At 60.7% G+C, this 53,923-nt stretch carries 53 protein-coding genes; 30 read left to right on the top strand and 23 right to left on the bottom strand.

What is annotated here, in order from left to right; genetic code table 11:
* A partial coding sequence (locus GIW28_RS21215; RefSeq protein WP_236490410.1) for a toprim domain-containing protein occupies positions 1-1,289 on the top strand: 1,289 nt, incomplete at its 5' end.
* Positions 1,290-1,393: 104 nt separating this feature from the next.
* On the opposite strand, the gene GIW28_RS21210 is transcribed toward GIW28_RS21215, so the two are convergent.
* On the bottom strand, positions 1,394-2,113 hold the full coding sequence (locus tag GIW28_RS21210; RefSeq protein WP_017135134.1) for a response regulator transcription factor: 720 nt from the start codon (positions 2,111-2,113) through the stop codon (positions 1,394-1,396).
* Between the two features lie 293 nt (positions 2,114-2,406).
* On the opposite strand from GIW28_RS21210, the gene GIW28_RS21205 reads away from it, so the two are divergent.
* Together GIW28_RS21205 and GIW28_RS21200 are read left to right on the top strand one after the other, a co-directional pair.
* A complete protein-coding gene (locus GIW28_RS21205) occupies positions 2,407-3,336 on the top strand; it encodes a FecR family protein (protein ID WP_236445635.1) in 930 nt (309 codons plus the stop codon).
* Between the two features lie 3 nt (positions 3,337-3,339).
* Complete coding sequence (locus tag GIW28_RS21200; protein ID WP_017135136.1) at positions 3,340-5,619, top strand: CHASE2 domain-containing protein; 2,280 nt, start codon at positions 3,340-3,342, stop codon at positions 5,617-5,619.
* A gap of 181 nt (positions 5,620-5,800) precedes the next feature.
* Here GIW28_RS21200 and GIW28_RS21195 read toward each other — a convergent pair whose 3' ends face one another.
* The 4 genes from GIW28_RS21195 to glyQ all read right to left on the bottom strand — a co-directional run bounded on the left by GIW28_RS21195 (position 5,801) and on the right by glyQ (position 10,197).
* Entirely contained in the window at positions 5,801-6,571 is a 771-nt protein-coding gene (locus tag GIW28_RS21195) for a lysophospholipid acyltransferase family protein (protein WP_017135137.1), read from the bottom strand.
* An 82-nt stretch (positions 6,572-6,653) separates the two neighbouring features.
* Positions 6,654-7,190, bottom strand: coding sequence for a D-glycero-beta-D-manno-heptose 1,7-bisphosphate 7-phosphatase (gmhB, locus tag GIW28_RS21190; protein WP_169987925.1), 537 nt, complete (start codon positions 7,188-7,190; stop codon positions 6,654-6,656).
* 2 nt (positions 7,191-7,192) lie between these two features.
* Complete coding sequence (gene glyS, locus GIW28_RS21185) at positions 7,193-9,247, bottom strand: glycine--tRNA ligase subunit beta (protein WP_176992448.1); 2,055 nt, start codon at positions 9,245-9,247, stop codon at positions 7,193-7,195.
* Positions 9,244-10,197 (bottom strand): glycine--tRNA ligase subunit alpha, encoded by a 954-nt coding sequence (gene glyQ / locus GIW28_RS21180; RefSeq protein WP_003187265.1) that lies wholly within the window; start codon positions 10,195-10,197, stop codon positions 9,244-9,246. The genes glyS and glyQ overlap by 4 nt, the downstream gene beginning before the upstream one ends.
* 81 nt (positions 10,198-10,278) lie before the next feature.
* Here glyQ and GIW28_RS21175 point away from each other — a divergent pair, with 81 nt between their 5' ends.
* Together GIW28_RS21175 and GIW28_RS21170 are read left to right on the top strand one after the other, a co-directional pair.
* Complete coding sequence (locus GIW28_RS21175) at positions 10,279-10,836, top strand: DNA-3-methyladenine glycosylase I (RefSeq protein ID WP_017135140.1); 558 nt, start codon at positions 10,279-10,281, stop codon at positions 10,834-10,836.
* A 40-nt stretch (positions 10,837-10,876) separates the two neighbouring features.
* Positions 10,877-11,764 (top strand): lysophospholipid acyltransferase, encoded by an 888-nt coding sequence (locus GIW28_RS21170; RefSeq protein ID WP_017135141.1) that lies wholly within the window; start codon positions 10,877-10,879, stop codon positions 11,762-11,764.
* Positions 11,765-11,952: 188 nt separating this feature from the next.
* Here GIW28_RS21170 and GIW28_RS21165 read toward each other — a convergent pair whose 3' ends face one another.
* The 5 genes from GIW28_RS21165 to def all read right to left on the bottom strand — a co-directional run bounded on the left by GIW28_RS21165 (position 11,953) and on the right by def (position 16,637).
* Positions 11,953-12,264 (bottom strand): tetratricopeptide repeat protein, encoded by a 312-nt coding sequence (locus GIW28_RS21165; RefSeq protein ID WP_065932011.1) that lies wholly within the window; start codon positions 12,262-12,264, stop codon positions 11,953-11,955.
* Between the two features lie 141 nt (positions 12,265-12,405).
* Complete coding sequence (gene trkA, locus GIW28_RS21160; RefSeq protein ID WP_017135143.1) at positions 12,406-13,779, bottom strand: Trk system potassium transporter TrkA; 1,374 nt, start codon at positions 13,777-13,779, stop codon at positions 12,406-12,408.
* A 21-nt stretch (positions 13,780-13,800) separates the two neighbouring features.
* Positions 13,801-15,111: a 16S rRNA (cytosine(967)-C(5))-methyltransferase RsmB gene (gene rsmB / locus GIW28_RS21155; RefSeq protein WP_017135144.1), complete on the bottom strand. Its 1,311-nt coding sequence runs from the start codon at positions 15,109-15,111 to the stop codon at positions 13,801-13,803.
* The gene (fmt, locus tag GIW28_RS21150; RefSeq protein ID WP_236445637.1) at positions 15,108-16,061 is read right to left on the bottom strand and encodes a methionyl-tRNA formyltransferase; all 954 of its coding nucleotides are present in this window, start codon (positions 16,059-16,061) and stop codon (positions 15,108-15,110) included. Before fmt ends, rsmB begins: the two co-directional genes overlap by 4 nt.
* A gap of 69 nt (positions 16,062-16,130) precedes the next feature.
* Entirely contained in the window at positions 16,131-16,637 is a 507-nt protein-coding gene (gene def, locus GIW28_RS21145) for a peptide deformylase (protein WP_017135146.1), read from the bottom strand.
* A gap of 135 nt (positions 16,638-16,772) precedes the next feature.
* Here def and GIW28_RS21140 point away from each other — a divergent pair, with 135 nt between their 5' ends.
* The 3 genes from GIW28_RS21140 (at position 16,773) to GIW28_RS21130 (ending at position 19,323) form a co-directional block, all read left to right on the top strand.
* Positions 16,773-17,540 (top strand): hypothetical protein, encoded by a 768-nt coding sequence (locus GIW28_RS21140; RefSeq protein WP_017135147.1) that lies wholly within the window; start codon positions 16,773-16,775, stop codon positions 17,538-17,540.
* Positions 17,541-17,603: 63 nt separating this feature from the next.
* Entirely contained in the window at positions 17,604-18,707 is a 1,104-nt protein-coding gene (dprA, locus tag GIW28_RS21135) for a DNA-processing protein DprA (RefSeq protein WP_186617212.1), read from the top strand.
* A 58-nt stretch (positions 18,708-18,765) separates the two neighbouring features.
* A complete protein-coding gene (locus tag GIW28_RS21130; RefSeq protein ID WP_017135149.1) occupies positions 18,766-19,323 on the top strand; it encodes an L-threonylcarbamoyladenylate synthase in 558 nt (185 codons plus the stop codon).
* Between the two features lie 114 nt (positions 19,324-19,437).
* On the opposite strand, the gene GIW28_RS21125 is transcribed toward GIW28_RS21130, so the two are convergent.
* The gene (locus GIW28_RS21125; protein WP_017135150.1) at positions 19,438-20,415 is read right to left on the bottom strand and encodes an NADPH:quinone reductase; all 978 of its coding nucleotides are present in this window, start codon (positions 20,413-20,415) and stop codon (positions 19,438-19,440) included.
* A 159-nt stretch (positions 20,416-20,574) separates the two neighbouring features.
* Here GIW28_RS21125 and hemF point away from each other — a divergent pair, with 159 nt between their 5' ends.
* Both hemF and aroE read left to right on the top strand, forming a co-directional pair.
* Positions 20,575-21,507, top strand: a complete 933-nt coding sequence (gene hemF, locus GIW28_RS21120) for an oxygen-dependent coproporphyrinogen oxidase (RefSeq protein WP_017135151.1) — start codon at positions 20,575-20,577, stop codon at positions 21,505-21,507.
* Positions 21,507-22,331, top strand: a complete 825-nt coding sequence (aroE, locus tag GIW28_RS21115) for a shikimate dehydrogenase (protein WP_236445639.1) — start codon at positions 21,507-21,509, stop codon at positions 22,329-22,331. Before hemF ends, aroE begins: the two co-directional genes overlap by 1 nt.
* 126 nt (positions 22,332-22,457) lie before the next feature.
* Here the strand turns inward: aroE and GIW28_RS21110 are convergent, their stop codons facing one another.
* The 3 genes from GIW28_RS21110 to betC all read right to left on the bottom strand — a co-directional run bounded on the left by GIW28_RS21110 (position 22,458) and on the right by betC (position 26,629).
* The gene (locus tag GIW28_RS21110) at positions 22,458-24,026 is read right to left on the bottom strand and encodes a SulP family inorganic anion transporter (RefSeq protein ID WP_236445641.1); all 1,569 of its coding nucleotides are present in this window, start codon (positions 24,024-24,026) and stop codon (positions 22,458-22,460) included.
* 155 nt (positions 24,027-24,181) lie between these two features.
* Positions 24,182-25,096, bottom strand: a complete 915-nt coding sequence (choX, locus tag GIW28_RS21105; RefSeq protein WP_017137933.1) for a choline ABC transporter substrate-binding protein — start codon at positions 25,094-25,096, stop codon at positions 24,182-24,184.
* Between the two features lie 18 nt (positions 25,097-25,114).
* Positions 25,115-26,629 (bottom strand): choline-sulfatase, encoded by a 1,515-nt coding sequence (betC, locus tag GIW28_RS21100; protein ID WP_138453766.1) that lies wholly within the window; start codon positions 26,627-26,629, stop codon positions 25,115-25,117.
* A 103-nt stretch (positions 26,630-26,732) separates the two neighbouring features.
* Here betC and GIW28_RS21095 point away from each other — a divergent pair, with 103 nt between their 5' ends.
* The 6 genes from GIW28_RS21095 to GIW28_RS21070 all read left to right on the top strand — a co-directional run bounded on the left by GIW28_RS21095 (position 26,733) and on the right by GIW28_RS21070 (position 32,445).
* Positions 26,733-27,683 carry a choline sulfate utilization transcriptional regulator gene (locus GIW28_RS21095; protein ID WP_236445643.1) on the top strand — a complete coding sequence of 317 codons (951 nt, stop codon included), beginning with the start codon at positions 26,733-26,735 and terminating at the stop codon, positions 27,681-27,683.
* A 30-nt stretch (positions 27,684-27,713) separates the two neighbouring features.
* Positions 27,714-28,040, top strand: coding sequence for a DOPA 4,5-dioxygenase family protein (locus GIW28_RS21090; protein ID WP_099550184.1), 327 nt, complete (start codon positions 27,714-27,716; stop codon positions 28,038-28,040).
* A 162-nt stretch (positions 28,041-28,202) separates the two neighbouring features.
* The gene (locus GIW28_RS21085) at positions 28,203-29,162 is read left to right on the top strand and encodes a 2-dehydro-3-deoxygalactonokinase (protein ID WP_236445645.1); all 960 of its coding nucleotides are present in this window, start codon (positions 28,203-28,205) and stop codon (positions 29,160-29,162) included.
* Position 29,163: 1 nt separating this feature from the next.
* Positions 29,164-29,784 (top strand): 2-dehydro-3-deoxy-6-phosphogalactonate aldolase, encoded by a 621-nt coding sequence (locus GIW28_RS21080; RefSeq protein ID WP_017137928.1) that lies wholly within the window; start codon positions 29,164-29,166, stop codon positions 29,782-29,784.
* Positions 29,785-29,832: 48 nt separating this feature from the next.
* Positions 29,833-30,981 carry a galactonate dehydratase gene (gene dgoD / locus GIW28_RS21075; protein ID WP_017137927.1) on the top strand — a complete coding sequence of 383 codons (1,149 nt, stop codon included), beginning with the start codon at positions 29,833-29,835 and terminating at the stop codon, positions 30,979-30,981.
* Between the two features lie 159 nt (positions 30,982-31,140).
* Positions 31,141-32,445, top strand: a complete 1,305-nt coding sequence (locus GIW28_RS21070) for an MFS transporter (protein WP_236445647.1) — start codon at positions 31,141-31,143, stop codon at positions 32,443-32,445.
* Between the two features lie 212 nt (positions 32,446-32,657).
* Here the strand turns inward: GIW28_RS21070 and GIW28_RS21065 are convergent, their stop codons facing one another.
* From GIW28_RS21065 to trpB, 3 genes are all read right to left on the bottom strand, one after another.
* A complete protein-coding gene (locus tag GIW28_RS21065; protein WP_017137925.1) occupies positions 32,658-33,101 on the bottom strand; it encodes an anti-virulence regulator CigR family protein in 444 nt (147 codons plus the stop codon).
* 138 nt (positions 33,102-33,239) lie between these two features.
* Complete coding sequence (gene trpA, locus GIW28_RS21060; RefSeq protein WP_017137924.1) at positions 33,240-34,049, bottom strand: tryptophan synthase subunit alpha; 810 nt, start codon at positions 34,047-34,049, stop codon at positions 33,240-33,242.
* The gene (trpB, locus tag GIW28_RS21055) at positions 34,049-35,290 is read right to left on the bottom strand and encodes a tryptophan synthase subunit beta (RefSeq protein ID WP_170040613.1); all 1,242 of its coding nucleotides are present in this window, start codon (positions 35,288-35,290) and stop codon (positions 34,049-34,051) included. Before trpB ends, trpA begins: the two co-directional genes overlap by 1 nt.
* Before the next feature lie 109 nt (positions 35,291-35,399).
* Here trpB and GIW28_RS21050 point away from each other — a divergent pair, with 109 nt between their 5' ends.
* Positions 35,400-36,296 carry a LysR family transcriptional regulator gene (locus GIW28_RS21050; protein ID WP_099550179.1) on the top strand — a complete coding sequence of 299 codons (897 nt, stop codon included), beginning with the start codon at positions 35,400-35,402 and terminating at the stop codon, positions 36,294-36,296.
* Here the strand turns inward: GIW28_RS21050 and GIW28_RS21045 are convergent.
* Positions 36,293-36,619 (bottom strand): DUF883 family protein, encoded by a 327-nt coding sequence (locus tag GIW28_RS21045; RefSeq protein WP_003187304.1) that lies wholly within the window; start codon positions 36,617-36,619, stop codon positions 36,293-36,295. The two genes, GIW28_RS21050 and GIW28_RS21045, sit on opposite strands and share 4 nt — an antisense overlap.
* A 155-nt stretch (positions 36,620-36,774) precedes the next feature.
* On the opposite strand from GIW28_RS21045, the gene GIW28_RS21040 reads away from it, so the two are divergent.
* Both GIW28_RS21040 and GIW28_RS21035 read left to right on the top strand, forming a co-directional pair.
* A complete protein-coding gene (locus tag GIW28_RS21040) occupies positions 36,775-36,990 on the top strand; it encodes a dodecin (RefSeq protein ID WP_016969657.1) in 216 nt (71 codons plus the stop codon).
* Between the two features lie 115 nt (positions 36,991-37,105).
* The gene (locus GIW28_RS21035; protein ID WP_017137921.1) at positions 37,106-37,330 is read left to right on the top strand and encodes a DUF1161 domain-containing protein; all 225 of its coding nucleotides are present in this window, start codon (positions 37,106-37,108) and stop codon (positions 37,328-37,330) included.
* 149 nt (positions 37,331-37,479) lie between these two features.
* Here GIW28_RS21035 and GIW28_RS21030 read toward each other — a convergent pair whose 3' ends face one another.
* A complete protein-coding gene (locus GIW28_RS21030; protein ID WP_099550178.1) occupies positions 37,480-38,481 on the bottom strand; it encodes an LLM class flavin-dependent oxidoreductase in 1,002 nt (333 codons plus the stop codon).
* Positions 38,482-38,697: 216 nt separating this feature from the next.
* Between GIW28_RS21030 and GIW28_RS21025 the strand changes: the two genes are divergently transcribed.
* Both GIW28_RS21025 and GIW28_RS21020 read left to right on the top strand, forming a co-directional pair.
* Complete coding sequence (locus GIW28_RS21025) at positions 38,698-39,126, top strand: OsmC family protein (RefSeq protein ID WP_017137919.1); 429 nt, start codon at positions 38,698-38,700, stop codon at positions 39,124-39,126.
* A gap of 510 nt (positions 39,127-39,636) precedes the next feature.
* Complete coding sequence (locus tag GIW28_RS21020) at positions 39,637-39,876, top strand: DUF1161 domain-containing protein (RefSeq protein WP_017137918.1); 240 nt, start codon at positions 39,637-39,639, stop codon at positions 39,874-39,876.
* Here GIW28_RS21020 and GIW28_RS21015 read toward each other — a convergent pair whose 3' ends face one another.
* Complete coding sequence (locus GIW28_RS21015) at positions 39,877-40,299, bottom strand: PA0061/PA0062 family lipoprotein (protein ID WP_017137917.1); 423 nt, start codon at positions 40,297-40,299, stop codon at positions 39,877-39,879. It lies immediately after the preceding gene.
* A 143-nt stretch (positions 40,300-40,442) separates the two neighbouring features.
* On the opposite strand from GIW28_RS21015, the gene GIW28_RS21010 reads away from it, so the two are divergent.
* Positions 40,443-41,486: an aminopeptidase gene (locus GIW28_RS21010; RefSeq protein ID WP_177034740.1), complete on the top strand. Its 1,044-nt coding sequence runs from the start codon at positions 40,443-40,445 to the stop codon at positions 41,484-41,486.
* An 85-nt stretch (positions 41,487-41,571) separates the two neighbouring features.
* On the opposite strand, the gene GIW28_RS21005 is transcribed toward GIW28_RS21010, so the two are convergent.
* Together GIW28_RS21005 and GIW28_RS21000 are read right to left on the bottom strand one after the other, a co-directional pair.
* Positions 41,572-42,231 (bottom strand): HAD family hydrolase, encoded by a 660-nt coding sequence (locus tag GIW28_RS21005; protein WP_017137915.1) that lies wholly within the window; start codon positions 42,229-42,231, stop codon positions 41,572-41,574.
* On the bottom strand, positions 42,228-42,770 hold the full coding sequence (locus GIW28_RS21000; RefSeq protein WP_236447616.1) for a gamma carbonic anhydrase family protein: 543 nt from the start codon (positions 42,768-42,770) through the stop codon (positions 42,228-42,230). The genes GIW28_RS21005 and GIW28_RS21000 overlap by 4 nt, the downstream gene beginning before the upstream one ends.
* Before the next feature lie 101 nt (positions 42,771-42,871).
* On the opposite strand from GIW28_RS21000, the gene prlC reads away from it, so the two are divergent.
* Positions 42,872-44,923: an oligopeptidase A gene (prlC, locus tag GIW28_RS20995; protein ID WP_017137913.1), complete on the top strand. Its 2,052-nt coding sequence runs from the start codon at positions 42,872-42,874 to the stop codon at positions 44,921-44,923.
* Positions 44,920-45,195 carry a YheV family putative zinc ribbon protein gene (locus GIW28_RS20990; RefSeq protein WP_017137912.1) on the top strand — a complete coding sequence of 92 codons (276 nt, stop codon included), beginning with the start codon at positions 44,920-44,922 and terminating at the stop codon, positions 45,193-45,195. Before prlC ends, GIW28_RS20990 begins: the two co-directional genes overlap by 4 nt.
* A 146-nt stretch (positions 45,196-45,341) precedes the next feature.
* Here GIW28_RS20990 and GIW28_RS20985 read toward each other — a convergent pair whose 3' ends face one another.
* Positions 45,342-45,998, bottom strand: a complete 657-nt coding sequence (locus tag GIW28_RS20985) for a dual specificity protein phosphatase family protein (RefSeq protein ID WP_236447615.1) — start codon at positions 45,996-45,998, stop codon at positions 45,342-45,344.
* Positions 45,999-46,272: 274 nt separating this feature from the next.
* On the opposite strand from GIW28_RS20985, the gene GIW28_RS20980 reads away from it, so the two are divergent.
* The 6 genes from GIW28_RS20980 to GIW28_RS20955 all read left to right on the top strand — a co-directional run bounded on the left by GIW28_RS20980 (position 46,273) and on the right by GIW28_RS20955 (position 53,849).
* Positions 46,273-47,025 carry a gluconate 2-dehydrogenase subunit 3 family protein gene (locus GIW28_RS20980; protein ID WP_056860988.1) on the top strand — a complete coding sequence of 251 codons (753 nt, stop codon included), beginning with the start codon at positions 46,273-46,275 and terminating at the stop codon, positions 47,023-47,025.
* 2 nt (positions 47,026-47,027) lie between these two features.
* The gene (locus GIW28_RS20975; protein ID WP_017137909.1) at positions 47,028-48,812 is read left to right on the top strand and encodes a GMC family oxidoreductase; all 1,785 of its coding nucleotides are present in this window, start codon (positions 47,028-47,030) and stop codon (positions 48,810-48,812) included.
* 12 nt (positions 48,813-48,824) lie between these two features.
* Positions 48,825-50,123 carry a cytochrome c gene (locus tag GIW28_RS20970; protein WP_236447614.1) on the top strand — a complete coding sequence of 433 codons (1,299 nt, stop codon included), beginning with the start codon at positions 48,825-48,827 and terminating at the stop codon, positions 50,121-50,123.
* An 81-nt stretch (positions 50,124-50,204) separates the two neighbouring features.
* Complete coding sequence (locus GIW28_RS20965; protein WP_099550169.1) at positions 50,205-51,263, top strand: PA0069 family radical SAM protein; 1,059 nt, start codon at positions 50,205-50,207, stop codon at positions 51,261-51,263.
* 227 nt (positions 51,264-51,490) lie between these two features.
* Complete coding sequence (locus GIW28_RS20960) at positions 51,491-52,222, top strand: carbonic anhydrase (RefSeq protein WP_017137905.1); 732 nt, start codon at positions 51,491-51,493, stop codon at positions 52,220-52,222.
* 85 nt (positions 52,223-52,307) lie between these two features.
* Positions 52,308-53,849, top strand: coding sequence for a SulP family inorganic anion transporter (locus GIW28_RS20955; protein ID WP_099550168.1), 1,542 nt, complete (start codon positions 52,308-52,310; stop codon positions 53,847-53,849).
* Positions 53,850-53,923 lie beyond the last annotated feature (74 nt).

Below are 53,923 nucleotides of genomic sequence, written 5' to 3'. Positions count from 1 at the left end.
CCGCCGCGGCGTGCGCCGGAGAGGGCGCAGTAAACGCAGGGAAGACGCCCCGCCGTAAAGGCGCGTTGGATATCGCCGGCCTGCCGGGCAAACTGGCTGACTGCCAGGAGAAGGACCCTGCCCTCTCCGAACTGTACCTGGTGGAAGGTGACTCTGCTGGCGGTTCCGCCAAGCAGGGTCGTAACCGTCGCACCCAGGCTATCCTGCCGTTGAAGGGTAAGATCCTCAACGTCGAGAAGGCCCGCTTCGACAAGATGATTTCCTCTCAGGAAGTCGGCACCTTGATCACGGCGTTGGGCTGCGGTATTGGCCGCGATGAGTACAACATCGACAAACTGCGTTACCACAACATCATCATCATGACCGATGCTGACGTCGACGGTTCGCACATCCGTACCCTGCTGCTGACCTTCTTCTTCCGTCAGTTGCCGGAGCTGATCGAGCGTGGCTACATCTACATCGCTCAGCCGCCGTTGTACAAAGTGAAAAAGGGCAAGCAAGAGCAGTACATCAAAGACGACGACGCCATGGAAGAGTACATGACGCAGTCGGCCCTGGAAGATGCCAGCCTGCACTTGAACGACGAAGCCCCGGGCATTTCCGGTGAGGCGCTGGAGCGTTTGGTTAACGACTTCCGCATGGTAATGAAGACCCTCAAGCGTCTGTCGCGCCTGTACCCTCAGGAGCTGACCGAGCACTTCATCTACCTGCCTTCCGTGAGCCTGGAGCAGTTGGGCGATCACGCCCACATGCAGAATTGGCTGGCTCAGTACGAAGTACGTCTGCGCACCGTCGAGAAGTCTGGCCTGGTTTACAAAGCCAGCTTGCGTGAAGACCGTGAACGTAACGTGTGGCTGCCGGAGGTTGAACTGATCTCCCACGGCCTGTCGAACTACGTCACCTTCAACCGCGACTTCTTCGGCAGCAACGACTACAAGACCGTGGTTACCCTCGGCGCGCAATTGAGCACCCTGTTGGACGACGGTGCTTACATCCAGCGTGGCGAGCGTAAGAAAGCGGTCAAGGAGTTCAAGGAAGCCCTGGACTGGTTGATGGCTGAAAGCACCAAGCGCCACACCATCCAGCGATACAAAGGTCTGGGCGAGATGAACCCGGATCAACTGTGGGAAACCACCATGGATCCTGCTCAGCGTCGCATGCTGCGCGTGACCATCGAAGACGCCATTGGCGCAGACCAGATCTTCAACACCCTGATGGGTGATGCGGTCGAGCCTCGCCGTGACTTCATCGAGAGCAACGCCTTGGCGGTGTCCAACCTGGACTTCTGATCAGGCTACCCGCTAAAACAAAAAGGCCAACGCTAAGCGTTGGCCTTTTTTATTGGGTGAAACTTAAGCGTTTTACAATTGCTCCACGTGGAACATCAGCGTTTTTAACCTTGGGCAGCCGCCACACTCTCCAACCGATAGCCATACCCGTAGATGGTCAGCAGCTGCCAGCCCCGGTCTGCGGTCAACCCCAGCTTGTTACGCAGCCGATAAATATGTGTATCCAGTGGCCGTGAGGAGACCATTTCTTCATGGCTCCAAAACCGCTCATACAGGTATTCCCGAGACAGTGGCCGAGCCAGGTTGGCGAACAAGCAACTGGCCAGGCGGTATTCACGCTCAGTGAGATTGATCGGCTTACCCGCGCGCGTCACCGTCAGTTCGGCATCATCAAAGGTCAGGTCGTTGAAACTCTGCACCTCATTAGTCGCTGGCTTTTGCAGCCCATGGCGGCGTAGCACGGCGTTGACCCGAGCCTTGAGTTCGTTTGGCCGAAACGGCTTGCTGACGTAATCATCCGCCCCGCTGTTGAGTGCGGTGACGATATCGCTCTCGGCATCGCGGCTGGTCAACATGATTACGGCGGGTGGTGAGTCCATGTGCTCGCGGGTCCAGCGCAACAATGCGATGCCTGTGATGTCCGGCAGTTGCCAGTCGAGGATCAACAGGTCAAAGGTTTCGCGGCGCAGTTGGCGCAGCAGGTCTTCACCGCGTTCGAAGAAATGCAGGGACCAGGGTTGCTCTGCGGTGCTGGGGATCTGTCGCAGCGTCTGTTCAACCCGACGCAATTCAGCGGGTTCGTCGTCCAGTATTGCGACACGCATGGGTGGGTCCTTTCTACAAAAAATACGACAGCCGACGGTCTGTTCAATCGCGTAGGTAATGCACAGATGCCTGTGGTTGAATCTGAATAATTATGGCCAGACTCAATGCTCACAGGATCTATCGGTACGCTGATATCAAAGGGCCGTAAACCCGTTTAAAGTCTTGCGTACCTACCAGGCGAAAGATACCGGCTCCTACCCTTGAGGAAAAGGATCAGCCGACACATGCGCTGCCGTAGACCTGTATGTGCTGAGGTCAGATGCCGTCTGAAACTACTCGGGTGATGAGCTCCATGACCTGTTCTGCCTATCGATTATGCTGTGCCCTACCCGCGTTACTGGCCCTGGTCATCAGTACAGCCCAGGCTGCAACGCCCTATCGCCCTGCTTATATTGACGAGCCGTTCCTGTGCCGTGCGCACCCGTTGCCAGCAGTTGTGCAGCATTTGACGGGTGAAGCCTGGAAGCTCGATGCCAAAGGCGGGGCGCAGCATCTACTGGAAGGGATGAGCATTGATGAGCAAGAAGGCGTGAAGACTTCGACATCGGCTTTCGTCAGCCTGCGCCTGGGTGATGGTTCCAGTGTGGTGCTGCCCTCCAGTTCACAGGTGCGGCTGCACTGGGTGGAAAAACAGGCGATTCCCCAGGTCATTCTGGAACAGGGCCAGGTCGAGACCTATGTGATCAAACGGGCCAGTGACTACGACCGTTTTCAGATCGTGACGCCCGTCGGCGTTCTGGGCGTGCGTGGCACGCACTTTCGCGTGCGCAATGACGGCGAGCAATCCGTGCTGGAGGTGCTGAATGGCCAGGTAGCGGTTAACCGTGCAGCAAGCAACGCCGCAGCCGAAGTGAAGGTGGACGCACGCCAAGGTCTGCTGATCAGACAACAAGGTGAACTCAAGCCCGTGGCGCTTTTGCCCGCGCCTGTATTAATCGGCCAGGATGGCCAAAAAGGTCAGTCGCCAGTCTGGAGCCTGTACCTGCGGCCATTACCCGGTGCACAGCGCTACCGCGCCCAAGTCGCGACCGACTCAGCCTTTATGAACATCAAGCAGGAAAACTTTTCCAGTGAGCCGAAAATGCGCTTCACTGGGCTCAAAGCATCGTTTTACCACGTGCGTTTGTCCGCCTACGACGCGCTGGGCCTGGAGGGAGAAACCGGGGTCTATGACATTTTCTATTACCCACCCGCCACTCAGGCACAGGCCAGTGGTGGTTAACCCATGATGCTTTGGCGCAAGGCCGAGAAACGCCAGCCCACTCATGCCCAGCGCTTGTTCCACGGCCTGGTGCGCGAGTGGTTGTGGATAGGTTTGCTGTTATTGCCAATGACGGCCTACCTCTCGTTGAGCCCGGGCCTGGCGCTGAACAACCCGCTGTATGACAGCCTCAGGCGCCTGGCGCCGTTGCCGGTAGACCCGCGCATCGTGCTGGTGACCATTGACGATCCTAGCCTGAAAGAGTTGGGTCGCTGGCCCTGGCCGCGCAGTTTGCACGCCGACCTGATCGACCGCCTGAGCGCCGCGCAGCCAGCGGCCATCCTCTTCGATGTGATCTTCAGTGAGCCCGGTGTGCCTGCCAACGACCAACGCCTCGCAGCCGCCGTGTGCAACGCCGGCAACGTGGTACTGCCGTTGCTGCGTGAGGAAGCGGCGAACTACAGCACGCCGGACGCGCAAATGTTGCCGCTGCTCAAGTGTGCTAAAGGTCTCGGGCATATCAATGTTGAAGCCGACAGTGACGGCGTGGTGCGCAGCCTGTTTATGCGTGAAGGCCCACCCGGTGACACCACGCCGCAGTTGGCGTGGGTGGCCTATGCATTGAGCGGCCAGGCCTCTGAGATGCCAGGGGAACCCCAGCAACCGATTAACCCGTCCTGGCACCGGGAGCACGCCATTCGGATCCCGTTCATCGCTGCCGACACCCGCTTTCCTACGGTCTCCTACGCCAGCGTTATACGCGGTGAGGTCGAACCTGAACGGCTGCGGGGTCGGCTTATTCTGGTAGGCGCCACTGCGTCCGGCATGGGCGATCGTTTCGTCACCCCACTCTCCTCGACTGTCGGCACCACGGCGGGTGTTGAGATCCAGGCCAACGTGCTCAACGGCCTGCTGCAAGGGCGCAGCATCGTTGATCTACCCGGCGCGGTGTCGGCCTTGATGGCGACTGCCTGGGTGGCATTGTTACTGGGCCTGTTGTTGTATCGCCCACGCTACGCGCTCTGGATGACCCTGGGCTGCATGGCCACCGCATTGCTCGGCGCGTGGGTGTTGCTGCGCCAGGGCCACTGGTGGTCACCGGCCGCGTGCCTGATTGGTTTGCTGCTCAGCTACCTGATATGGAATTGGCGGCGCCTCAGCGTGATCCTGGCCTACTTCGGCTGGGAGCTTGCGCGGCTGGATAACGAACCCAAAGTACTGCCCGAGCGTCGTCGTGCGCCCGCGAGCAAGGGCGATGTGCTGCAAGCGCGGATCTTTGCCCTGGAACAAGCGGTAAGCCGTACACGCGATACCCGGCGGTTTATGGCCGACGGTCTGGAGTGCCTGCCGGTGGCGACGCTGATTACCGACCCCAAAGGCAGCATCCTGCTGGCCAACCGGATTGCACGTGAGGTGTTCAGTAATGAGTTGGTCAACCAAAACCTCCTCGAACAACTCGGCGACCTGGGTTATCCGCCGCTGCACAATGGCGTGCGCCCTGCTCTCTCAGCGTTGGAACTCGTTGAGTTTCGCGATATCCATCAGCGCAGCCTGCGCATTGAGCTTGCCCCTTTGCTGCCGGCTGAAGGCGACGTCGCCCTCGGCTGGCTGATGAGCCTCACAGACTTGAGCAAAGAGCGCGAAGCGCAGCAGCACCGCGAAACCATGCTGCGCTTCCTGTCCCATGACCTGCGTGCGCCACACTCGGCGATCCTGGCGCTGCTGGATGTGCATGGCGGTGAGTCGCCGGTGTTTGCTCAGATCGAGCAACAGGTCAGGCGCGCGCTGAGCCTGACTGAATCCTTCGTACAACTGGCCAAAGCTGAGGCCGATGGCTACCAGTTTCAGCCCACGCTGTTTGCCATGCTGGTCATGGATGCTTTCGATCAAGTGGCGGTCATTGGCCAACTTAAAGGCATCCACCTGGTTCATGATCTGGACGAAGCCGATGAAGGCATGGTGTACGCCGATCAATCGCTGCTGACCCGAGCGTTGTTCAACGTGCTGGAGAATGCGATCAAGTATTCCCCTTCCGGTACTACCGTCACCTTGAGCCACGGCAGCGCGCAAGGATGGCTGGAATGCCGCATCAGCGATCAAGGACCCGGTATTGCGCCAGAGGATTTGCCCGAGCTATTCAGCCAATACCGACGCTTCGATTCGGCCCAAGGCAGTGAAGGTTTGGGGTTGGGGTTGACCATGGTCAAAGCTGTAGTGGAGCGCCATGGCGGTCGCATTCAGTGTGAAAGCGAGGTGGGTAAGGGTTCGACTTTCAGCCTGCAACTGCCGTTACTCGAGGATTGAAAAACGTACTTTTTCACGGTGCATAAAAAACCGGTCACAAGGACCGGTTTTTTTATGCGGGAAAAACTTATGCACGTTTTTCGCGATTTTATGAGCTTTGGAAATATGTAAGTAAATCAGCTTGTTATGAGGCAAAAACACCATTTCGCCAACAAACCGTACACAGGTTATCCACAGATCACTAAATCGCAGGTGTCTCGACTACAACCGGCTCTGGAGGCAGCGAACCCATGGCCCGTTGCTGCGCTTCATTCCACGCCTGTGCGCGGTCATTGAGTGCGGCGATGGCGCGTGGCCCTTCACCTTCGGCGTACATGGGCTCGCCAATGACCACAGTGATAGTGCCTTCACGCTTGGCCCAACCGGTCTTCGGCCAGAATTTGCCGGCGTTGTGCGCAATCGGCAGCACCGGCAGATGGGCGTTGACCGCCAAAGCAGTACCGCCGCGTGAGAACTTGCCCACGGTGCCAAACGGCACACGCGTACCTTCCGGGAAGATCAGCACCCAAACACCATCCTTGAGCAGCTCGTCACCCTTCTTGGCCACGTGTTTGAGCGCCGCCTTGGGGTTGTCACGGTCGATGGCGATCGGCCGCAGCATGGCCATCGCCCAGCCGAAGAACGGCACGTACAGCAGCTCACGCTTAAGCACCTGGCTCAGAGGCGAGAAGTACGCGGACAGGAAGAACGTTTCCCACGTGCTCTGGTGATTCGACAGAATCACGCAGGGCTGGTCCGGGACGTTTTCAGCGCCCTTGATCTCGAAACGGATGCCCAGGAATACCTTGGTCAGCCACAACGCACAGCGACACCAATAGACGTTGATAAAACGATAACGCGCCTTGAACGGCAGGAACGGCGCGATAAAAAAGCTCAGGGTGCACCACAGAAACGAACTGGTGCCCAGCAGCAGGTAAAAGAAGAAGGTTCTGATGGCCTGCAAAATCGACATGGCAGCATTTACCGTTGCGGGACATGGCCCGCCTGCTAAAAGCACACTCCCGAGCAATCCTTGTTCAGGAAGTCGAGGGCGGCTAGTTGTTAATAAGTTCTGCGGCAACCGCCGCCAGATCGTCAAAAATCAGAGTGCCTACCGGCAGGTTTTTCGCCTGGGTCTTTTCGCCTTTCCCGGTCTTAACCAAAACTGGCTGAGAGTCGACGGCTTTGGCCGCCTCCAGGTCACCGAGGCTGTCCCCGACGAACCATAGCCCAGCTAACGGCACCTTGTAATGTTCTGCAATGGTTTTCAACATGCCAGGCTTGGGTTTGCGGCACTCGCAGCCCTCATCCGGCCCGTGGGGGCAGTACACCACCAGCCCCACCTCACCGCCCTGCTCGGTCACTAACGCGCGCAAACGCGCGTGCATGGCGTCCAGGGTGGCGATGTCGTAATAACCGCGGGCGATGCCGGACTGGTTGGTGGCGATGGCCACCGTCCAGCCGGCTTTGCTCAACTGCGCGATGGCCTCGATCGAGCCGGGCAGTGGAATCCATTCCGCCACCGACTTGATGTAAGCGTCGGAGTCGTAATTGATCACTCCGTCCCGATCGAGAATCAGCAGTTTCAACATGGTCAGCCCAGTACAGAAATGTCAGCGATGTTGATGAACAAGCCGCGCAGGCGTGCCAGCATGGCGTAGCGGTTTTTCCGCACGCCAGCATCTTCGGCATTGATCATCACCGCTTCAAAGAACGCATCCACCGGCTCACGCAAGGTGGCCAGGCGCGCCAGTGCTTCGGCGTAATTGCGTTCGGCGAGCAGCGGCTTCACCGCGTTTTCCGCTTTGGCGATGGCCGAGTTCAGCGAGAACTCCTTGGCATCGGCAAACAGGCCAGGGTCGACTTCGGCATTGCCGAGGTTGTCGGCCTTGCTCAGCAGGTTCGACACACGCTTGTTCACGGCGGCCAGAGCCTCGGCTTCCGGCAGCTTGCGGAAGGCTTGTACGGCCTGTACGCGCTGATCGAAGTCCAACGCCGAGCCCGGTTGCAGGGCACGTACCGACAGGTAGACGGAAACGTCCACGCCTTCGTCTTCATAACGCGCACGCAGGCGGTCGAACACAAACTCCAGCACTTGCTCGGCCAACCCGGCTTGCTTGACCTTGGCGCCAAACTGGCCGACTGCAAACACCACGGCCTGGGTCAGGTCGAGGTCGAGCTTTTTGTCGATCAGGATACGCAGCACGCCCAAAGCCGCACGGCGCAGGGCATACGGGTCTTTGCTGCCGGTAGGCAACATGCCGATACCGAAGATACCGACGAGGGTGTCCAGCTTGTCAGCGATGGCCACGGCCGCACCGGTCAAGGTGCTCGGCAGCTCAGCGCCAGCGCCGCGCGGCATGTACTGCTCGTTCAGAGCCAGGGCCACATCGTCCGGCTCGCCGTCGTTGAGGGCGTAGTAGTAACCGGCAACGCCTTGCATCTCCGGGAACTCGCCGACCATTTCGGTGGCCAGGTCGCACTTGGACAGCAAGCCAGCGCGGGCTGCCCAGGCAGCGTCACCGCCAATGCGTGGGGCAATGTAGGCGGCCAGCTTGGAAACGCGCACGGCCTTGTCGTAGACGCTGCCGAGTTTTTCCTGGAACACCACGTTTTGCAGGCGCAGGTTGAAGTCTTCTAGCTTCTGCTTCTTGTCTTGCTTGAAGAAGAACTCGGCGTCAGTCAGGCGCGGGCGCACGACTTTCTCGTTACCGGCGATGATCTGCTGCGGGTCTTTGCTTTCGATGTTGGCCACGGTGATAAAACGCGGCAGCAGCTTACCGTCCACATCCAGCAGGCAGAAATACTTCTGGTTGTCCTGCATGGTGGTGATCAGCGCTTCTTGCGGCACGTCGAGGAAACGCTCCTCGAACGAGCACACCAGCGGCACCGGCCATTCAACCAGCGCGGTCACTTCGTCGAGCAGGCTTGGCGGCACGATGGCGGTGCCTTCCTGCAGGCGGGCCAGCTCTTCGGTGCGCTTGCTGATCAGCTCGCGGCGCTCGTTGGCATCGGCCAGTACGTAAGCGGCACGCAGGTCGGCGGCGTAGTTGGCCGGCGAGGTGATACGCACGGCTTCTGGATGGTGAAAGCGGTGACCACGGGAATCACGGCCAGCCTTCTGGGCGAGTATCGTGCAGTCGATGACTTGGTCACCGAGCAACATCACCAGCCACTGAGTTGGGCGCACGAACTCTTCCTTGCGAGCACCCCAGCGCATGCGCTTGGGGATAGGCAAGTCGTTCAGGGAGTCTTCAACGATGGTCGGCAACAGGCTTGCCGTTGGCTTGCCGGTGATGACCTGGCTGAAACGCAGTTTCGGGCCGCTCTGGTCGATCTCGCTCAGCTCGACGCCACACTTCTTGGCAAAACCAAGGGCGGCTTGAGTCGGATTGCCTTCAGCATCAAAAGCCGCCTGACGCGGTGGGCCGTCGAGGTTGATGCTGCGGTCCGGCTGCTGGGTTTCCAGCGCGGTCAGCAACACCGCCAGGCGACGTGGCGCGGCGTAGACTTTTTTCGCGGCGAACTTCAGGCCAGCGCTGTGCAGGCCTTTTTCGATACCGGCCAGGAACGCATCGGCCAGGGTGTTGAGTGCCTTGGGTGGCAGCTCTTCGGTGCCCAGTTCAACCAGGAAATCTTGAGCACTCATTGTGCAGCCTCCAGCTTAGCCAACACTTCATCACGCAGGTCCGGGGTTGCCATCGGGAAGCCCAGCTTGGCGCGAGCCAACAGGTAGGCTTGGGCGACGGAACGCGCCAGGGTGCGTACACGCAGGATGTATTGCTGGCGCGCGGTCACCGAGATGGCACGGCGGGCGTCCAGCAGGTTGAAGGTATGGGACGCCTTCAACACCATTTCATAGCTCGGCAACGGCAGCGGCTGGTCGAGTTCGATCAGGCGTTTGGCTTCGCTTTCATAGAAGTCGAACAGTTCGAACAGCTTGTCGACGTTGGCGTGTTCGAAGTTGTAAGTGGATTGCTCCACTTCGTTCTGGTGGAACACGTCGCCGTAGGTGACTTTGCCGAACGGGCCGTCAGCCCACACCAGGTCGTAGACCGAATCCACGCCTTGCAGGTACATGGCCAGGCGCTCGAGACCGTAGGTGATCTCGCCGGTCACCGGGTAGCACTCGATGCCGCCGGCTTGCTGGAAGTACGTGAACTGCGTCACTTCCATGCCATTGAGCCAGACTTCCCAGCCCAGGCCCCAGGCGCCCAAAGTTGGCGATTCCCAGTTGTCTTCGACGAAACGGATGTCGTGCACCAGTGGGTCCAGGCCGACATGTTTCAGCGAGCCCAGGTACAGCTCCTGGAAGTTATCCGGGTTCGGCTTCAATACCACCTGGAACTGGTAGTAGTGCTGCAGACGGTTCGGGTTTTCGCCGTAGCGGCCGTCAGTCGGGCGACGACTGGGCTGCACATAAGCGGCGTTCCAGGTTTCCGGGCCGATGGCCCGCAGGAATGTAGCGGTGTGGAAAGTGCCGGCGCCTACTTCCATATCGTAGGGCTGAAGTACCACACAACCTTGCTCGGCCCAGTATTGCTGGAGGGCGAGGATCAAGTCTTGGAAGGTACGCACGGCTGGCGTAGGCTGGCTCACGAAATTCACCTGTTACTTGGGCTGCGATTTAAAGAGCGGGAGTATACCCGATTCGGCCCTGCCACCACTCCCTGGAGCCTTATGCCACGCTGCTTTTGGTGTTCTGAAGATCCGCTGTACATGGCTTATCACGATCAGGAGTGGGGAACGCCGCTGCGCGATGCGCAGGGTTTGTTCGAGTTGCTTTTGCTCGAAGGGTTCCAGGCGGGCCTGTCCTGGATCACCGTTTTACGCAAACGCGAGCATTATCGAAAGGTCTTGTTCGGCTTTGATGCGCAGCGTTTGGCCAGGCTGACCGATGCTGAAATCGAAGCACTGATGCTCGATCCAGGCATCGTGCGTAACCGCCTAAAGCTCAACGCCACCCGCCGCAACGCCGCCGCCTGGCTGGCGCTGGAAGATCCGGTGGGGTTGCTCTGGTCCTTTGTTGGCGGCGTGCCCAAGGTCAATCACTTTACCGATCGCAGCCAAGTCCCGGCGATTACCCCCGAGGCTGAAGCCATGAGTAAAGCGTTGAAAAAAGCCGGTTTCACCTTCGTCGGCCCGACCATCTGCTACGCGTTCATGCAGGCCTCGGGCATGGTCATGGACCACACTCAGGACTGCGACCGTTACGCGGACTTGGCCAACGCCGGTTAGAATGCCCGCTTTGCGCACCACACACGATCAGGAGTGACCTGTGGAAAAGTTTAAAGGCGCCTTGCTGGTAGGCGCTCTTCGGTTGTTTGCCCTGCTGCCCTGGCGCGCTGTCCAGGCCGTCGGCACGGCGATTGGCTGGATCATGTGGAAAACCCCCAACCGCTCCCGCGACACGGTGCGGATCAACCTCTCTAAATGCTTCCCGGACATGGACCCGGCCGCCCGCGAGCGTCTGGTGGGCCAAAGCCTGATGGACATCGGCAAGTCGCTGACCGAAAGCGCTTGCGCCTGGATCTGGCCGGCACAGCGTTCCATCGACCTGGTGCGCGAAGTCGAAGGCCTGGAAGTGCTGCATGAGGCATTGGCCTCAGGCAAAGGCGTGGTTGGCATCACCAGCCACCTGGGCAACTGGGAAGTGTTGAACCACTTCTATTGCAACCAGTGCAAACCGATCATTTTCTACCGCCCGCCCAAGCTCAAGGCGGTGGATGAGTTGCTGCAAAAACAGCGGGTGCAGTTGGGCAACCGCGTGGCGGCGTCCACCAAGGAAGGCATCCTCAGTGTGATCAAGGAAGTGCGCAAAGGTGGTCAGGTGGGTATTCCGGCTGACCCGGAGCCGGCGGAATCTGCGGGCATCTTCGTGCCGTTTTTCGCCACCCAGGCGCTGACCAGCAAGTTTGTGCCGAACATGCTCGCAGGCCACAAGGCTGTTGGCGTGTTCCTGCATGCCCTGAGGCTGCCGGACGGTTCGGGTTACAAAGTGATTCTGGAAGCAGCGCCGGAAGATATGTACAGCACCGACACGGCTACCTCCTGCGCGGCGATGAGCAAGGTGGTGGAGCGTTATGTCGGCGCCTACCCGAGCCAGTACATGTGGAGCATGAAGCGCTTCAAGAAACGCCCGCCGGGTGAAGAGCGCTGGTACTGACCACGTGATCGTTCCCACGCTCCGCGTGGGAACGCCGCCTGTGACGCTCCGCGTCACGGTTTTAAGGGCAGGCGCAGAGCGCCCAGGGCTGCATTCCCACGCAGAGCGTGGGAACGATCATAAACTCGGTTTTTCAGCCATACCGAGGTGATGCTATCGCAGGCAAGCCAGCTCCCACAGGGATCAATTCAGGCCAGGCGATCGAGTTTCTTCAGGAACACCGTCATCTCTTTTTCAGCCTGTTTGTCGCCATGTGCCAGGGCTGCTTCTATGCCCTTTTCCCAAGCTAACCGTGCTGCAGCGTTATCACCCTGCCCTTGCTGAGCCTTGCCCAACAGCTTCCACGCCGCCGAATACTTCGGGTCGAACTCGACGCATTTCTGCAAATGCTCGGCCGCCTTGGCGTTGTCCTTCAAGTCCAGATAACCCTTGCCCAAGCCAAAGCGCAGCAATGAATTATCCACACCCTTGGCGAGCATTTTTTCCAGGGATTCGAGCATTTATTATCACCTTGAGCGAAAAAAGGCTGTTGTGGCGAGGGAGCTTGCTCCCGTTGGATTGCGCAGCAGTCCCCCAACATTTTGCGAGCGCTTCGCACTCGAGCGGGAGCAAGCTCCCTCGCCACAATGAAATATTCCTGCCTAGAAAAAACTCAGCCCCACGTGAAACAGCTTCTCCACATCGCGAATGTGCTTTTTATCCACAAGGAACAGAATCACATGGTCACCCGTAGCGATCATCGTGTCGTCATGGGCGATGATCACTTCTTCATCACGAATAATCGCACCAATGGTGGTGCCCGGCGGCAGGCCGATATCGCGGATCGCCTTGCCGATCACTTTGCTCGACTTTGAATCACCATGGGCAATCGCCTCGATGGCTTCCGCCGCGCCCCGGCGCAGGGAGTGCACGCTGACGATATCGCCACGGCGCACGTGGGCCAGCAAGGTGCCGATGGTGGCCAACTGCGGGCTGATGGCGATGTCGATGTCGCCGCCCTGGATCAGGTCGACGTAGGCCGGGTTGTTGATGATGGTCATCACCTTCTTCGCCCCCAGCCGCTTGGCCAGCAACGAGGACATGATGTTGGCCTCGTCGTCGTTGGTCAGGGCCAGGAAGATATCGGCGTCGGCGATGTTTTCTTCCATCAGCAGGTCGCGGTCCGAGGCGCTTCCTTGCAATACCACGGTGCTGTCGAGGGTGTCGGACAAATGTCGGCAGCGTGTCGGGTTCATCTCGATGATCTTGACCTGGTAGCGGCTCTCGATGGCCTCGGCCAAGCGCTCGCCGATCTGCCCGCCGCCGGCAATGACGATGCGTTTGTAGCTCTCATCGAGTCGACGCATTTCGCTCATCACTGCACGAATATTCGCTTTGGCAGCGATGAAAAACACTTCGTCGTCCGCTTCGATCACCGTATCGCCCTGTGGCAGGATCGGCCGGTCGCGACGGAAAATCGCCGCCACGCGGGTTTCCACATTCGGCATATGTTCGCGCAGTTGGCGCAGTTGCTGGCCCACCAGCGGACCGCCGTAATAAGCCTTTACCGCCACCAGTTGCGCCTTGCCTTCGGCAAAGTCGATGACCTGCAAGGCGCCGGGAATTTCGATCAGGCGCTTGATGTAGTGGGTCACCACTTGTTCAGGGCTGATCAGCACATCCACCGGAATCGCATCGTTGTCGAACAGACCGGCGCGGGTCAGGTAGGCGGCTTCGCGCACGCGGGCGATCTTGGTGGGCGTGTGGAACAGGGTATGGGCGACTTGGCAGGCGACCATGTTGGTCTCGTCACTGTTGGTCACCGCCACCAGCATATCGGCATCGTCGGCACCGGCCTGGCGCAGCACCGTCGGGAATGACGCACGGCCTTGTACGGTGCGGATGTCCAGGCGGTCGCCCAGGTTGCGCAGGCGCTCGCTGTCGGTGTCGACCACGGTGATGTCGTTGGCTTCGCTGGCCAAATGTTCGGCCAGTGTGCCGCCGACCTGCCCTGCACCAAGGATGATGATTTTCATCCGGTCACTCCCTTAAACCCATTAGCCGCGCGCGGCAGCAATCTTGATCAGTTTGGCGTAATAGAAGCCATCGTGTCCGCCTTCCTGCGCGAGCAGTTGGCGGCCGTGGGGCTGCTTGATACCGGCCGCCGTGGCGAGGTCCAGCTCCCGTGCGCCACTGGTGCGGGCGAGGAAGGCTTGGATCACCTCGGTATTTTCTGTCGGCAGCGTGGAGCACGTGGCGTAGAGCAGGATGCCGCCGACTTCCAGCGTTGGCCACATTGCATCGAGCAGTTCGCCTTGCAGCACGGCCAGGGCGGCGATGTCGTCGGGTTGGCGGGTGAGCTTGATATCCGGGTGACGGCGGATCACGCCAGTGGCGGAACATGGCGCGTCGAGCAGGATGCGCTGGAACGGCTTGCCGTCCCACCACGTGGCGGTGTCGCGGCCGTCGGCGGCGATCAGCTCGGCGCTCAGGCCCAGGCGTGCAAGGTTTTCACGCACGCGCACAAGGCGCTTGGCTTCCAGGTCGACGGCGACTACACCGGCCAGGTCTTTTTCGACTTCCAGAATGTGACACGTCTTACCGCCCGGCGCGCAGCAGGCGTCCAGTACGCGTTGGCCTGGGGCCAGGTCGAGCAGGTCGGCGGCCAATTGTGCGGCTTCGTCCTGCACGCTGATCCAGCCTTCGGCAAAGCCCGGCAGGCTGCGCACGTCGGTGGCCGCTTCCAGCACGATGCCGTCGACGCTGTACACGCACGGCGCGGCGTTGATGCCGGCACCGGTGAGCAATTGCAGGTAGGCGTCACGGCTGTGGTGGCGACGGTTGACCCGCAAAATCATCGGCGGGTGCGCATTGTTGGCGGCGCAAATGGCTTCCCATTGCTCGGGCCAGAAGGCTTTCAGGGATTTTTGCAGCCAGCGCGGGTGCGCTGTGCGCACCACCGGGTCATGTTCCAGTTCGGCCAGCAGCGCTTCGCTTTCACGCTGGGCGCGACGCAGTACGGCATTGAGCAAGGCCTTGGCCCACGGCTTCTTCAGCTTGTCGGCGCAGCCGACGGTTTCACCGATGGCGGCATGCGCGGGCACGCGGGTGTAGAGCAGTTGATAAAGGCCGACCAGCAGCAGCGCCTCTACATCGGCGTCGGCGGCCTTGAACGGCTTTTGCAGCAGCTTGGCCGCCAGGGCCGACAAGCGCGGCTGCCAGCGGGCGGTGCCAAAGGCCAGGTCCTGGGTGAAACCGCGATCACGGTCTTCAACCTTGTCCATTTGTGTAGGCAACGAACTGTTCAGCGAAGCCTTGCCGTTGAGTACGGCAGCGAGCGCCTTGGCGGCGGCCAGACGCGGGTTCATTGAGCGACCGCCCCGAGAACCGTGCCCAAGGCAAATTTCTCACGACGGCTGTTGAACAAGTCGCTGAAATTAAGCGCCTTGCCGCCGGGCAATTGCAGGCGGGTCAGGCACAGCGCCTGTTCACCGCAGGCGACCAACAGGCCGTCCTTGCTGGCGCCGATGATTTCACCCGGAGCACCTTTGCCATCCACTAAGGTGGCGGCCAGCACTTTCAACGCTTCGCCATTGAGGGTGCTGTGGCAGATCGGCCACGGGTTGAAGGCACGCACCAGGCGTTCCAGCTCAACGGCCGGGAGGTTCCAGTCGATACGCGCTTCGTCTTTATTCAGTTTGTGTGCGTAGGTGGCGAGGCTGTCGTCCTGTACTTCGCCTTCCAGCGTGCCGGCCGCCAGGCCAGCGATGGCCTGGATCACGGCGGGCGGGCCAAGTTCGGCCAAGCGGTCGTGCAGGCTGCCGCCGGTGTCTTCAGCCGTGATTGGGGTGGCAACCTTGAGCAGCATCGGGCCGGTATCCAGACCCGCCTCCATGCGCATCACGGTCACACCGCTTTCAAGGTCACCGGCTTCGACGGCGCGCTGGATCGGCGCCGCACCGCGCCAACGCGGCAGCAACGAAGCGTGGCTGTTGATGCAGCCCAGGCGCGGGATATCCAGCACCGCTTGAGGCAGGATCAAACCGTAAGCCACTACCACCAGCAAGTCGGGCTTCAACGCAGCCAGTTCCGCCTGGGCATCGGCGTTGCGCAGGGTTGGCGGTTGCAGCACAGGGATGTTGTGTTCAAGCGCCAACTGCTTGACCGGGCTTGGCATCAGTTTTTGCCCGCGACCGGCCGGGCGATCCGGCTGGGTGTACACCGCCACGATTTCATAAGGGCTGGCAAGCAGCGCCTTGAGGTGTTCGGCAGCGAATTCGGGAGTGCCGGCAAAAACAATGCGCAGTGGCTCGGTCATGGGAGTTCTCGGTTAAAAACAGTCACAAAAGAAAAAGGCTTGCCGCAGCAAGCCTTTGGAAGAAGGGCATCAAGCTTGCTGGCGATGCTTTTTTTCCAGCTTCTTCTTGATCCGGTCGCGTTTAAGCGTGGACAGGTAATCAACAAACAGCTTGCCGTTGAGGTGGTCGCATTCATGCTGAATGCACACTGCCAGCAAGCCTTCGGCGATCAGTTCGTAGGGCTTGCCGTCACGGTCCAGGGCCTTGATCTTCACGCGCAGCGGGCGTTCGACGTTCTCATAGAACTCCGGCACTGACAGGCAGCCTTCCTGGTATTCGCCCATCTCTTCGGTCAGCGGTTCGAACTCGGGGTTGATAAACACCCGCGGCTCGCTGCGATCTTCCGACAGGTCCATGACCACGACGCGCTGATGCACGTTGACCTGGGTCGCGGCGAGGCCGATGCCCGGGGCTTCATACATTGTTTCAAACATGTCATCGACCAACTGACGAACCTTGTCGTCCACTACGGCCACCGGTTTGGCGATCGTGCGCAGGCGCGAGTCGGGAAATTCGAGGATGTTCAAAATAGCCATAAGCGTAATTGCTGCACATGTGAGGTAGAGGCAAATCGGCGTTGGGATGGACCCAGACCGCCGGTGTGAAAGGTTCGAAAGCCGCTAAGGCTCTGGCATTTCACGCGAACGCACATAATAAAGGAGATTGACCCCATGAGGAAATCGCTACTCGTCTTGCTGTTGTGGGCGCCGCTCGCCATGGCCCTGGTTTCCCAGCCCGGCCCGCGCCTGGAACAGGCGACGCAACAGGCCATCCGCCACTTCTTGCTGCACAACCGCATTTTCGATACACCCCAGGACCTGGACAACGCCCCTTACATTGTTGCCGCCGACGCGGGGCGAGTCCTGGGCGCCAACGGTGAGCGCGTGCATGCCCGCGGTGACCTGGACCCGGCCCAGCCGGACTATGGGATCTTTCGTCGCGGCAAAACCTACACCGACCCGCAAACCCAGGAGCTGCTGGGCATCAATGCCGACGACATCGGCAGCGCACGCTTTGTATTGGCGGGCGACCTCAGCACCCTGGCCGTGCAAAGGGTGACCCAGGAAGTGCGCCCAGGCGACCGCTTGCTGCGTGCCGAACCGCCCGTCGAATGGGCTAATCGGGAGCCTGCGACTTTCATCGAAGGGCACATTATCGATATTCCCAAGGGTGTCACCCAGATCGGCGTAATGGATGCCGTGACCTTGAACAAGGGCCGCCGTGACGGTCTGGCCGAAGGCCACCTGCTCACGGTGATCAAGGCCGGCGTGAGCGTACGCGACAGCCTCTCTGGCGCCCCGGCCCAACTCCCCGATGAAGATGCCGGCACGCTGCTGGTGTTTCGCACCTACGAAAAACTCAGTTATGGCCTGGTGCTCAGAGCCTCGCGTTCACTCGCGGTCATGGATCGATTCGAGACTGCCCGACAAACGCAATAAATAGCCTGCTAAATAAGTTACCAACAGAGTTATCCACAGCTTGTTCAGATCAAGGACGATCAAATGTATCCGACAAACAGCCCTGAAATTTCCCCTGCAGAACTGGAAGCCCGACTACGCTTGCACAGGCTGCCGGAACTGGGCCCCAAGCGTTTTCGTGTATTGATTGACGCATTTGGTTCTGCCTCCAAGGCCATCAGCGCCCCGGCGAGTGCCTGGCGTTCTCTCGGGTTGCCACCCATTAGCGCCGATGCCAGGCGCAGCCCTGAAATTCGAGATGGCGCCAGTGATGCGCTCGCATGGTTGGAGCGCCCGGCCCAGCATTTACTGATGTGGGACCAGCCTGAGTACCCTGCGTTACTGGCGCAGATCGACGATGCACCGCCGTTATTATTCGTTGCCGGCGAGCCAAACATTCTCGAAAAACCGCAGTTGGCCATGGTCGGCAGTCGCCGTGCATCACGCCCTGGGATGGACACTGCCACCGCCTTTTCGCGCAGCCTGGCAAGCGCCGGTTTTGTCATCACCAGTGGCTTGGCCTTGGGCATCGACGGTGCTGCGCACCAAGCGGCATTAGATGTCGGGGGGCAGACAATCGGCGTGCTCGGCACCGGCCTCGAAAATTTTTATCCACAACGCCACCGCCAGCTCGCCGCCGCGATGATTGCCCAGGGCAGCGCGGTGGTTTCCGAGTTTCCGCTGGACGCCGCGCCCCAGGCCGCCAACTTTCCAAGGCGCAACCGGATCATCAGCGGCCTGTCGCTGGGGGTGCTGGTGGTGGAAGCCAGCATGGCCAGTGGTTCGCTGATCACCGCCAAGCTTGCCGCCGAGCAAGGGCGTGAGGTGTATGCGATTCCGGGCTCCATTCATCATCCGGGCGCCAAGGGCTGCCATCAGTTGATTCGCGACGGTGCGACGCTGGTGGAGTCCATCGAGCACATCCTGGACGGCTTGCGCGGTTGGCAGGCGTTGTCCCGCCCGGCGCCGATGCCGGTCACCCATCCGCTGGTGGCGCTGTTGCACGCGGCGCCCCTCACCAGCGAGGCCTTGGCGATTGCCAGCGGGCGGCCGTTGTCCCACACACTGGCGGCGCTTACCGAGCTTGAGCTTGAGGGCCAGGTGATCTGCGAAAGCGGGCGCTGGCTTGCGCGCGGCCCGCTTATGTAATTAGTTTTTGCAAAGAACATCGGTAAACTGCCCACAGCTTTAGTCCGGAGAGTGAGCAATGGTCAACAGGTGGCGTGTGCTGGAAGCCGCACGAGAAATTCGCGCAGGCGCGGTGATTGCCTATCCGACCGAAGCGGTCTGGGGCCTGGGCTGCGACCCGTGGAATGAAGACGCGGTGGACCGGCTGCTGGCGATCAAGAATCGCTCGGTCGACAAGGGGCTGATCCTGGTGGCGGACAATATCCGTCAGTTCGATTTTCTGTTTGAAGACTTCCCGGACACCTGGATCGACCGCATGGCCAGCACCTGGCCGGGGCCGAATACCTGGCTGGTTCCGCATCAGGGCATGTTGCCGGAATGGGTGACCGGTGTGCATGACACCGTGGCGCTGCGGGTCAGTGATCATCCGTTGGTTAGGGATTTATGCGCACAGGTGGGGCCGTTGATCTCTACCTCAGCCAACCCGCAAGGCCGCCCGGCGGCGCGTACGCGGATTCGCGTGGAGCAGTATTTCCGTGGCCAAGTGGATTTGGTGCTGGGTGGTGCCCTGGGTGGGCGCAAGAACCCGAGCCTGATTCGTGATTTGGCGACGGGTGAGGTAGTGCGGCCTTCTTGAGACCGAGGCGCGGCCATCGCGGGCAAGCCCGGCTCCCACAGGGGAGTGCATTCCAAATGTGGGAGCGGGCTTGCCCGCGATGGGGCCCTTACATACGCGGAAGATCTTAGAGACTTATGGCAGCAAAATGGTCGACCCCGTCGTCCTGCGCCCCGACAACTCCGTCTGCGCCTTCGCCGCATCCGCCAGCGCAAACCGCTGGTTGATATCAATACGCACCTTGCCGCTCTTGATCATCGAGAACAGATCATCGGCCATCGCCTGCAAGTCTTTCGGGTTGCTGGCGTAAGTCGCCAGTGTCGGCCGAGTGACATACAACGAGCCCTTCGCCGCCAGAATCCCCAGGTTCACGCCATCCACCGCGCCCGACGCATTGCCGAAACTCACCACTAAACCCCGTGGCGCCACGCTGTCCAGCGAGGTCAGCCAGGTATCTTTGCCAACGCCGTCGTACACCACCGGGACTTTTTTGCCGTCGGTCAATTCCAGCACGCGCTGTGCGACGTTTTCCTTGCTGTAGTCGATGGTTTCCCAGGCACCGAGGGATTTGGCCAGTGCGGCTTTTTCCGGTGAACTCACCGTGCCGATCAGCTTTACGCCCAGCGCCTTGGCCCATTGGCAGGCCAGGGAGCCCACGCCACCGGCAGCGGCGTGGAACAGAATGGTTTCGCCACCCTTCAACTCGTAAGTCTGACGCAGCAGGTACTGCACGGTCAGGCCCTTGAGCATCGCGCCAGCCGCCTGTTCGAAGCTGATAGCGTCGGGCAAGTGCACCAGGTTGGCGGCAGGCAACACATGCAGTTGGCTGTACGCACCCAGTGGGCCACTGCCGTAGGCCACGCGGTCACCGACCTTGAACTGCGTGACCTCGCTGCCAACCGCATCCACCACGCCAGCGCCTTCTGCGCCAAGGCCCGACGGCAAGGCTGGCGGCGCATACAGGCCGCTGCGGAAATAGGTGTCGATGAAGTTCAGGCCGATGGCCTCGTTCCGCACACGAACCTGCTGTGGCCCAGGTTCTGCCGGGGTGTAGTCCACATACTCAAGCACTTCGGGGCCACCATGGGCGCTGAACTGGATACGTTTGGCCATCTGCACTTCTCCTGAGGTCGAATCGCGTAGCCCCCTATCCCACTCCTAAGCTTGATCTTCGTCAACTGCGGCGCGGTCGGGTGCAGTGGTATCCTGTGCGCCCATTTGCCGCCGACGCCCAATGGCCTCGCGTAGCTTTGCCCGATTCAAGGTGATGCCATGACTACCCGCACCGAGGCTGTAAAGGCCTACCTGCTTGACCTGCAAGACCGCATTTGCAGCGCCCTGGAAACCTTCGAGACGGACACTCGCTTTATCGAAGACGCCTGGACCCGGCCTGCCGGCGGCGGCGGTCGCACCCGTGTGATCGAAAACGGTTCGGTGATCGAAAAAGGCGGCGTCAACTTTTCCCACGTCTTCGGCAGCGGCCTGCCACCGTCCGCCAGCGCGCATCGCCCGGAACTGGCTGGGCGTGGCTTTGAAGCCCTCGGCGTGTCGCTGGTGATCCACCCGCACAACCCGCATGTGCCGACCTCCCACGCCAACGTGCGCTTTTTCATCGCCGAAAAAGACGGCGAAGAGCCGGTGTGGTGGTTCGGTGGCGGCTTCGACCTCACGCCCTACTACGGCAATGAAGAAGACTGCATCCACTGGCATCGCGTGGCCGAGCAGGCCTGTGCGCCGTTTGGCGCGGATGTGTATTCGCGCTACAAGGCCTGGTGCGACACCTACTTCCATATCAAGCACCGCAACGAACCGCGCGGCATCGGCGGCCTGTTCTTCGATGACTTGAACGAGTGGGGCTTTGACACCTGCTTCGCCTTCATCCGTGCCATCGGCGATGCCTACATCGACGCCTACCTGCCGATCGTGCAGCGTCGCAAGGCCATGGCTTACACCGAGCAGCAGCGCCAATTCCAGGAATTCCGTCGTGGCCGCTACGTCGAATTCAACCTGGTCTACGACCGGGGCACCCTGTTCGGCCTGCAATCGGGCGGGCGTACCGAGTCGATCCTGATGTCGCTGCCGCCGCAAGTACGCTGGAGCTACGACTGGAAAGCCGAAGCCGACAGCGAAGAAGCGCGCCTCACTGATTACTACCTGCAAGACCGCGACTGGTTGGGCCTTGCTGCGCCCAAGGCGGCTGTCTGATGGACCGTTATGTGGTGTTCGGCAACCCCATTGGCCACAGCAAGTCGCCGTTGATTCACCGCATGTTCGCCGAGCAGACCGGTGAGCAACTGGACTACAGCACCCTGCTCGCGCCGCTGGAGGATTTCACCGGCTGTGCCCGTGAGTTCTTTGCACAAGGCCGTGGCGCCAACGTCACCGTGCCGTTCAAGGAAGACGCCTACCGCCTGGCCAACAGCTTGACCGAACGCGCCCAGCGCGCAGGCGCTGTGAACACCCTGAGCAAGCTTGCCGACGGCACCTTGCTGGGCGACAACACCGACGGCGCCGGCCTGGTGCGCGACCTCACGGTGAACGCCGGGCTTAGCCTGCAAGGCAAACGCATCCTGCTGCTGGGCGCCGGTGGCGCCGTACGCGGGGCGTTGGAGCCATTACTGGCTGAGCAACCTGCGTCGCTGATCATCGCCAACCGCACCGTTGAAAAAGCCGAACTGCTTGCCGAGCTGTTCGACGATTTGGGGCCGGTGTCGGCCAGCGGTTTCGATTGGCTGCGTGAGCCGGTGGACGTGATCATCAATGCCACGTCTGCCAGCCTGTCAGGCGATGTACCGCCAATTGCGGGCAGCCTGATCGAACCGGGCAAGACCTTTTGCTACGACATGATGTATGCCAAGGAGCCGACCGCGTTCTGTCGCTGGGCTGCTGAGCAAGGCGCGGCGGTGGCGATGGATGGTTTGGGCATGTTGGTGGAGCAGGCCGCAGAAGCCTTCTTCCTGTGGCGCGGCGTGCGCCCGCAGTCGGCGCCGGTGTTGGCTGAGTTGCGACGGCAGTTGGCTGCGGCATAAATCTGAATGTGAACACGGTCAAAATGTGGGAGCTGGCTTGCCTGCGATGGCGGTGTATCAGATACAGATGTGCTGGCTGATTCACCGCCATCGCAGGCAAGCCAGCTCCCACAGTTTTAACCGTGTTTATTCTTCAAAATGGATGGGGCATTTATCGGCCCCTTCCAGCTTTTTCAGTTCCTCGACGACTTGCGGCCGCGCCCGGCGCAACGTCAGGCTACGCCCCATACCCGCCAACCGCCGCGCCTCCTGGTGCAGCATCTCCACCCCGGAATAGTCGATAAAGTTAATTTGCTGCGCCTCGATCACCACCCGCTCGCCCTGCAGGCTTTGCAGCCGCACTTGCAGGTAATGGCTGGCGCCGAAGAAGATCGAACCGCCTACCCGCAACACATCCTCATCACCGTCGCGCCATTGCTGAACCCGCGGCTGTGAGGTGCGTTTGAGGTAGAAAAACAACGATGCCAGCACGCCCGCGTAAATCGCCGTTTGCAGCTCCAGCAGCAAGGTCGCGACGCCGGTCAGGCTCATCACCACAAACTCGGCGCGGCTGACGCGGAACAGCGCGCGAATGCCACGATGATCCACCAGGCCCCAGCAAATCAGCAGGATGCTTGCGGCCATGCTCGGGATCGGGATGTGCGCGATCAAGGCCGCGCCAAATAACGCAAACAATGCCACCCAGAGCGCGGAAAACACGCCCGCCAACGGCGAGCAGGCGCCTGCTTCATAGCTGAGGCCGGAGCGGGTGAAGGAGCCGGCCGACAAGTACCCGGAGAAAAAGCCGCCGACGATATTGGATAAACCCTGCGCACGGACTTCCTGATTGGCGTCGAGCAATTGCTGTGAACGCGCCGACAACGAGCGCGCAATCGACAGGCTGGTGACCAGCCCAAGCATGCCCACCGCCACGGCGCTGGGCAGCAGGCGCAGAAGTATATCCAGGTCCATCGGCAGCGGGCTGAACGGTGGCAGTTTGCCGATAAACGAACTCACCCGCGCCACATGCCCGAACATCGCCGGCCAAAGCCACGCCACCAGGCTGCCAAGTGTCAGGGCAATCAACAGTGTTGGCCAACGCGGGACCAGGTATTTGAGCAGCGCGCCCACCAGCAAGGTGCCCAGGCCCAGCGCCAGTGAGGCGTGGTCCCATTTACCGGCATGGTCCACCAGTGCCAGCAAGCTATTGATCGCCGTGGCCTGGCTGGGCAAATCCAGCCCCAGCAAGTTGGGCAATTGCCCCAAGGCAATCACCACGGCAGCGCCCAGAGTGAAACCCAGCACCACCGAATGCGAGACGAAATTCACCAGCGCGCCAAAGCGCAGCATGCCCAGCAGCCACTGGAACACACCGGCGAGGAATGTGAGCAACAGGATCAGCGTGATGTAGTCCTGCGAGCCAGGCACGGCCAGCGGACTGACGCTGGCGTACAGGACGATGGAAATCGCCGCCGTCGGGCCGCAGATCAGGTGCCAGGAGGAGCCCCACAGGCAGGCGATCAAGACGGGGATGATGGCGGCATACAGGCCGTATTCGGGTGGGAGCCCGGCGATCAGCGCGTAGGCAATGGACTGCGGCAAGGCGAGCACGGCGCCGCTGAGCCCGACAATCGCGTCCCGGCCGACGCTGGCGCGGGTTTGGCGCGGCAGCCAGCCAAGGAAGGGGAAGAGAGTGTGGCGGTTGGGCCGGGGCATCGCAGACTCGGTAGAAAGGTTTAGCTCAGAGTATCAGTACACCTAAGTCTCTGTGGGAGCTGGCTTGCCTGCGATAGCATCACCTCGGTCTGTCTGGCAGACCGAGTTGTCTGTATCGCAGGCAAGCCAGCTCCCACAGGGATGCGCGGCGGCCCTTAGAGTTTGGCTTTTACGGCAGACAGTGCGTCTTTACCGTCGAGGGTTTTTACGCCATCCAGCCATGTGTCCAGTACCGCCGGGTTGGCTTTGATCCACGCTTTTGCCGCGTCGGCATTGCTGACTTTATTGTTGGCCACCTCGGCCATGATGCTGTTCTCCATCTCCTGGGTAAAACTCAGGTTGGTCAGCAGTTTCCCAACATTCGGGCAGGCCTGTGCATAACCCTTGCGGGTCAAGGTATACACGCTGCCGGTGTCACCAAAATATTTCTCGCCGCCTTTGAGGTAATGCATTTTCAACTGCACGTTCATCGGGTGCGGCGTCCAGCCGAGGAAGGTCACGAACTTCTGCTTTTTCACCGCCCGCGACACTTCGGCCAGCATCGCCTGCTCGCTCGACTCGATCAGCTTCCACTGGCCCAGGTCGAAGTCGTTCTTCTTGATGATCTCCTGCAGCGAAATATTCGCAGGTGCGCCGGAGCCAATGCCGTAGATCTTCTTGTCGAACTTGTCGGCAAATTTGTTCAGGTCGGCAAAATCATGCACACCGGCGTCCCACACATAGTCCGGCACGGCGAGGGTGAACTCGGTGCCGTCGAGGTTTTTCGCCAGTTGCACCACATCGCCATTGGCCACGAATTTGTCGTAGAAACCCTGCTGCGCCGGCATCCAGTTGCCCAGGAACACATCCACCTGGCCATCCTTGAGCCCGCCAAACGTGATTGGCACCGCCAGGGTGTCGACCTTGGCCTTGTAGCCCATGCCGTTTAACAGGAAACCGGTGATGGCATTGGTGGCGGCGATATCGCTCCAGCCTGGATCGGCCATTTTTACCGTTTCGCAGCTAGCGTCTGCGTACACATTGGCGCTGCCCAGCACCAACATACTCAGTACCACGGTCAACTTTTGCATGGCCTTCCCTCTGTCTATTTATTGGTTTTGGCAGGGTTGTGGATAACGTGCCTTGCGCTCCAGGTCGTCGAGGTCGATATGGTTGCGCATGTATTGCTGACTGGCGTCCACCAGTGGCTGGTGATCCCAGCTCTTCAGCTTGCCTTGGGTCAGTGCCTCGAACACCAGGCGGCGACGGCGTTGGCTGGCGAGCACCTGCTGGTGGATCGCCGGGATGTCCCATTTGGCCCGCGCCTCATTCAAAAACGCCTCGAACAGTGGCCGGTGTTCCGGTGACTGGCTGAGGTCTTCCCGTTCATGCGGGTCGTTGTGTACATCGAACAGTAGACAAGGGTCGTCTTCGCTGTAGATGAATTTGTAGGCGCCGCGCCGAATCATCATCAGTGGGCTGATGGTGCCTTCGGCCATGTATTCGCCAAACACTTCGTCGTGCCCGCCCTGCCCTTGCAGGTGCGGGACCAGCGAGCGGCCGTCCAGCGCCAGGCGCGGGTCCAACTCGCCGCCGGCCAGTTCCACCAGGGTGGGCAGCAGGTCGGCGGTGGACACGGCGTTGCTCACGCGGCCCGCCGCAAACTGGCCTGGCGCACTCACCAGCAGCGGTACGCGGGCGGCCATTTCGAACCAGTGCATTTTGTACCAGAGGCCTCGCTCGCCGAGCATATCGCCGTGGTCGCCGGAGAAGATGATGATCGTGTCGTCGGCCAGGCCGGTGTCTTCCAGGGTTTGCAGGAGCTTGCCGACATTGCTGTCGATATAGCTGCACGCGCCGAAATACGCGCGGCGCGCATCGCGGATCTTGTCCACAGGCAGCGGCTTGTCCCACAGGTCGTAAACCTTGAGCAGGCGCTGGGAGTGCGGGTCGAGATCGCCTTGCGCGGGGGTTGCCGGCATTGGGATGTCGTTGTCGTCGTACAGGTCCCAGAACGGCTTGGGAATGGTGTACGGGTCGTGTGGGTGCGTCATCGACACGGTGAGGCAGAACGGCTGGTTGCCGTCTTCACGGATATGGTCAAACAGATACTGCTGGGCTTTGAACACCACCTCTTCGTCGAAATCCAGCTGATTGGTGCGCACGCATGGCCCGGCTTGCAGCACCGAGGACATGTTGTGGTACCAGGTGGGGCGCACGTCCGGTTCATCCCAGTTCACCGCCCAGCCATAGTCGGCCGGGTAGATGTCGCTGGTGAGGCGTTCTTCATAACCGTGCAACTGGTCTGGCCCGCAGAAATGCATCTTGCCCGACAGTGCCGTGCGGTAACCAAGGCGGCGCAGGTAGTGGGCATAAGTGGGTACATCGGCGGGGAAATCGGCGGCGTTGTCGTAGGCGCCAATCTTGCTCGGCAACTGGCCGCTCACCAGGGTGAAACGCGAAGGCGCGCACAGCGGGCTATTGCAGTAGGCGGCGTCAAACACCACGCCCTGTGCAGCCAGGCGGCTCAGGTTCGGCAACTTGATCGGGGAAGGTCCGTAGAACGGCAGCATCGGCGCGGCCATTTGATCGGCCATGATGAAAAGAATGTTCTTGCGCTTCATGATCTATCGGCATTCCATAGGCGGTGTTTATGCGAATGAGCATGCAGCCCATGGAAAATGGGGTAAAGCCCATGGAAAGCAATGTCTAGGATAAGCACAGCTTATGTATGAAGCCCTCGGTGATCTGTCCCTCGACCTGCTGCGTGCCTTTGAAGCCGCGGCGCGCCATCGCAGCTTTACCGCCGCCGCGATGGAGTTGGGCACTACGCAGCCGGCCATCAGCCAGCAGATCAAGCGCCTTGAAGAGCAACTGGCGATCCGCCTGTTCGATCGCATCTACCGAGGCATCGAACTGACGGATGCGGGCGCGCTGTTGTTTGAACAGGTGCAAGGCGGTTTGCAGGCCATCAACCAAGGCCTCAGCACGATCACCCAGCAGGACCAGCACGAAGTGCTGCAAGTGGCCACCGACTTCGCTTTCGCCGCCTACTGGCTGATGCCGCGCCTGCATCGCTTTCACCAGGCCAACCCGCAGGTGGATGTGAGCCTGGTGACCAGCGAACGCAACCACGCGACTTTGCGCAGCGATATCGACGTGGCGGTGTTGTTTGGCGATGGGCGTTTCAAGCAGGGCGAGAGCTTGTGGCTGTTCAACGAGGAAGTGTTTCCGGTGTGCAGTCCGCAGTGGCTCAAGGCTCAATCCACGCCACTGACGGTGCAAAATCTGCACGATTACCCGCTGCTGCACCTGCGCCAGGAAAACAACAGCCAGTGGTTCGACTGGAGCGGCGTGTTTCGTGAGTTGGGCATCACCACGGCGCCCACGCCTGGGCAATTGCGCTTCGACAATTACACCCTGCTGATTCAGGCTGCGATTGCCGGACAGGGCGTGGCCATCGGTTGGCGGCACTTGGTGGATAACCTGCTGGAACAGAACTGGCTGTGCCGGCCGATCAATGACACGGTGATCTCGCGCTTCGGTTATTACGTGGTGCAGCCCCAGCGCAAACGCCGGGGGCAACTGGTCGAGCGCTTTGTCGACTGGCTGCTGGCCGAGCAAGCCAGCAGCGCGCAGTCGTTGACCGGGCTGGCCCTGCCGTCGATTGCGGTCTAGGATCGGCGCATATTGGATCCGGATTTCGTCATGCAACGTATCAAGGGCTACCACGCCCATATCTACTTCGACGCCAGCACCATCGACCAGGCGCGCAAGCTCTGCGAGGACGCAGCCACGCTGTTCCCGCTGAGCATGGGTCGTGTACACGAAAAGCCGGTCGGCCCCCACCCGGACTGGAGCTGCCAGCTGGCATTCGAGCCGGAATACATCGGCGTGGTGTTGCCCTGGCTGGCGCTGCATCGCGATGGGTTGGTGGTGTTCCTGCACCCGGATACCGGTGATGACCTGAAAGATCACACCGATTACGCGATCTGGATGGGCGCGATGCGTGAGCTGAACCTGTCTATTTTTTAACCACCGTTGCACCTGATCCCATCACCCTGAGCAAAGGCGATGGGATTTTTTATTATGATCTCCCAATATATGGGACTGATATTTATATATTGAGATATTGCCAGCCGTAGGTTTATATTCGCCCATCAGCTTTTTCAGCACCCACTCATTTCAGGTGAAGCGATGCAGGCGCAATTGATCGCGCTCGACTGGGGGACCAGCTCCCTTCGTGCTTACAAACTCGGCCCGGCTGGCTATGTGCTCGAACAGCGCGCGTTGGCGTTCGGCATCATGCACCTGCCCAGGGAACCCCGGGTCATTGCTGGCGTGCTGTGCAGTGACGGCTTTGAGTTGGCGTTCGATGCGGCCTGCGGCGACTGGCTCGACGCGCAGCCCGGCCTGCCGGTGATTGCCTGCGGCATGGTCGGCAGCGCCCAAGGCTGGAGCGAAGCGGCCTATCGGCAAACGCCCGTCGACGTCGCCAGCCTCGGCCAGGCCTTGCACCCGGTGCGCAGCCTGCGCGGGGTGCAGGTGCATATTGTGCCGGGTGTGATCGAGCGGGTCGGCTTGCCCAATGTGATGCGTGGCGAAGAAACTCAAGTGCTGGGTGTGCTGCAAGGCCTGGGCGCCGACGTGTTGATCGGCCTGCCGGGCAGCCATTCCAAATGGGTCGAGGTGGTTGAAGGCTGCATCACCCACTTCGACACGTTCATGACCGGCGAGCTGTTTGCGGTACTCAGTAAACACAGCATTCTCGGGCGTACCCAGCAACAGTCCGAAAAATTCCAGGTCGCGGCGTTTGATCGTGGCGTCCACGTGGCGCTGTCAAACGACGGCCAGCGCGGCGTGCTGTCGACCTTGTTCAGCGCTCGTACCCTGGGGTTGACCGGCGAACTGGCGCCAGACGAGCAGCCCGATTATCTGTCCGGCCTGCTGATCGGCCACGAACTCGCCGGTTTGCCGCAGCAGGCCAAACACAAGCCTATCGTCCTGGTCGGCGCTGCCGACCTCTGCGCCCGCTACCAACGCGCCCTTGCCCTCTGCGGCTTCGTCCACGTCAGCCTCGCGCAGGAAGCCACCGCGCGCGGTCTGTGGCAGTTGGCCGTCGCTGCTGGGCTCACTCAACCTGTACAGGAGGCCTGACATGCTCAAGCAAGCACTCGCACACAACGGTTTGATCGCAATCTTGCGCGGCGTGCGACCGGATGAAGCGCAGGCGGTCGGCCAGGTGCTCTATGAGGCCGGTTTTCGCGTGATCGAAGTGCCACTGAATTCGCCGGACCCTTACACCAGCATCCGCACCCTGCGCGACACCTTGCCCGCCGATTGCCTGATCGGCGCGGGCACCGTGTTGACCCCGGAACAGGTCGAGCAGGTCAAAGCCGCCGGCGGCCAAGTCATCGTCATGCCCCACAGCGATGCCAAGGTATTGCGTGCCGCCAAGGCGGCGGGCCTGTTCCTGTCGCCGGGTGTGGCGACGCCGACCGAAGCCTTCGCCGCTCTGGCCGAAGGCGCGGATGTTTTGAAGCTGTTCCCGGCCGAGCAAATGGGCCCGGCGGTGATCAAGGCGTGGCTGGCGGTATTGCCGACCGGCACCTTACTGCTGCCGGTGGGCGGCGTGACCCCAGGCAACATGCAGGTGTACTTCGACGCTGGCGCCAAGGGCTTTGGCCTGGGTTCCGGGTTGTTCAAACCGGGCATGTCGGTGGACCAAGTGGCGAGCAATGCCCAGGCCTATGTCGCGGCCTGGAACGCGCTTAACTGAACTCAAGGTTTGCGCCCCTGGCGCTGCATCGATAAGAGAGATAAGAAGATGAAAATCACCAAACTGACCACCTTTATCGTCCCGCCGCGCTGGTGCTTCCTCAAGGTCGAGACCGACCAGGGCGTGACCGGTTGGGGTGAGCCTGTGGTGGAGGGCCGCGCCCACACCGTGGCCGCCGCCGTTGAAGAACTTTCCGACTATTTGATCGGCAAAGACCCACGCAATATCGAAGATATCTGGACCGTGCTCTATCGCGGCGGCTTTTACCGTGGCGGCGCGGTGCACATGAGTGCCCTCGCCGGTATCGACCAGGCGCTGTGGGACATCAAGGGCAAGGCGCTCGGCGTGTCGGTCAGCGACCTGTTGGGTGGCCAGGTGCGTGACAAGATCCGCGTGTATTCCTGGATCGGCGGCGACCGCCCCGCCGACACCGCCCGTGCCGCCAAAGAGGCCGTGGCCCGTGGCTTCACCGCCGTGAAAATGAATGGCACCGAAGAATTGCAGTTCGTCGACAGCTTCGAGAAAGTCGACCTGGCATTGGCCAACGTTGCCGCCGTGCGCGATGCGGTCGGGCCTAACGTCGGCATCGGCGTCGACTTCCATGGCCGCGTGCACAAGCCCATGGCCAAGGTGCTGATGAAAGAGCTGGACCCGTACAAGCTGATGTTTATCGAAGAGCCGGTGCTCAGCGAAAACTACGAAGCGCTCAAGGAACTGGCGCCGTTGACCAGTACGCCGATTGCCCTGGGCGAGCGGCTGTTTTCCCGTTGGGACTTCAAGCGTGTGCTCAGCGAAGGTTATGTCGACATCATCCAACCGGACGCGTCCCACGCTGGCGGCATCACCGAAACCCGCAAGATCGCCAACATGGCCGAAGCCTACGACGTGGCCCTGGCCCTGCACTGCCCGCTGGGCCCGATTGCCCTGGCGGCGTGCCTGCAATTGGACGCGGTTTGCTACAACGCGTTTATTCAGGAGCAAAGCCTGGGTATTCACTACAACGAGAGCAATGACCTGCTCGATTACGTGCGCGATCCAGGCGTGTTCGACTATGACAAAGGCTTCGTGAAGATCCCCAACGGGCCGGGCCTGGGCATTGAGATCAACGAGGAATACGTGATCGAACGCGCCGCCATCGGCCACCGCTGGCGTAACCCGATCTGGCGGCATGCCGACGGCAGCTTTGCCGAGTGGTGATTGCTTACTGAAGGAACCGGATCAACTGTGGGAGCTGGCTTGCCTGCGATAGCGGTCCGCCTGTGCCAGATCAGTTAGCTGATGCACCGCCATCGCAGGCAAGCCAGCTCCCACAATGACCGCGCCCCGTCCTCAATAAACATAAGAAGAGGCAACCCCATGCACCCTGAATCCTTCACCGGGCAGGCTTTTCTCGTCACGCCTAGCAGAAAGCGTTTCTTCATCATGGTGCTGCTGTTTATCACCGTGGTGATCAACTACCTCGACCGCAGCAACCTGTCGATTGCCGCCCCGGCGCTCACCAGCGAACTGGGGATCGACCCGGTGCATGTCGGGCTGATCTTTTCGGCGTTCGGCTGGACCTACGCCGCCATGCAGATTCCCGGCGGCTGGCTGGTGGACCGCGTGCCGCCGCGCATTCTCTACACGGCTGCCCTGCTGTTGTGGTCTATCGCCACGGTAATGCTGGGGTTTGCGGCCAGCTTTATCGCGCTGTTTGTGCTGCGCATGGCCGTCGGCGCCCTGGAAGCACCGGCCTATCCGATTAACAGCCGCGTGGTCACCACTTGGTTCCCCGAGCGTGAGCGTGCCACCGCGATTGGCGTTTACACCTCCGGGCAGTTTGTCGGGCTGGCGTTCCTCACGCCGGTACTGGCCTGGCTGCAACACGCGTTTGGCTGGCACATGGTGTTTGTCGCCACCGGTGGCGTCGGCATCCTGTGGGCGTTGATCTGGTACGCGGTGTACCGCGAGCCGAAGGATTTCAAAGGCGCCAACGCGGCAGAAATCGAGCTGATCCGCGAGGGTGGCGGCCTGGTGGATATGCAGGCGAAAGCGGTCAAGGCGCCGTTCAGTTGGGCCGACCTCGGGATAGTGCTGAGCAAGCGCAAGCTGTGGGGCATCTACCTGGGGCAGTTCTGCCTGAACTCGACGCTGTGGTTTTTTCTGACGTGGTTCCCGACCTACCTGGTGAAATATCGCGGCATGGACTTCATCAAGTCCGGCTTGCTGGCCTCGCTGCCATTCCTCGCTGCGTTTATCGGTGTGCTGTGTTCGGGGATTTTTTCTGATTGGCTGATTCGCCGGGGTACGTCGGTAGGGTTTGCGCGCAAGCTGCCGATCATTGGTGGGTTGCTGATTTCCACGGCGATCATCGGCGCCAACTATGTGGACTCGACGGCCTGGGTGATCGCGTTTCTGGCGCTGGCATTCTTTGGCAATGGCCTGGCATCGATCACCTGGTCATTGGTGTCGACCCTGGCGCCGGCGCGGTTGTTGGGGCTGACGGGTGGGGTGTTTAACTTCATCGGCAACTTGTCGGCGATTACCACGCCGATAGTGATTGGCTTTCTGGCCAGTGGGGATTCGTTTGCGCCGGCGATTACCTATATCGCGGTGCTGGCATTGCTGGGGGCGCTGTCCTACGTGTTGCTGGTGGGCAAGGTTGAGCGCATCGAGCTGTAAATCCATTGTTTGAGTGGACCGAAACCCTGTGGCGAGCGGGCTTGTTGTGGCGAGCGGGCTTGCCCCGCGTTGGGCAGCGCAGCAGCCCCAATAAGGCCACTGCGTTTTTTCCTGATGAAACCGTGTTGTCTGGTTTTGGGGGCACTTCGCACCCCAACGCGGGGCAAGCCCGCTCGCCACAACAGCTCGCCCGCCACAAAAGCTTTGCTGGGCTAGTAAAGGGCGCCATCCAGGATCTGATAGACGATGCTGGTGCCGATGGCGATCAACACGATATCGCCGCCGGACCGGCGCCATTCATACCCTGGGTATTGCGGCAGATGGGCCAAGGCGCGGTTGTCGAGGCGTTCGCCGTAGTAGTTGCGTGGCAGCGGTTGGCCCCGCACCAGGCGCACGCCAGGAGGTGGTGGTGCGCCACGGCGGAAGTCGTTGTGGTTGTCACGGATCACCTGGCGCACGGGGCCGAAGTCCTGTGGCGGGCCACGACGGTTATCCTGCGGGCCGCGATGGTCGTCGCCGCGTTGCTCGTACTGGCCTTGCGGGCCGCCACGGCCTGGGCCATCGCCGCGTTGGTCGGGCGGCGCGGCCTGCGCCAGGGCACTTGCGCCGAGCATCAACACGCCAAGACCTGCGATCAAGCGTTTAGGCATTTTCATGGGGGCTTTCCTCAGTACTGCACGAACAAAAAAGGGATTTCGAACGAGGCTCGAAATCCCTTGGTCTTGTCAGTTTAGGTACTGGATTGCCCGGATGATTCCTCTGTATCAGGAACTTTACCCATTGCTACACGCCGCTTACGTACGGGCGTTACGGACACCTTCCGACAGCGCCGCGCAGAGGCTCAATACGCCATCAATTGCTTGCTGATCATTTTTCGCATTGGCGATGTGATCGATCAGCGCCGAACCGACCACCACACCGTCTGCCAGACGGGCGATAGCGGCGGCTTGTTCCGGTGTGCGAATACCAAAGCCGATGCTGATCGGCAGGTCGGTATGCCGACGCAGGCGCGTTACCGCTTCCTCGACGTGTTCCAGGGTGGCGGCGCCGGCACCGGTCACACCGGCCACCGACACGTAATACACAAAGCCTGAGCTGCCGTTAAGCACGGTCGGCAGGCGCACGTCATCAGTGGTCGGCGTGGTCAGGCGGATAAAGTCGATGCCTGCCGCCTGGGCCGGGTCGCACAGCTCGCCGTTATGCTCGGGCGGCATGTCGACCACGATCAGGCCGTCGACACCGGCTTCTTTGGCGTCAGCGATAAACGTGGGCACGCCGTATTTGTGGATCGGGTTGAAGTAACCCATCAGCACCAGTGGCGTGTCCTGGTTGTCTTTGCGGAACTCGCGAACCATCTGCAGGGTTTTCAGCAGGTTCTGTTTGGCTTCCAACGCACGGATGTTGGCGAGTTGAATCGCCGGGCCGTCGGCCATCGGGTCGGTGAAGGGCATGCCCAGCTCGATCACGTCGGCACCGGCGGCGGGCAAGCCCTTGAGGATCGCCAGCGAGGTGTCATAACCCGGGTCGCCGGCGGTGACGAAAGTCACCAGGGCGGCGCGGTTTTGTTCTTTCAGTTGCGCAAAACGGGTTTGCAGGCGGCTCATCAGTGTTTCTCCTGCTTTGACTGCTCTTGTTGAGAGTGTTCCATATGGTGCATCACGGTCTGCATGTCTTTGTCGCCACGGCCCGACAGGTTGACCACCATCAGGTGATCTTTCGGCAAGGTCGGTGCGCGCTTGAATACTTCAGCCAGGGCATGGGCGCTTTCCAGTGCAGGAATAATCCCTTCCAGGCGGCAGCATTTGTGGAAGGCTTCGAGGGCTTCGTCGTCGGTCACCGAGGTGTACTGAACACGGCCGATATCATGCAACCAGGCGTGTTCAGGGCCGATACCTGGGTAGTCGAGGCCGGCGGAAATCGAGTGGGCGTCGATGATCTGGCCGTCGTCGTCCTGCAACAGGAAGGTGCGGTTGCCGTGCAGCACGCCCGGTACACCGCCGTTGAGGCTGGCGGCGTGCTTGCCGGTTTCGATGCCGTGGCCGGCGGCTTCAACGCCGATGATTTCGACGCTGGTGTCATCCAGGAACGGGTGGAACAGGCCCATGGCGTTGGAACCACCGCCGATGCATGCCACCAGGCTGTCCGGCAGGCGGCCTTCCTGGGCTTGCAGCTGGTCGCGGGTTTCCTTGCCGATCACGGCCTGGAAATCGCGCACCATCGCCGGGTACGGGTGGGGGCCGGCCACGGTGCCGATCAGGTAGAAGGTGCTGTCGACGTTGGTCACCCAGTCACGCAGGGCTTCGTTCATCGCGTCTTTAAGGGTGCCGGTGCCGGCGACCACCGGGATCACTTCTGCGCCCAGCAGCTTCATACGGAACACGTTGGCCTGCTGGCGCTCGATGTCGGTGGTGCCCATGTAGATCACGCAATCGAGGCCAAAGCGCGCCGCCACGGTGGCGGTGGCCACGCCGTGCATGCCGGCGCCGGTCTCGGCGATGATGCGTTTTTTGCCCATGCGCCGCGCCAGCAGGATCTGGCCGATGCAGTTGTTAATCTTGTGCGCGCCGGTGTGGTTGAGCTCTTCACGCTTGAGGTAGATCTTGGCGCCGCCACAGAACTCGGTCAGGCGCTCGGCGAAGTACAGCGGGCTTGGGCGCCCGACGTAGTCGCGTTGGAAGTAGGCCAATTCTTCGTTAAAGGCCGGATCGATCTTGGCCGCTTCGTATTCGCGGGCCAGGTCGAGGATCAATGGCATCAGGGTTTCAGCGACGTAGCGGCCGCCGAACGTGCCAAACAGGCCGTTGGCGTCGGGGCCGTTGCGAAGGTCGGTCTGGGACTGAGTCATGGGGCGCTCCAGGAAAGAAGGTGAGGAGAGGCAATGACGGCCACTCTACCCCTGACGCGCCAGGCTGAAAACCGATAAGATCGCCACAACCTGTCAGGAAAACTCACAGATGAGCCGAGACCTACCGCCCCTCAATGCCCTGCGTGCGTTTGAGGCCACCGCCCGCTTGAACAGCGTCAGTCAGGCAGCCGAGCAACTGCATGTGACCCATGGCGCGGTCAGTCGCCAGTTGAAGGTGCTGGAAGAGCACTTGGGTGTCAGCCTGTTCGCCAAAGACGGGCGCGGCCTTAAACTCACAGATGCAGGCGTTCGGCTCAGGGATGCCAGTGCCGAAGCGTTCGAGCGTTTAAGGGATGTTTGCGCCGAACTGACCCAGGCCAGCGCCGATGCGCCTTTTGTGCTCGGCTGCTCGGGCAGCTTGCTGGCGCGCTGGCTGATTCCGCGCCTGGGCCGCTTGAACGCAGACTTGCCCGACTTGCGTCTGCACCTGTCGGCGGGTGACGGCGACCTCGACCCACGGCGCCCCGGCCTGGATGCCCTGCTGGTTTTTGCTGAGCCGCCATGGCCAGCGGACATGCAGGTGTATGAGTTGGCCAGCGAGCGCATTGGCCCGGTAATGAGCCCGCGCTTCGCCGGTTACGAACGCCTGCGCCAGGCGCCGCCCCACGCCCTGTGCGGTGAAGCCTTGTTACACACCACCTCGCGCCCGCAGGCCTGGCCCATCTGGGCGCAGCAACATGACATCGAGCCCGGCGCGTTGAAGCACGGCCAGGGTTTTGAGCATTTGTATTATTTGCTGGAGGCGGCGGTGGCGGGTTTGGGTGTGGCAATTGCGCCCGAACCGCTGGTGGCAGAGGACCTGCGAGCGGGTCGCCTGGTGGCGCCGTGGGGTTTCAGTGAAACCCCGGCGCACCTGGCGTTGTGGCTACCCAAGCGCGCCGCAGACGGGCGCGCGGGTCAGTTGGCGCAGTGGCTCAAGGCTGAGCTGTTGCGCCAGCCAGTTTAGTCACCGCGTTTGCACAGCAGGTAAGCCGCCAGCAGGCCCAGCGCGCCAACGGCAACGCCGGCGGTAGTCCATGGGTGCTCTTGTGCGTAGTCACGGGTTGCCGCGCTGGTTTCGCGGATTTTGACTTTGCTTTCTTCGTAGGCATCGCTGATCAAGTGGCGGGAGTGCTTGAGGGCATTCTCGGCATTGCTTTTCAGGGCCTTCAGCGTTTTGCGCGACTCATCGGACGCATCGTCCTTGAGGCTCTCAAGGGACTTGAGCAGGCTCGAAATCTCGGCTTCCATGCTTTCCAGCGACGCTTTGCGTAAAGAAGTGTTGGCCATGTGGAACTCTCCTGAAGTGATTGAGTGGCATGTGTAGATACCGACTCCACGGTTTTCAGAAAGTGCAGTAAATCTGAACTTTCGAGTGGCATTGGTCGCCAGAAGCAGTACGAAGATTCACTGCTACGCTCACTAGAGACCTCAGGAGAAACGTTATGTCTGATCATCACACCTACAAGAAAGTCGAACTGGTCGGCTCCTCGACCACCAGCATCGAAGACGCCATCAACAACGCCATCGCTGAAGCGCACAAGAGCATCAAGCACCTGGAGTGGTTCGAAGTGACCGAAACACGCGGCCATATCAAGGACGGCAAGGCCGCGCACTTCCAGGTCACGCTCAAGGTGGGATTCCGAATTGCCAGTAGTTGATCCCATGAGTTGAACTTGCTGACTGGCCGATTGCCATAACCTGCGCTACAACCATTGGGTGCCGGCGCCATAAGCGTCGGCACGCACTTTTCGATCAGCGCAAGGAAAGTAACGGATGAAGAAGTTCCTGTTAGCGGTAGGTTTGTTGAGCATTGCGGGCACTGCCCTGGCGGCGGGCAAGCCTTGTGAAGAGCTGAAAGGTGAGCTCGCGGCGAAGCTCGACGCTAAAGGTGTTCAGCATTATTCGCTGGATGTTGTCGACAAAGGCGCGGCGGCCGATGGCAAAGTGATTGGCAGCTGCGAAGGCGGCACCAAGGAAATCGTCTACAAGCGCGGTTAATCCCGTGCAGACATGAAACGACGCACTTGTGGCGAGGGAGCTTGCTCCCGCTGAGTGCGCAGCGCTCCCTTTCTTTTGGGGCCGCTACGCAGCCCAGCGGGAGCAAGCTCCCTAGCCACAGGTGCGTCTTTTTTTTCGCCTGCGGGTAATCAGCCCTTCATCACCTGCGCCAGCAGCTCGTAGGAATGAATCCGGTCGGCATGCTCATACAGGTCGCTGGTAAAGATCAGCTCATCGGCGCCGGTTTGCTCGATCAACACTTCCAACTTCGCACGGATCTTCGCTGGGCTACCGACCATGGCCAGGCCAAGGAAGCTGCCCACCGCGTCTTTTTCATGGGGCAGCCACAGGCCGTCCATGGTTTTCACCGGCGGGCGTTGCACCAGGCTTTGCCCGCGCATCAGCGCCAGGATGCGTTGGTACACGGAAGTGGCCAGGTAGTCGGCCTGCTCGTCGGTATCGGCGGCCACCAAGGGAATGCCAAGCATCACGTAGGGCTTGTCCAGCACGGCTGAAGGCTTGAAGTGATTGCGGTACACGCGAATCGCCTCGTGCATCAAGCGGGGTGCGAAATGGGAGGCGAAGGCGTAGGGCAAACCACGCTCACCGGCCAATTGCGCGCTGAACAGGCTCGAACCAAGCAGCCAAACGGGCACGTTGGTGCCGGTACCGGGTACGGCGATGATCCGTTGGTCGGGCGTGCGTGGCCCAAGGAAAGCCATCAGTTCGGCCACATCTTCCGGAAACTCGTCAGCACTGCCGGAGCGTTCACGGCGCAGGGCGCGGGCGGTCATCTGGTCGGAACCAGGCGCGCGGCCCAGGCCCAGGTCGATGCGGCCGGGGTACAGGCTTTCCAGGGTGCCGAACTGTTCGGCAATCACCAACGGCGCGTGGTTGGGCAGCATCACGCCGCCGGAACCGACGCGAATCGTCGAGGTGCCACCGGCCAAATAACCCAGCAACACCGAAGTGGCCGAGCTGGCGATGCCGTCCATATTGTGGTGTTCAGCCACCCAGAAACGGTTGTAGCCGAACTTTTCCACGTGCTGGGCCAGGTCCAGCGAGTTGCGCAATGACTGCGCGATGCTGCCGTTGGCGCGCACGGGCACGAGGTCGAGGGTCGAGAACTTCACGTCGGACAGCGATTTCATAAGCCTGCTTCTCCATTAGGTGCGCAGGCTTATAGACGAACCAAAACCTGCCGCTTCATGTGCATGCTCTATGCAATGAGGGCATATACCCGAGATTCAATAGCAACTGCGAAATTTCCTACTAAATCGCTAGGTTTCTCCGACAAGATGAACTTTGCCGGGCCGTCTATCCTCAGAACCCTTACTGACGCAAAACCACCGTTCGAGGAGAGAGCTATGAGTATTGTTAAAAAAGCATCCGCGCATTGGGAAGGTGATCTGAAGACGGGCCTGGGTTCCATCTCCACGGAAACTGGCGTGCTGCGCGAAGCACCCTATGGCTTCAAGGCCCGTTTCGAAGGCGGCAAGGGCACCAACCCTGAAGAGTTGATCGGCGCGGCCCACGCTGGCTGTTTCTCCATGGCATTTTCCATGATTCTGGGCGATGCCGGCCTTAAGGCTGACAGCATCGACACTCAGGCTGAAGTGACCCTGGACCAGGTGGATGGCGGTTTTGCGATTACCGCCGTGCATTTGGTCTTGAAAGCCAAGATCCCCGGCGCAAGCCAGGCGCAGTTCGAGGAACTGAGCAAAAAGGCGAAGGAAGGCTGCCCAGTGTCGAAAGTGCTGAACGCAAAAATCAGCCTGGATGCCACGCTGGTCTAACTGACACAGCAAGATCCCCTGTGGGAGCGGGCTTGTGTGGGAGCCGGGCTTGCCCGCGATAGGTTCACCTCGGTTATCCAGTTGTATCGAGGCGTTGCCATCGCAGGCAAGCCAGCTCCCACAGTTTGTTGTGCGTTAAATCAGAACTCGCGTTTAGATCGTTCCCACGCTCCCGCGTGGGAATGCAGCCCGTGACGCTCTGCGTCACACCTGCGCAGAACTTGAATGCTGTGGGCGGGACGCGGAGCGTCCCAGGCGGCATTCCCACGCAGAGCGTGGGAACGATCTGATCCCCTGTGGGAGCGGGCTTGTGTGGGAGCCGGGCTTGCCCGCGATAGGTTCACCTCGGTTATCCAGCTGTATCGAGGCGTTGCCATCGCAGGCAAGCCAGCTCCCACAAAGGCCCGTTCCCATAGTTTGTTGTGCGTTAAATCAGAACTCGCGTTTCCAAAATGTGGTCGAATAGCCTAGGCGCACACCCGTGCGCAGTGCATTCAGGGAGCTTCACACATGAAACGTTTTGCCTTGGCGATCATTTGCGGTGTATTGGCCACTTCGGCCGTGGCCGCGCCAAAAGATTGTGAAGAGCTCAAGCAAGAGATCGAGGTAAAGATCCAGGCCAAGGCGATTCCGTCTTACACCCTTGAAATCATCACCGCCGAAGAAGCCAAGAATCATGACAGCGCCATGATCGTCGGCTCCTGTGAAAACGGCACCAAGCGCATCATCTATCAGAAGAATAGCGACTGATCAGATGCAATTAACGCTGCGCTCCTCCGCCAACAGCTGACGCGCCGCGTTGTACAGCCGGATGTTGGGCGTAAAGGCCAGCGAGCGCCCCTCCAGCACATAGCGTTGGCCTGCCTGGAAGTTGTCGTATTGCAGGGTCATGAAGCAGGTTCGGTCATGGGTCTGGTCCAGGCCGCCAAAGCCCGCCCCGGTGTTCACTTCGAAATCAAAGCGCACCATCAGCTCATGGCTGCCGGGTGGCACCTGGAAGAAACGCCCGTCGTTGAGGTTCTTGCCGTCCAGGCGCTGGGCCATCACCAGTTTGGCGCCGGGTGTCGGCGTGGCGAAATCGATCCAGGCCTGGTGCGGGTCGACCGGCGGGATTGGGGTCGAAGCGCAGGCGCTGAGAAACAAGGCGGTGACGGGGAGCAAGAGCTGGCGCATGGCGGGCACTCAACGGTGGGTAAGAATTCAACCTGGCAGCCTGTGGCAACAGACGCTGTATCAGTATAAACACGCCACGGCATGGAAAAATTCCGTGCAGGCAGGATAGTCTGGCGGGCCAATAACCCAGGAGCGGTCGGTGCATGGTCAGGCGTTTTCTTCCAGGGTTGATGGTGCTGCTGCTCAGCGGCTGTTCCAGTGTGAGTTATTACAGCCAGTTGGCCAGCGGCCAGTGGCAGTTACTGCGGGCTCGGGAGCCGGTTGCCGAGGTTATCGCCGACCCTGCTCGCCCGCAGGCGTTGCGCGACCACCTGATGCAATCGCAAAAGGCCCGCACCTTTGCCAGTGAGCACCTGCACCTGCCTGACAACCAGAGTTACCGCCTGTACGCCGACATTGGCCGGCCTTACGTGGTCTGGAATGTGTTCGCCACGCAGGAGTTTTCGCTGTCGCCTGAAACCCACTGCTTCCCTATCGCTGGGTGCGTGGCCTATCGCGGCTATTACAGCCAGGGCGCAGCACGCGGCGAAGCGGCGCTATTGCAGCAACAAGGCATGGATGTGTCGATGGGCGGCGTCGAAGCCTATTCCACCCTGGGCTGGTTCAACGACCCGATCATGAGTTCGATGATGCATTGGGGGGATGAGCGCCTGGCCACGCTGATCTTCCACGAGCTGGCGCACCAACGCTTTTATGTGAAGGACGACACCGAGTTCAACGAGTCCTATGCCAACTTCGTCGAGCAGGAAGGCACCCGTCAATGGCGTGCGGCGCGGGGCTTGGCGCCGCTGAGCAATGCGGCGTTGCAGCAGCGCGACCAATTTATCCGGCTGGTGCTCGATACCCGCAAACGCCTGGAGGCGTTGTACGCACAGCCCTTGGCGGCGGATGTGATGCGCCAGGCCAAGGCGGCAGAGTTCGAGCGCCTGCGCAGTGAGTACCGGCACATGCGCGACAGCCAATGGGGCGGTGACAAGCGTTATGACGCGTGGATCAACCAGCCGATGAACAATGCGCGGTTATTGCCGTTCGGGCTGTATGACCAGTGGGTGCCGGCGTTTGCGGCGTTGTTTGCGCAGCAAGGCGGGGATTGGGTGAAGTTCTTTGCGGCGGTGGAGAAGCTGGGTGGGTTGCCGGTGGAGCAGCGTAAGGCGGCGTTGCGGCAGTTGGAAGGTGGTGGCCGGTAGGGCCTCATCGCAGGCAAGCCAGCTCCCACATTTGACTGCGTTCACAATTCAAACTGTGGGAGCTGGCTTGCCTGCGATAGCGGTCTCAGCCGCGCTGCAAAAACGCCTGATGCATCTGCTCCAGCGTCTCAAAATGCAAGGTCGGCGCCTCGGCATTCAGTTCTTCAAAACTGCCAAACCCATAACCCACCGCCGCCGAATCCAACCCATTGCTGCGCGCCCCGATCAAGTCATGCTTGCGATCACCAATCATCAGGGTAGTCGCCGGGTCCAAACCCTCTTCGTTCATCAGGTGCGCAATCAGCTCAACCTTGTTGGTGCGCGTGCCATCCAGTTCGCTGCCGTAGATCACTTTGAAGTGCTTGGCAAAATCAAAATGCCGGGCAATCTCACGGGCAAACACCCACGGTTTGGATGTGGCGACATACAGCTGGCGGCCCTGGCCGTTCAGCTCCTCAAGCAACGGCATCACGCCATCGAATACGCGGTTTTCATACAGGCCGGTGAGCTTGAAGCGTTCGCGATAAAAATTCACCGCTTCCCAGGCTTTGGCCTCATCGAAGTCATAGAACTGCATAAAGGCTTGCAGCAACGGCGGGCCGATAAAGTGTTCCAGCTTGGTCAGGTCCGGCTCGTCGATACCGAGCTTGCCGAGGGCGTACTGGATCGAGCGGGTGATGCCTTCACGCGGATCGGTCAGGGTGCCGTCCAGGTCGAACAGCACGGTTTGGTATTGCTGGGTCATTGATCGAATCCTTCAGCCAGGTGCAGGTCTTTGAGCTTCACGTAGTTCGCGGCGCTGTAGGTGAAGAAGGCACGCTCTTTGTCAGTCAGTGGGCGGATCTGTTTAACCGGGCTGCCCACGTACAAAAAACCACTCTCAAGTTTCTTGCCGGGCGGCACCAGGCTGCCGGCGCCGATGATCACATCGTCTTCGACCACCGCGCCGTCCATCACGATGCTGCCCATGCCGATCAGAATGCGATTGCCGACCGTGCAGCCGTGCAGCATGACTTTGTGGGCGATGGTCACATCATCGCCGATCAGCAGCGGGAAACCGTCCGGGTTGAACGGCCCGGCATGGGTGATATGCAGCACACAGCCGTCCTGCACACTGGTGCGCGCACCGATGCGGATGCGGTGCATGTCGCCGCGAATCACCGTCAATGGCCAAACCGAGCTGTCGGTGCCGATTTCGACATCGCCGATCACCACCGCCGAAATATCGACAAAAGCCCCGGCGCCCAGGATTGGCGTGTGGTTCTGATAGGTGCGAAGGGTCACGATAGCCTCTCTCTTATAGGTTGATAGCTGCGGTGGGTGTTGATTGTAATTAAGATGGCCCCATCTTTGTCTTATCAGTTTCTTCAGCCAAGGTGCCCACCGTGAGCGCGAACAACCCACTTTTGCAGTCCTACGACCTGCCGCCGTTCTCGGCGATCCGTGCCGAGCACGTGCAGCCGGCCATTGAACAGATCCTCGCCGATAACCGCGTTGCCATCGAAGGCATCCTGCAAAGCCAGGGTAAAAACCCTACGTGGGCCGGTCTGGTTCTGGCCATGGACGAACTGAATGACCGCCTGGGCGCCGCCTGGAGCCCCGTCAGCCACCTCAACGCCGTGTGTAACAGCGCCGAACTGCGCGAAGCCTACGAGGCGTGCCTGCCGGCATTGAGCGCCTATTCCACCGAGATGGGCCAGAACCGCGAACTGTTCCAGGCCTTCGAAGCCCTGGCCAACAGCCCGGAAGCCGCCGGTTTCGATGTGGCGCAAAAAACCATTCTGGAACATTCACTGCGCGACTTCCGCCTGTCGGGTATCGATTTACCGCCAGAGCAGCAAAAACGTTACGCCGAAGTGCAGAGCAAACTGTCTGAGCTGGGCAGCAAGTTTTCGAACCAATTGCTGGACGCCACCCAGGCGTGGACCAAGCACGTCACCGACGAAGCCACCCTCGCCGGCCTGACCGACTCGGCCAAGGCGCAAATGGCCGCCGCCGCCCAGGCTAAAGGCCTCGATGGCTGGCTGATCACCCTCGAATTCCCAAGCTACTACGCGGTAATGACCTACGCCCAGGACCGCGCCCTGCGTGAAGAAGTCTATGCGGCCTACTGCACCCGTGCGTCAGACCAAGGCCCGAATGCCGGTAAGAACGATAATGGCCCGGTGATGGAGCAGATCCTCGACCTGCGTCAGGAACTGGCCAAACTGTTGGGCTACGCGTCGTTCTCCGAGCTGAGCCTGGCGACCAAAATGGCCGAGTCCAGCGACCAGGTGCTGAGCTTCCTGCGCGACTTGGCCAAGCGCAGCAAACCCTTTGCCGCGCAGGACCTGCAACAGCTCAAGGCGTACGCCGCCGAACAAGGTTGCGCCGACCTGCAAAGCTGGGACAGCGGTTTCTACGGCGAAAAACTCCGTGAGCAGCGTTACAGCGTGTCCCAGGAAGCCCTGCGCGCCTACTTCCCGATCGACAAAGTGCTGAGCGGCCTGTTCGCCATCGTGCAGCGCCTGTACGGCATCGAGATCGCCGAGCAAAAAGGCTTCGACACCTGGCACCCGGATGTTCGCCTGTTTGAAATCAAGGAAAACGGCCAGCACGTCGGCCGCTTCTTCTTCGACCTGTACGCCCGCGCCAACAAGCGTGGCGGTGCCTGGATGGACGGTGCGCGCGATCGCCGCCGTACTGTCGACGGTGTGCTGCAAAGCCCGGTGGCGAACCTGGTGTGCAACTTCACCCCGGCCGACAGCGGCAAGCCTGCCCTGCTGACCCACGATGAAGTGACTACGCTGTTCCACGAATTCGGCCACGGCCTGCACCACCTGCTGACCCGCGTTGAACACGCGGGCGTGTCCGGCATCAACGGCGTGGCCTGGGATGCGGTGGAGCTGCCGAGCCAGTTCATGGAGAACTGGTGCTGGGAGCCGGAGGGCCTGGCACTGATCTCCGGCCACTACGAAAGCGGCGAGCCGCTGCCTCAGGACCTGCTGGAAAAAATGCTCGCGGCGAAGAACTTCCAGTCTGGCCTGATGATGGTGCGCCAGTTGGAATTCTCGTTGTTCGACTTCGAACTGCACGCAACCCACGGCGATGGCCGCACGGTGGCTCAGGTGCTTGAAGGCGTGCGCGATGAGGTCTCGGTGATGCGTCCACCAGCCTACAATCGCTTCCCCAACAGCTTTGCGCACATCTTCGCTGGCGGTTATGCCGCGGGTTACTACAGCTACAAGTGGGCCGAAGTGCTGTCTGCCGACGCCTTCTCCAAGTTTGAAGAAGACGGCGTGCTCAATGCCGAAACCGGCCGGGCATTCCGTGAAGCGATCCTGGCGCGCGGTGGCTCCCAGGCGCCGATGGTGCTGTTCGTCGACTTCCGCGGACGTGCACCGTCGATTGACGCACTCTTGCGCCACAGCGGCCTGAGTGAGGACGCAGCAGCATGAGTGATGGGCCTGTGGTGACCAAGAAGCAATTTATCGCCGGGGCGGTCTGCCCGGCGTGCGAAGAGTTGGACAAGTTGAAAATGTGGACCGAAGACGATGTGCCGCACCGCGAATGTGTGGCCTGCGGCTATTCGGACACGCTGAATGAACAAGGCAATTCGGTGCCCAAGGAATTGGGCACGCGGGTCAATACGTCGGCGTTGAAAGCGCCCGCGGACCCGAAGGTGCAGGCGGTGCAGTTTTTCCCTAATCCCAAGCTGAAAAAGGACTGATACCCGACGCCTGCTTCTGCTTGGGGCGGGCTTTTTGTGGGAGTCGGGCTTGCCCGCGATGCAGGCACCGTGGTGTGTCATTCACACCGCGTTGAAGCTATCGCAGGCAAGCCAGCTCCCACAGCCAGCTCCCACAGAAAGGCGCGCTACAGTTGCCCTTCGGCCTTGTCTGTCGTGGTGATCCAGCTTTTTACCGAGCACAGTGCAAAGGCACTGGTGCTGCAGTCGCCATTGGCCAACGCGGTGCGCAACTTGTCGATATCCGCCTTCATCATGTAGCGAACGCCGTCTTTAAAGCCGTTACTTGAACCAAAGCCGCCCAGCGTCATCTCGTTCAGCGCATCCTCTTTGCTCCAACCCTGAATCACCACCCGATACATCGCCGCCATCAGGCCAGTGCGATCGGAGCCGTGCTTGCAGTGCATCAGCACCGAGCCATGGGTTTCGGCTTCCTGGATGGCCCGGAGTGCCGCCAGCACGTCGGCATCGTCGACATGGTTGGTGCGATAGGTCAGCTGCACCTGTTTGATATCAGATGTCTTCAGCCAGGGCGCATCAGATTCCGGCAGGAAGTTGATCACCGTGCCGATCTTCAGATTTTGCAGCACAGGCAGCGCAGTGCTGTCCGGCAATGCACTGCGATACAGCGTGGGCGTCATCTGGTGCAGGTTGAATTGGTCGCCCACAGGCTGTGCCCACTCAGGCGAGCGGATAGACGTAGCCTCGTCGGCCTGGGCCTGCAGTGTGGTGAACAGTGCCATGAACGCCAGGCCAAGGGCGGGCAACAATCGAATCGTGAACATGCGTGTTGAGACCGAATGGGATAGGGCTGATGGGCTACAGATTCGCCTGCGAGGGGTCAATGCCGTGTGAGGTGGCCGTCAAAGAATCGTGAATCCGCCCATCTGATCCGTTGTTTTTCGCGCTGAATCGATTTCTCTTAATGCTTAGGCTGCTATCATTTGTAACTATTGATTGCCAGTGTGTGCTATCTCTTTGGATCCAATGCCCTGGCAAACCATCACGCCGCTCCCAGAAGCGGTGGATAAACCCGTGACCACATGATGAGGTGCACCTATGTCTGATCAAGATCAGGACAACCCGCGGCGTGACTTTTTACGCAAATCCTTGACCTTGATCCCGGTGGTCACGGTTGCCAGCACTGGCCTTGGCGGCTCGATGTTGATGGCCACACCGGAGCCGGTGCAGGCCGCTCCCGCCAAAACGCCCGTCAGCGACAAAGCCTACGAGCCAAGCTACTTCACGGCTGAAGAGTGGGCGTTTATCAACGCCGCCGTCGCCCGCCTGATCCCAGCGGATGCCCAAGGCCCAGGCGCCCTGGAAGCCGGCGCGCCGGAATACATCGACCGCCAGATGAACACGCCGTATGCCGCTGGCGCGTTGTGGTTCATGCAAGGTCCGTTCAACGCCGATGCGGCGCCAGAGATGGGCTGGCAGAGCAAACTGGTGCCCAAAGACATCTATCGCCTGGGCATTGCCGCCACGGATGCGTGGTCGAAGGCGTTCAATGGTAAAGCTTTTGCTGCGCAAGACAGCGCTACCCAGGATGACATGCTGCGGCGTATGGAAGCGGGCGGCGGCGAGATGACCGCGCATTTCGAGGCAGTGCCGGCGAAGATGTTTTTCAACCTGTTGCTGCAAAACACCAAGGAAGGCTTCTTCTGCGACCCGATCCACGGTGGCAACAAAGGCATGGTCGGCTGGACCATGATCGGCTTCCCCGGCGCCCGCGCCGATTTCATGGACTGGGTTGAACGCAACGAGCAATACCCCTTCCCGGCTGTTTCCATTCGCGGCGAGAGGGCATAAACGTGGCGACCATCATGAAGAAAGTGGACGCGGTGATCGTGGGTTTCGGCTGGACCGGCGCGATCATGGCCAAGGAACTGACGGAAGCTGGCCTCAACGTGGTAGCGCTGGAGCGCGGCCCGATGCAGGACACCTACCCGGACGGCAACTATCCCCAGGTCATCGACGAACTGACCTACAGCGTGCGTAAAAAACTCTTTCAGGACATCTCCAAGGAGACGGTGACCATTCGCCATAGCGTGAATGACGTTGCCCTGCCCAACCGTCAGTTGGGTGCGTTCTTGCCGGGCAATGGCGTGGGTGGTGCGGGCCTGCACTGGTCGGGCGTGCATTTTCGCGTCGACCCTATCGAGTTGCGCATGCGCAGCCACTATGAAGAGCGCTACGGCAAGAACTTCATCCCCAAGGACATGACCATCCAGGACTTCGGCGTGAGCTATGAAGAGCTGGAGCCGTTTTTCGACTACGCCGAAAAAGTCTTCGGCACCTCCGGCCAAGCCTGGACCGTAAAAGGCCAGTTGGTGGGTGAAGGTCGTGGCGGCAACCCGTATGCGCCGGACCGCTCCAACCCGTTCCCGCTGGAATCGCAGAAAAACACCGTGTCTGCGCAGTTGTTTCAGAAAGCGGCTACCGACGTCGGCTACAAACCCTACAACCTGCCATCGGCCAATACGTCGGGGCCGTACACCAACCCCTACGGCGCGCAGATGGGGCCGTGCAACTTCTGCGGTTTCTGCAGTGGCTACGTGTGCTACATGTACTCCAAGGCCTCGCCGAACGTAAACATCCTGCCGGCGCTGCGTCAGGTGCCGAACTTTGAGCTGCGGGCCAATTCCCACGTGCTCAAGGTCAACCTCGACAGCACCAAGAGCAAGGCCACCGGCGTGACCTATATCGACGCCCAGGGCCGCGAATGCGAGCAGCCGGCGGACCTGGTGATCATCGCCTCCTTCCAGTTCAACAACGTGCGCCTCATGTTGCTCTCGGGCATCGGCAAACCTTACGACCCTATTACCAATGAGGGCGTGGTGGGCCGCAACTTTGCCTACCAGAACATGGGCACCATCAAGGCCTTCTTCGACAAGGACACCCACACCAACAACTTCATCGGTGCCGGCGGCAATGGCGTGGCCATCGATGACTTCAACGCGGACAACTTCGACCACGGCCCGCACGGCTTTGTGGGCGGCTCGCCGATGTGGGTCAACCAGGCCGGCAGCCGGCCGATTGCCGGTACGTCCAACCCGCCGGGCACGCCGGCGTGGGGCAGCGCCTGGAAGCGCGCCACCGCCGACTACTACACCCACCAAGTGTCGATGGACTCCCATGGTGCGCATCAATCCTACCGGAGCAACTACCTGGATCTGGACCCGGTTTACCGCGACTCCTACGGCCTGCCGCTGCTGCGGATGACGTTCGACTGGCAGGAAAACGACATCAAGATGAACCGCTTCATGATGGAGAAAATGGGCAAGGTCGCCGCGGCGATGAACCCCAAGGCCATTGCTGTGCTGGGCAAAAAAGTCGGTGAGCAATTCAACACCGCGTCCTACCAGACCACCCACCTCAATGGCGGCGCGATCATGGGTACCGACCCGAAAACCAGTGCGTTGAACCGTTACCTGCAAAGCTGGGATGTACACAACGTGTTTGTTCCGGGTGCATCGGCTTTCCCACAAGGCCTGGGCTACAACCCGACCGGCCTGGTGGCAGCGCTGGCCTATTGGTCGGCGCGAGCGATCCGCGAGCAGTACCTGAAAAACCCCGGCCCACTGGTTCAGGCATAAGGAGCGATGACCATGAAAGCACTTGTTATCGCCAGTTTTGCCCTGTTCAGCAGCTGCTCGGTGAGCGCTGCCGAAACTGATTTGGTCAAGCAGGGCGAATACCTGGCCCGTGCCGGTGACTGCGTGGCCTGCCACACCGCCAAGGGTGGCAAACCCTTCGCCGGTGGGCTGCCGATGGAAACCCCGATCGGCGTGATCTATTCCACCAACATCACCCCGGACAAAACCGGCCTGGGCGACTACAGCTTCGAAGACTTCGACAAGGCCGTGCGCCATGGCGTCGCCAAGAACGGTAGTACGCTTTACCCGGCGATGCCGTATCCGTCCTACGCGCGTGTCAGCGACAGTGACATGCAGGCGTTGTATGCGTATTTCATGAAGGGCGTGGAGCCCGTCGCCCAGGAGAACAAGGACAGCGATATTCCCTGGCCCTTGAGCATGCGTTGGCCGTTGGCGGCGTGGCGCTGGATGTTCGCGCCGGCGGTCGAGGCGCATCAGGCGCAAGCCGCCACCGACCCGGTGGTCGCTCGCGGTGCCTATCTGGTTGAAGGCCTCGGCCACTGCGGCGCCTGCCATACACCGCGTGCCCTGACCATGCAGGAAAAAGCCCTCAGCGCGACTGACGGCAACGCGTTCCTGTCTGGCAGTGCGCCGCTGGAAGGCTGGATCGCGAAAAGCCTGCGCGGCGACCACAAGGACGGCCTTGGCAGTTGGAGCGAGGAGCAACTGGTGCAATTCCTCAAGACTGGCCGCAGTGACCGCAGCGCAGTGTTTGGTGGCATGAGTGACGTGGTCGTACACAGCATGCAGTACATGTCCCAGGACGACCTCACCGCGATCGCCCGCTACCTCAAGAGCCTGCCGGCGGTGGATCCTGAAGACCAGCCGCATCAGTACGACAAGCAGGTGGCCGAGGCGCTGTGGAAAGGTGACGACAGCAAGCCGGGCGCGTCGGTGTATATCGACAACTGCGCGGCGTGCCACCGTACCGACGGCCATGGCTACACGCGGGTGTTCCCGGCGCTGGCGGGTAACCCGGTGTTGCAGACGGCGGACGCCACCTCGTTGATCAACATCGTGTTGAACGGCGGCACCTTGCCAGCCACCCACACGGCGCCGTCGACTTTCACCATGCCGGCGTTCGCGTGGCGCCTGTCGGACCAGGAAGTCGCGGATGTGGTCAGTTTCGTCCGTGGCAGCTGGGGCAATAAAGGCGCGCCAGTCAAAGCCAGTGACGTGGCAGACCTGCGCAAGAGCGATATGCGCACCACATCGGGTGACGATTTGGGGCAGGTAACGCAAAAGCACTGATCTTGCCCTGGCCGCCAAACGGCACTGGTCAGAAACCTCGCGCCTCGATACTGTATATAAAAACAGTATCGAGGCGTTTTCATGACTACTGCGCTGCCGCCCCGTGGCCGGGGCACGGCCACTAACCTGCACAACCGCTTTGCGCCGACCGTCAGCGTGGCCGAAGACGACGGCTGGTTCCAGGAAGTGCCGCCGACCCAGGGCACCGAAGTGCGTATCGAAACGGCCAAGAGCATCATCACCCGCAACAACTCGCCGGATTTGCCGTTCGACCGCTCCATCAACCCCTATCGCGGCTGCGAGCATGGCTGCATCTACTGCTATGCGCGGCCCAGCCACGCCTATTGGGACATGTCGCCAGGGCTGGATTTCGAAACCAAACTGATTGCCAAGACCAACGCCGCCGACGTGCTGGAGCAACAGCTGTCGAAGCCAGGTTATGTCTGCGCACCGATCAACCTGGGCTCCAATACCGACCCGTACCAGCCTATCGAACGCGACTACACAATCACCCGGCAAACCCTCGAAGTGCTGCTGCGCTATCGGCACCCGGTAACCATCATCACCAAGGGTTCGCTGATCTTGCGCGACCTCGACCTGCTCACCGAGTTGGCGCGTCAGCGGCTGGTGGCGGTAATGATCAGCCTCACCAGCCTGGACGACGAACTCAAGCGTATCCTGGAGCCGCGCACGGCGGCGCCCAAGGCGCGGTTACGGGCGATTCGGGTGATGCGCGAGGCGGGTATCCCGGTGGGCGTGCTGTGCTCGCCAATGATCCCGATGATCAACGACAGCGAGCTGGAAAGCCTGCTGACCGAGGCCCACGCTGCCGGTGCGCAGAGCGCCGCCTACATGATGTTGCGCTTGCCCTTGGAAGTGGCGCCACTGTTCGAGGAGTGGCTGGCGGCGCATTACCCGCAGCGCGCGGCCCATGTGATGAGCCTGGTGCGCCAGGTGCGCGGTGGTGAGGTGTACGACAGCCGCTTCGGTGTGCGCATGCGTGGCGAGGGGCCGTTTGCTGATTTGTTGGCGCAGCGTTTCAACAAAGCGATCAAGCGGCTGGGGCTGAATCGACGGGAAGGGTTTAATCTGGATTGCACGGCGTTTTGCCCGCCGGGCAGGCAGATGGCATTGTTGTAAACTGAAGAGAACGAAGGCGCCATTGCTGTGGAAATAGTCGCGTTTTGATATCACTGAAACCCTCGTTCTAGAGCGGTTCATTCAGTTTGAGTTAAGTTTCGCCGGTTACCTTGTTCAGCGAGTGACTGGTGAGTCGACGCCTTGGTTTGTTTAGTTTTTCAACTTTTCCGATAGCCAGACGTCGAACTGACCTGAACACTCCCCTGCATTAATAAAGAGGATGAATCATGAGTGACAAGGATAAACAGCCGTTGGCTGCGTCGGCTTCAGCCACTCAGGTGGCGGAGTCTGCCGATGCAGCGTTAAAGCACATCGTTGACGGCTTTTTGCATTTCCATCACGACGTCTTCCCGCAGCAGGAAGAACTTTTCAAGAAACTCGCCACGGCCCAGAGCCCACGGGCGATGTTTATTACGTGCGCCGATTCGCGCATCGTCCCCGAGCTGATCACCCAAAGTTCCCCCGGCGATTTGTTCGTGACGCGTAACGTCGGCAACGTGGTGCCGCCCTACGGCCAGATGAACGGCGGGGTTTCCACCGCCATCGAGTACGCGGTACTCGCCCTGGGCGTACAGCACATCATCGTGTGCGGGCACTCCGATTGCGGCGCCATGCGCGCGGTACTCAACCCCGACAGCCTGGAAAAGATGCCGACGGTACGGGCCTGGTTGCGTCACGCCGAAGTCGCCAAGTCCATGGTCGAAGACAATTGCGACTGCGCCAACGAAGGCGAGAGCATGAAGGTGCTGACCGAAGAAAACGTCATCGCCCAATTGCAGCATTTGCGTACCCACCCTTCCGTGGCTTCGCGCATGGCCAATGGTCATTTGTTTATCCATGGTTGGATCTACAACATCGAGACCAGCGAAATCCGCGCTTACGATGCGGACCAGGCGGCATTCAGACCGCTGAACGGCACCGAGCCGATTCCTTGCGCGACGCCTAGAGCGCGCTTCTAAAACACTTCCCTGCCGGGTCAAGCGGTGGCTGCCATGGACGCAGCCAGGCTTTACCGCGCCCGGCGAATCCCTCGGGAGAGCCATCATGCGTGCTGCTCAATTGAAAGCTGTATTGCCACGGGAGCTGCTGGCCTCGGTGGTTGTGTTTCTGGTCGCCCTGCCCTTGTGCATGGGCATTGCGATTGCGTCCGGCATGCCGCCGGCCAAGGGGCTGATCACCGGGATAATCGGTGGCCTGGTAGTGGGTTGGCTGGCGGGCTCGCCACTGCAGGTCAGTGGCCCGGCGGCGGGGCTGGCGGTGTTGGTGTTCGAGTTGGTGCGCCAGCACGGGATGATGATGCTCGGGCCGATTCTGTTGCTGGCGGGTTTCCTGCAACTGGTGGCCGGGCGTTTGCGCCTGGGCTGTTGGTTCCGGGTCACGGCGCCGGCGGTGGTGTACGGCATGTTGGCGGGTATCGGCGTATTGATTGTGCTGTCGCAGGTGCATGTGATGCTCGACGGCGCGCCTAAACCTTCGGGGTTGGATAACCTGGCGGGCTTCCCGGCGGCCATGGCCGACGCGATCCCGACGCTGGGCGGCGGTCTTGGTTGGCAGGCTGGTTTGCTGGGTCTGTCGACCATGCTGGTGATGTACTGCTGGGATAAATTCCGACCGCAAACATTGCGCTTCGTACCGGGCGCGTTGTTGGGTGTGGGCCTGGCGACGGTGACCAGCCTGGTGCTGGCGTTGCAGGTCAAGCGCGTGGAGGTGCCGGAAAACCTCGCCGACGCCATCGACTGGCTCCGCCCCAGCGACCTGCTGAACCTGGCCGATCCGCAACTGCTGATCGCCGCCTTCGCCGTGGCGTTTATTGCCAGCGCCGAAACCCTGCTTTCTGCGGCAGCGGTCGATCGAATGCACAGCGGCCAGCGCTCCGATTTCGACAAGGAATTGTCAGCTCAAGGCGTGGGCAACATGCTCTGTGGTTTGGTTGGCGCCTTGCCGATGACCGGCGTGATCGTGCGCAGCTCGGCCAACGTGCAGGCCGGCGCTACTACGCGTCTGTCGGCGATGTTCCATGGTGTGTGGCTGCTGGGCTTTGTGTTGCTGCTGTCGAGCGTGCTGCAAAGCATTCCGGTGGCGAGTTTGGCGGGCGTGCTGGTGTACACCGGGATCAAGCTGGTGGACGTCAAAGCCTTTCGCGCGCTGGGCCGTTATGGGCGGATGCCGATGTTTACCTACGCCGCTACGGCACTGGCAATCATCTTCACCGACCTGCTGACCGGCGTATTGGTGGGCTTTGGGCTCACGTTGCTGAAGCTCGCGTTTAAAGCTTCGCGATTGAAAGTCAGCCTGATCGATTTGCCCCAGGACGGTGAGATGGAGCTGCGATTGACCGGTGCCGCGACCTTCCTGAAAGTGCCTGCGCTGACTCAGGTGCTGTCGACGGTGCCTGCGGGGACCACCTTGCATGTGCCGCTGAGCAACCTGAGCTACATCGACCATTCGTGTCTGGAGTTGCTGGAAGAATGGGGCCGGGCCAATGCGGCCAAGGGCTCGACGCTGGTGATCGAGGCGCGGGGGTTGAAGCGTAGGCTCGAAGGCCGAGTGCGGACGACGGTGGGGATAGGTTCGGCGCCCGTCTGAACACCACAAAAATTGTGGGAGCCGGGCTTGCCCGCGATGGCGGTGGGTCAGCCAGCTAATGTGCTGACTGACAC

This window comes from Pseudomonas sp. PA-5-4B (genome assembly GCF_021606215.1).
Classification (GTDB): Bacteria; Pseudomonadota; Gammaproteobacteria; order Pseudomonadales; family Pseudomonadaceae; genus Aquipseudomonas; species Aquipseudomonas edaphica.
The sequence above is the reverse complement of the archived record's forward strand: the minus strand, read 5'-3'. Positions and strand labels throughout refer to the sequence as shown.

Coding starts and splice junctions, on each gene's coding strand:
- aroE (WP_236445639.1), top strand. CDS start 21,507: ATGGACCGTTATGTGGTGTTCGGCAACCCCATTGGCCACAGCAAGTCG.
- GIW28_RS21065 (WP_017137925.1), bottom strand. CDS start 33,101: ATGAAAATGCCTAAACGCTTGATCGCAGGTCTTGGCGTGTTGATGCTC.
- gmhB (WP_169987925.1), bottom strand. CDS start 7,190: ATGTTGAAACTGCTGATTCTCGATCGGGACGGAGTGATCAATTACGAC.
- dprA (WP_186617212.1), top strand. CDS start 17,604: ATGTATCCGACAAACAGCCCTGAAATTTCCCCTGCAGAACTGGAAGCC.
- GIW28_RS21030 (WP_099550178.1), bottom strand. CDS start 38,481: ATGAAATCGCTGTCCGACGTGAAGTTCTCGACCCTCGACCTCGTGCCC.
- GIW28_RS21085 (WP_236445645.1), top strand. CDS start 28,203: ATGCAGGCGCAATTGATCGCGCTCGACTGGGGGACCAGCTCCCTTCGT.
- GIW28_RS20955 (WP_099550168.1), top strand. CDS start 52,308: ATGCGTGCTGCTCAATTGAAAGCTGTATTGCCACGGGAGCTGCTGGCC.
- GIW28_RS21200 (WP_017135136.1), top strand. CDS start 3,340: ATGATGCTTTGGCGCAAGGCCGAGAAACGCCAGCCCACTCATGCCCAG.
- hemF (WP_017135151.1), top strand. CDS start 20,575: ATGACTACCCGCACCGAGGCTGTAAAGGCCTACCTGCTTGACCTGCAA.
- GIW28_RS21020 (WP_017137918.1), top strand. CDS start 39,637: ATGAAACGTTTTGCCTTGGCGATCATTTGCGGTGTATTGGCCACTTCG.
- GIW28_RS21005 (WP_017137915.1), bottom strand. CDS start 42,231: ATGACCCAGCAATACCAAACCGTGCTGTTCGACCTGGACGGCACCCTG.
- fmt (WP_236445637.1), bottom strand. CDS start 16,061: ATGACCGAGCCACTGCGCATTGTTTTTGCCGGCACTCCCGAATTCGCT.
- GIW28_RS21010 (WP_177034740.1), top strand. CDS start 40,443: ATGGTCAGGCGTTTTCTTCCAGGGTTGATGGTGCTGCTGCTCAGCGGC.
- GIW28_RS20960 (WP_017137905.1), top strand. CDS start 51,491: ATGAGTGACAAGGATAAACAGCCGTTGGCTGCGTCGGCTTCAGCCACT.
- betC (WP_138453766.1), bottom strand. CDS start 26,629: ATGAAGCGCAAGAACATTCTTTTCATCATGGCCGATCAAATGGCCGCG.
- GIW28_RS21195 (WP_017135137.1), bottom strand. CDS start 6,571: ATGTCGATTTTGCAGGCCATCAGAACCTTCTTCTTTTACCTGCTGCTG.
- GIW28_RS21070 (WP_236445647.1), top strand. CDS start 31,141: ATGCACCCTGAATCCTTCACCGGGCAGGCTTTTCTCGTCACGCCTAGC.
- GIW28_RS21210 (WP_017135134.1), bottom strand. CDS start 2,113: ATGCGTGTCGCAATACTGGACGACGAACCCGCTGAATTGCGTCGGGTT.
- GIW28_RS21175 (WP_017135140.1), top strand. CDS start 10,279: ATGCCACGCTGCTTTTGGTGTTCTGAAGATCCGCTGTACATGGCTTAT.
- GIW28_RS21080 (WP_017137928.1), top strand. CDS start 29,164: ATGCTCAAGCAAGCACTCGCACACAACGGTTTGATCGCAATCTTGCGC.
- GIW28_RS21125 (WP_017135150.1), bottom strand. CDS start 20,415: ATGGCCAAACGTATCCAGTTCAGCGCCCATGGTGGCCCCGAAGTGCTT.
- trpB (WP_170040613.1), bottom strand. CDS start 35,290: ATGACTCAGTCCCAGACCGACCTTCGCAACGGCCCCGACGCCAACGGC.
- GIW28_RS21090 (WP_099550184.1), top strand. CDS start 27,714: ATGCAACGTATCAAGGGCTACCACGCCCATATCTACTTCGACGCCAGC.
- GIW28_RS21110 (WP_236445641.1), bottom strand. CDS start 24,026: ATGCCCCGGCCCAACCGCCACACTCTCTTCCCCTTCCTTGGCTGGCTG.
- dgoD (WP_017137927.1), top strand. CDS start 29,833: ATGAAAATCACCAAACTGACCACCTTTATCGTCCCGCCGCGCTGGTGC.
- GIW28_RS21015 (WP_017137917.1), bottom strand. CDS start 40,299: ATGCGCCAGCTCTTGCTCCCCGTCACCGCCTTGTTTCTCAGCGCCTGC.
- GIW28_RS21205 (WP_236445635.1), top strand. CDS start 2,407: ATGACCTGTTCTGCCTATCGATTATGCTGTGCCCTACCCGCGTTACTG.
- trpA (WP_017137924.1), bottom strand. CDS start 34,049: ATGAGCCGCCTGCAAACCCGTTTTGCGCAACTGAAAGAACAAAACCGC.
- GIW28_RS21025 (WP_017137919.1), top strand. CDS start 38,698: ATGAGTATTGTTAAAAAAGCATCCGCGCATTGGGAAGGTGATCTGAAG.
- GIW28_RS21140 (WP_017135147.1), top strand. CDS start 16,773: ATGAGGAAATCGCTACTCGTCTTGCTGTTGTGGGCGCCGCTCGCCATG.
- def (WP_017135146.1), bottom strand. CDS start 16,637: ATGGCTATTTTGAACATCCTCGAATTTCCCGACTCGCGCCTGCGCACG.
- glyS (WP_176992448.1), bottom strand. CDS start 9,247: ATGAGTGCTCAAGATTTCCTGGTTGAACTGGGCACCGAAGAGCTGCCA.
- rsmB (WP_017135144.1), bottom strand. CDS start 15,111: ATGAACCCGCGTCTGGCCGCCGCCAAGGCGCTCGCTGCCGTACTCAAC.
- choX (WP_017137933.1), bottom strand. CDS start 25,096: ATGCAAAAGTTGACCGTGGTACTGAGTATGTTGGTGCTGGGCAGCGCC.
- GIW28_RS21050 (WP_099550179.1), top strand. CDS start 35,400: ATGAGCCGAGACCTACCGCCCCTCAATGCCCTGCGTGCGTTTGAGGCC.
- GIW28_RS21035 (WP_017137921.1), top strand. CDS start 37,106: ATGAAGAAGTTCCTGTTAGCGGTAGGTTTGTTGAGCATTGCGGGCACT.
- GIW28_RS20980 (WP_056860988.1), top strand. CDS start 46,273: ATGTCTGATCAAGATCAGGACAACCCGCGGCGTGACTTTTTACGCAAA.
- GIW28_RS20985 (WP_236447615.1), bottom strand. CDS start 45,998: ATGTTCACGATTCGATTGTTGCCCGCCCTTGGCCTGGCGTTCATGGCA.
- GIW28_RS21095 (WP_236445643.1), top strand. CDS start 26,733: ATGTATGAAGCCCTCGGTGATCTGTCCCTCGACCTGCTGCGTGCCTTT.
- GIW28_RS21165 (WP_065932011.1), bottom strand. CDS start 12,264: ATGCTCGAATCCCTGGAAAAAATGCTCGCCAAGGGTGTGGATAATTCA.
- GIW28_RS20970 (WP_236447614.1), top strand. CDS start 48,825: ATGAAAGCACTTGTTATCGCCAGTTTTGCCCTGTTCAGCAGCTGCTCG.
- GIW28_RS20990 (WP_017137912.1), top strand. CDS start 44,920: ATGAGTGATGGGCCTGTGGTGACCAAGAAGCAATTTATCGCCGGGGCG.
- GIW28_RS20965 (WP_099550169.1), top strand. CDS start 50,205: ATGACTACTGCGCTGCCGCCCCGTGGCCGGGGCACGGCCACTAACCTG.
- GIW28_RS21130 (WP_017135149.1), top strand. CDS start 18,766: ATGGTCAACAGGTGGCGTGTGCTGGAAGCCGCACGAGAAATTCGCGCA.
- GIW28_RS21040 (WP_016969657.1), top strand. CDS start 36,775: ATGTCTGATCATCACACCTACAAGAAAGTCGAACTGGTCGGCTCCTCG.
- GIW28_RS21045 (WP_003187304.1), bottom strand. CDS start 36,619: ATGGCCAACACTTCTTTACGCAAAGCGTCGCTGGAAAGCATGGAAGCC.
- trkA (WP_017135143.1), bottom strand. CDS start 13,779: ATGAAAATCATCATCCTTGGTGCAGGGCAGGTCGGCGGCACACTGGCC.